General features: G+C 73.3%; 52 protein-coding genes and 1 pseudogene (2 of these 53 cut by a window edge). 28 read left to right on the top strand and 25 right to left on the bottom strand.

The features are described from left to right. Window positions 1-1,116, top strand: partial view of a TerD family protein gene (locus tag AB0424_RS17325; RefSeq protein WP_366306189.1) — the 3' portion only. The gene continues 90 nt to the left of window position 1, outside the view; the window shows 1,116 of its 1,206 coding nt (coding positions 91-1,206); its start codon lies off the left edge, out of view; it ends in the stop codon at window positions 1,114-1,116. Here the strand turns inward: AB0424_RS17325 and AB0424_RS17320 are convergent. The 5 genes from AB0424_RS17320 to AB0424_RS17300 all read right to left on the bottom strand — a co-directional run bounded on the left by AB0424_RS17320 (window position 1,113) and on the right by AB0424_RS17300 (window position 7,700). Next, window positions 1,113-2,063, bottom strand: coding sequence for an RNA polymerase sigma factor (locus tag AB0424_RS17320; RefSeq protein ID WP_366306249.1), 951 nt, complete (start codon window positions 2,061-2,063; stop codon window positions 1,113-1,115). The two genes, AB0424_RS17325 and AB0424_RS17320, sit on opposite strands and share 4 nt — an antisense overlap. A gap of 167 nt (window positions 2,064-2,230) precedes the next feature. After that, window positions 2,231-4,123 (bottom strand): DNA primase, encoded by a 1,893-nt coding sequence (gene dnaG / locus AB0424_RS17315; protein WP_366306188.1) that lies wholly within the window; start codon window positions 4,121-4,123, stop codon window positions 2,231-2,233. Between the two features lie 29 nt (window positions 4,124-4,152). Beyond that, window positions 4,153-5,412 carry an FAD-dependent oxidoreductase gene (locus tag AB0424_RS17310; protein WP_366306186.1) on the bottom strand — a complete coding sequence of 420 codons (1,260 nt, stop codon included), beginning with the start codon at window positions 5,410-5,412 and terminating at the stop codon, window positions 4,153-4,155. Between the two features lie 117 nt (window positions 5,413-5,529). After that, entirely contained in the window at window positions 5,530-6,849 is a 1,320-nt protein-coding gene (locus AB0424_RS17305) for a deoxyguanosinetriphosphate triphosphohydrolase (protein ID WP_366306185.1), read from the bottom strand. A 35-nt stretch (window positions 6,850-6,884) separates the two neighbouring features. Continuing rightward, window positions 6,885-7,700: a sirohydrochlorin chelatase gene (locus AB0424_RS17300; RefSeq protein ID WP_366306247.1), complete on the bottom strand. Its 816-nt coding sequence runs from the start codon at window positions 7,698-7,700 to the stop codon at window positions 6,885-6,887. Window positions 7,701-8,127: 427 nt separating this feature from the next. On the opposite strand from AB0424_RS17300, the gene AB0424_RS17295 reads away from it, so the two are divergent. Continuing rightward, window positions 8,128-8,961, top strand: a complete 834-nt coding sequence (locus AB0424_RS17295; RefSeq protein WP_366306183.1) for a class II glutamine amidotransferase — start codon at window positions 8,128-8,130, stop codon at window positions 8,959-8,961. Between the two features lie 25 nt (window positions 8,962-8,986). Here AB0424_RS17295 and AB0424_RS17290 read toward each other — a convergent pair whose 3' ends face one another. Continuing rightward, complete coding sequence (locus tag AB0424_RS17290; protein WP_366306181.1) at window positions 8,987-9,688, bottom strand: hypothetical protein; 702 nt, start codon at window positions 9,686-9,688, stop codon at window positions 8,987-8,989. Window positions 9,689-9,763: 75 nt separating this feature from the next. Here AB0424_RS17290 and AB0424_RS17285 point away from each other — a divergent pair, with 75 nt between their 5' ends. From AB0424_RS17285 to AB0424_RS17275, 3 genes are all read left to right on the top strand, one after another. Continuing rightward, window positions 9,764-10,486, top strand: coding sequence for an aquaporin (locus AB0424_RS17285; RefSeq protein ID WP_366306179.1), 723 nt, complete (start codon window positions 9,764-9,766; stop codon window positions 10,484-10,486). A 38-nt stretch (window positions 10,487-10,524) separates the two neighbouring features. Next, window positions 10,525-11,238, top strand: coding sequence for an ElyC/SanA/YdcF family protein (locus AB0424_RS17280; protein ID WP_366306178.1), 714 nt, complete (start codon window positions 10,525-10,527; stop codon window positions 11,236-11,238). Window positions 11,239-11,310: 72 nt separating this feature from the next. Beyond that, window positions 11,311-13,413: a molybdopterin oxidoreductase family protein gene (locus AB0424_RS17275; protein ID WP_366306175.1), complete on the top strand. Its 2,103-nt coding sequence runs from the start codon at window positions 11,311-11,313 to the stop codon at window positions 13,411-13,413. On the opposite strand, the gene cutA is transcribed toward AB0424_RS17275, so the two are convergent. The 4 genes from cutA to AB0424_RS17255 are packed head-to-tail and all read right to left on the bottom strand — an operon-like array spanning window position 13,403 to window position 18,353. Continuing rightward, a complete protein-coding gene (cutA, locus tag AB0424_RS17270; RefSeq protein ID WP_366306173.1) occupies window positions 13,403-14,125 on the bottom strand; it encodes a divalent cation tolerance protein CutA in 723 nt (240 codons plus the stop codon). The two genes, AB0424_RS17275 and cutA, sit on opposite strands and share 11 nt — an antisense overlap. After that, window positions 14,122-15,996 carry an ABC transporter ATP-binding protein gene (locus AB0424_RS17265; RefSeq protein WP_366306171.1) on the bottom strand — a complete coding sequence of 625 codons (1,875 nt, stop codon included), beginning with the start codon at window positions 15,994-15,996 and terminating at the stop codon, window positions 14,122-14,124. The genes cutA and AB0424_RS17265 overlap by 4 nt, the downstream gene beginning before the upstream one ends. Beyond that, window positions 15,993-17,726 (bottom strand): ABC transporter ATP-binding protein, encoded by a 1,734-nt coding sequence (locus AB0424_RS17260; protein WP_366306169.1) that lies wholly within the window; start codon window positions 17,724-17,726, stop codon window positions 15,993-15,995. The genes AB0424_RS17265 and AB0424_RS17260 overlap by 4 nt, the downstream gene beginning before the upstream one ends. Window positions 17,727-17,738: 12 nt before the next feature. Next, window positions 17,739-18,353 (bottom strand): NAD(P)H-dependent oxidoreductase, encoded by a 615-nt coding sequence (locus tag AB0424_RS17255; RefSeq protein ID WP_366306167.1) that lies wholly within the window; start codon window positions 18,351-18,353, stop codon window positions 17,739-17,741. An 80-nt stretch (window positions 18,354-18,433) separates the two neighbouring features. Between AB0424_RS17255 and AB0424_RS17250 the strand changes: the two genes are divergently transcribed. The 5 genes from AB0424_RS17250 (at window position 18,434) to AB0424_RS17230 (ending at window position 22,791) form a co-directional block, all read left to right on the top strand. Then, window positions 18,434-19,195: an aminotransferase class IV gene (locus AB0424_RS17250; protein ID WP_366306166.1), complete on the top strand. Its 762-nt coding sequence runs from the start codon at window positions 18,434-18,436 to the stop codon at window positions 19,193-19,195. 24 nt (window positions 19,196-19,219) lie between these two features. Continuing rightward, entirely contained in the window at window positions 19,220-20,929 is a 1,710-nt protein-coding gene (locus tag AB0424_RS17245; RefSeq protein WP_366306164.1) for a right-handed parallel beta-helix repeat-containing protein, read from the top strand. Then, the gene (locus tag AB0424_RS17240) at window positions 20,926-21,324 is read left to right on the top strand and encodes a hypothetical protein (protein ID WP_366306162.1); all 399 of its coding nucleotides are present in this window, start codon (window positions 20,926-20,928) and stop codon (window positions 21,322-21,324) included. The genes AB0424_RS17245 and AB0424_RS17240 overlap by 4 nt, the downstream gene beginning before the upstream one ends. Window positions 21,325-21,563: 239 nt before the next feature. Further along, entirely contained in the window at window positions 21,564-22,076 is a 513-nt protein-coding gene (locus tag AB0424_RS17235) for a hypothetical protein (protein WP_366306160.1), read from the top strand. A gap of 97 nt (window positions 22,077-22,173) precedes the next feature. Then, a complete protein-coding gene (locus tag AB0424_RS17230) occupies window positions 22,174-22,791 on the top strand; it encodes a class F sortase (protein ID WP_366306158.1) in 618 nt (205 codons plus the stop codon). Between the two features lie 9 nt (window positions 22,792-22,800). Here the strand turns inward: AB0424_RS17230 and AB0424_RS17225 are convergent, their stop codons facing one another. Next, complete coding sequence (locus tag AB0424_RS17225) at window positions 22,801-23,586, bottom strand: TSUP family transporter (RefSeq protein ID WP_366306156.1); 786 nt, start codon at window positions 23,584-23,586, stop codon at window positions 22,801-22,803. A gap of 221 nt (window positions 23,587-23,807) precedes the next feature. Next, window positions 23,808-25,226, bottom strand: a complete 1,419-nt coding sequence (locus AB0424_RS17220) for a ferric reductase-like transmembrane domain-containing protein (protein ID WP_366306155.1) — start codon at window positions 25,224-25,226, stop codon at window positions 23,808-23,810. A gap of 206 nt (window positions 25,227-25,432) precedes the next feature. On the opposite strand from AB0424_RS17220, the gene AB0424_RS17215 reads away from it, so the two are divergent. The 6 genes and pseudogenes from AB0424_RS17215 (at window position 25,433) to AB0424_RS17190 (ending at window position 32,577) form a co-directional block, all read left to right on the top strand. Next, window positions 25,433-26,650 (top strand): FAD-dependent oxidoreductase, encoded by a 1,218-nt coding sequence (locus tag AB0424_RS17215; protein WP_366306153.1) that lies wholly within the window; start codon window positions 25,433-25,435, stop codon window positions 26,648-26,650. A gap of 13 nt (window positions 26,651-26,663) precedes the next feature. Continuing rightward, on the top strand, window positions 26,664-29,198 hold the full coding sequence (gene nirB, locus AB0424_RS17210; RefSeq protein WP_366306245.1) for a nitrite reductase large subunit NirB: 2,535 nt from the start codon (window positions 26,664-26,666) through the stop codon (window positions 29,196-29,198). Then, window positions 29,195-29,548: a nitrite reductase small subunit NirD gene (nirD, locus tag AB0424_RS17205; RefSeq protein WP_366306152.1), complete on the top strand. Its 354-nt coding sequence runs from the start codon at window positions 29,195-29,197 to the stop codon at window positions 29,546-29,548. Before nirB ends, nirD begins: the two co-directional genes overlap by 4 nt. Before the next feature lie 37 nt (window positions 29,549-29,585). Next, window positions 29,586-30,173, top strand: a complete 588-nt coding sequence (locus AB0424_RS17200; protein ID WP_366306150.1) for a TetR family transcriptional regulator — start codon at window positions 29,586-29,588, stop codon at window positions 30,171-30,173. Between the two features lie 97 nt (window positions 30,174-30,270). Next, window positions 30,271-31,671: pseudogene (locus tag AB0424_RS17195) on the top strand (MFS transporter); the annotation flags it as partial. 144 nt (window positions 31,672-31,815) lie between these two features. Then, window positions 31,816-32,577, top strand: a complete 762-nt coding sequence (locus tag AB0424_RS17190) for an SDR family oxidoreductase (RefSeq protein ID WP_366306244.1) — start codon at window positions 31,816-31,818, stop codon at window positions 32,575-32,577. A gap of 13 nt (window positions 32,578-32,590) precedes the next feature. On the opposite strand, the gene AB0424_RS17185 is transcribed toward AB0424_RS17190, so the two are convergent. Further along, on the bottom strand, window positions 32,591-33,007 hold the full coding sequence (locus tag AB0424_RS17185; RefSeq protein WP_366306148.1) for a VOC family protein: 417 nt from the start codon (window positions 33,005-33,007) through the stop codon (window positions 32,591-32,593). A 90-nt stretch (window positions 33,008-33,097) separates the two neighbouring features. Further along, entirely contained in the window at window positions 33,098-33,583 is a 486-nt protein-coding gene (locus tag AB0424_RS17180) for a group III truncated hemoglobin (RefSeq protein ID WP_366306147.1), read from the bottom strand. Between the two features lie 181 nt (window positions 33,584-33,764). Here AB0424_RS17180 and AB0424_RS17175 point away from each other — a divergent pair, with 181 nt between their 5' ends. Next, complete coding sequence (locus AB0424_RS17175; protein WP_366306145.1) at window positions 33,765-34,922, top strand: alkaline phosphatase PhoX; 1,158 nt, start codon at window positions 33,765-33,767, stop codon at window positions 34,920-34,922. Here the strand turns inward: AB0424_RS17175 and AB0424_RS17170 are convergent. The 4 genes from AB0424_RS17170 to AB0424_RS17155 all read right to left on the bottom strand — a co-directional run bounded on the left by AB0424_RS17170 (window position 34,892) and on the right by AB0424_RS17155 (window position 41,665). After that, on the bottom strand, window positions 34,892-35,926 hold the full coding sequence (locus tag AB0424_RS17170; RefSeq protein WP_366306143.1) for a helix-turn-helix domain-containing protein: 1,035 nt from the start codon (window positions 35,924-35,926) through the stop codon (window positions 34,892-34,894). The genes AB0424_RS17175 and AB0424_RS17170 overlap by 31 nt on opposite strands. A gap of 610 nt (window positions 35,927-36,536) precedes the next feature. Then, window positions 36,537-39,248, bottom strand: coding sequence for a pyruvate, phosphate dikinase (gene ppdK, locus AB0424_RS17165; RefSeq protein WP_366306141.1), 2,712 nt, complete (start codon window positions 39,246-39,248; stop codon window positions 36,537-36,539). Between the two features lie 356 nt (window positions 39,249-39,604). After that, entirely contained in the window at window positions 39,605-40,741 is a 1,137-nt protein-coding gene (dusB, locus tag AB0424_RS17160; protein WP_366306139.1) for a tRNA dihydrouridine synthase DusB, read from the bottom strand. Window positions 40,742-40,771: 30 nt separating this feature from the next. Continuing rightward, a complete protein-coding gene (locus tag AB0424_RS17155) occupies window positions 40,772-41,665 on the bottom strand; it encodes a helix-turn-helix domain-containing protein (RefSeq protein ID WP_366306242.1) in 894 nt (297 codons plus the stop codon). 113 nt (window positions 41,666-41,778) lie between these two features. Here AB0424_RS17155 and AB0424_RS17150 point away from each other — a divergent pair, with 113 nt between their 5' ends. Next, entirely contained in the window at window positions 41,779-43,269 is a 1,491-nt protein-coding gene (locus AB0424_RS17150) for an MFS transporter (protein WP_366306138.1), read from the top strand. Window positions 43,270-43,375: 106 nt separating this feature from the next. Here the strand turns inward: AB0424_RS17150 and AB0424_RS17145 are convergent, their stop codons facing one another. Further along, a complete protein-coding gene (locus AB0424_RS17145; protein ID WP_366306136.1) occupies window positions 43,376-43,567 on the bottom strand; it encodes a DUF6243 family protein in 192 nt (63 codons plus the stop codon). A gap of 235 nt (window positions 43,568-43,802) precedes the next feature. Here AB0424_RS17145 and AB0424_RS17140 point away from each other — a divergent pair, with 235 nt between their 5' ends. The 3 genes from AB0424_RS17140 (at window position 43,803) to AB0424_RS17130 (ending at window position 46,278) form a co-directional block, all read left to right on the top strand. Further along, window positions 43,803-44,840 carry an aldo/keto reductase gene (locus AB0424_RS17140; protein ID WP_366306134.1) on the top strand — a complete coding sequence of 346 codons (1,038 nt, stop codon included), beginning with the start codon at window positions 43,803-43,805 and terminating at the stop codon, window positions 44,838-44,840. 16 nt (window positions 44,841-44,856) lie between these two features. After that, the gene (locus AB0424_RS17135; RefSeq protein WP_366306132.1) at window positions 44,857-45,447 is read left to right on the top strand and encodes a TetR family transcriptional regulator; all 591 of its coding nucleotides are present in this window, start codon (window positions 44,857-44,859) and stop codon (window positions 45,445-45,447) included. Between the two features lie 132 nt (window positions 45,448-45,579). Then, a complete protein-coding gene (locus AB0424_RS17130) occupies window positions 45,580-46,278 on the top strand; it encodes a VC0807 family protein (protein ID WP_366306130.1) in 699 nt (232 codons plus the stop codon). Window positions 46,279-46,340: 62 nt separating this feature from the next. Here AB0424_RS17130 and AB0424_RS17125 read toward each other — a convergent pair whose 3' ends face one another. Beyond that, window positions 46,341-47,723 (bottom strand): glycine--tRNA ligase, encoded by a 1,383-nt coding sequence (locus AB0424_RS17125; protein WP_366306128.1) that lies wholly within the window; start codon window positions 47,721-47,723, stop codon window positions 46,341-46,343. Between the two features lie 176 nt (window positions 47,724-47,899). On the opposite strand from AB0424_RS17125, the gene AB0424_RS17120 reads away from it, so the two are divergent. From AB0424_RS17120 to AB0424_RS17105, 4 genes are all read left to right on the top strand, one after another. After that, the gene (locus AB0424_RS17120; RefSeq protein ID WP_366306126.1) at window positions 47,900-48,868 is read left to right on the top strand and encodes a metal ABC transporter substrate-binding protein; all 969 of its coding nucleotides are present in this window, start codon (window positions 47,900-47,902) and stop codon (window positions 48,866-48,868) included. A gap of 26 nt (window positions 48,869-48,894) precedes the next feature. After that, window positions 48,895-49,662, top strand: coding sequence for a metal ABC transporter ATP-binding protein (locus AB0424_RS17115; protein WP_366306124.1), 768 nt, complete (start codon window positions 48,895-48,897; stop codon window positions 49,660-49,662). Between the two features lie 15 nt (window positions 49,663-49,677). Then, the gene (locus AB0424_RS17110; RefSeq protein WP_366306122.1) at window positions 49,678-50,571 is read left to right on the top strand and encodes a metal ABC transporter permease; all 894 of its coding nucleotides are present in this window, start codon (window positions 49,678-49,680) and stop codon (window positions 50,569-50,571) included. A gap of 71 nt (window positions 50,572-50,642) precedes the next feature. Further along, the gene (locus AB0424_RS17105; protein WP_366306121.1) at window positions 50,643-51,053 is read left to right on the top strand and encodes a transcriptional repressor; all 411 of its coding nucleotides are present in this window, start codon (window positions 50,643-50,645) and stop codon (window positions 51,051-51,053) included. A 59-nt stretch (window positions 51,054-51,112) separates the two neighbouring features. Here the strand turns inward: AB0424_RS17105 and AB0424_RS17100 are convergent, their stop codons facing one another. The 3 genes from AB0424_RS17100 to recO are packed head-to-tail and all read right to left on the bottom strand — an operon-like array spanning window position 51,113 to window position 53,220. Continuing rightward, window positions 51,113-51,625, bottom strand: coding sequence for a YcxB family protein (locus AB0424_RS17100; RefSeq protein WP_366306119.1), 513 nt, complete (start codon window positions 51,623-51,625; stop codon window positions 51,113-51,115). A gap of 7 nt (window positions 51,626-51,632) precedes the next feature. Next, window positions 51,633-52,457, bottom strand: a complete 825-nt coding sequence (locus AB0424_RS17095; RefSeq protein WP_366306118.1) for an isoprenyl transferase — start codon at window positions 52,455-52,457, stop codon at window positions 51,633-51,635. Between the two features lie 13 nt (window positions 52,458-52,470). Beyond that, a complete protein-coding gene (gene recO / locus AB0424_RS17090) occupies window positions 52,471-53,220 on the bottom strand; it encodes a DNA repair protein RecO (RefSeq protein ID WP_366306117.1) in 750 nt (249 codons plus the stop codon). Window positions 53,221-53,389: 169 nt separating this feature from the next. Between recO and AB0424_RS17085 the strand changes: the two genes are divergently transcribed. Both AB0424_RS17085 and AB0424_RS17080 read left to right on the top strand, forming a co-directional pair. Continuing rightward, window positions 53,390-53,863, top strand: a complete 474-nt coding sequence (locus AB0424_RS17085) for a carboxymuconolactone decarboxylase family protein (protein WP_366306115.1) — start codon at window positions 53,390-53,392, stop codon at window positions 53,861-53,863. A gap of 35 nt (window positions 53,864-53,898) precedes the next feature. Beyond that, window positions 53,899-54,822 (top strand): RNA polymerase sigma-70 factor, encoded by a 924-nt coding sequence (locus AB0424_RS17080; protein ID WP_366306113.1) that lies wholly within the window; start codon window positions 53,899-53,901, stop codon window positions 54,820-54,822. Window positions 54,823-54,875: 53 nt separating this feature from the next. On the opposite strand, the gene AB0424_RS17075 is transcribed toward AB0424_RS17080, so the two are convergent. Both AB0424_RS17075 and AB0424_RS17070 read right to left on the bottom strand, forming a co-directional pair. Beyond that, on the bottom strand, window positions 54,876-55,091 hold the full coding sequence (locus AB0424_RS17075) for a hypothetical protein (protein ID WP_366306111.1): 216 nt from the start codon (window positions 55,089-55,091) through the stop codon (window positions 54,876-54,878). Continuing rightward, on the bottom strand, window positions 55,088-55,348 hold the full coding sequence (locus tag AB0424_RS17070) for a hypothetical protein (RefSeq protein WP_366306110.1): 261 nt from the start codon (window positions 55,346-55,348) through the stop codon (window positions 55,088-55,090). The genes AB0424_RS17075 and AB0424_RS17070 overlap by 4 nt, the downstream gene beginning before the upstream one ends. Before the next feature lie 93 nt (window positions 55,349-55,441). On the opposite strand from AB0424_RS17070, the gene AB0424_RS17065 reads away from it, so the two are divergent. Continuing rightward, window positions 55,442-55,475 carry the beginning of a helix-turn-helix transcriptional regulator gene (locus AB0424_RS17065; RefSeq protein ID WP_366306108.1) on the top strand. The gene runs 800 nt beyond the window's last position, so the window shows 34 of its 834 coding nt (coding positions 1-34); the start codon lies at window positions 55,442-55,444; the stop codon falls past the right edge of the window.

Below are 55,475 nucleotides of genomic sequence, written 5' to 3'. Positions count from 1 at the left end.
GCGGACGGCCGGGTCCGGGGGGACGCGGACATGGTCTTCGACGGACAGCCGGTCCATCCGTCGGGGGCGGTGCGACACGAACCGCCCTCGCTGGTCCTGGCGTTGCACGAGGTCGAGGCCGAGGTCGAGCGGATCGTGATCACCGGTACCGCGAGCGGCGGCGCCCTGGTGGCGGTCGCCCCGGACGGGGCGGCCGTCGCCTCCTCCCGGGTGACGGGTTCGGGGGGCGCCACCGCCGTCGTCTTCGCGGAGTTCTTCCGGGAGTCGGGCGGCTGGAAGTTCGGCGGGGTCGGGAAGGGGTACGACTCCGGACTCTCCGGGCTCGTCACCTCGTACGGGGTCGAGGTCGCGGACGAGGAGCCGGCGGCGGCCGGGCCCGTACCGCTCACCGGGGTGGTGAAGATGCCCGGGCGGGTTCCGCCCACGGACGGCGTCCTCCCGGACGAGCCCGCTCCGGCCCCCGCTCCGGCCCCCGCCGGGCCGTTCCCGCCGGAGGACCGGCCGTACGTGCTGGTCGAAGGCTGGGAGTTCGGCCCGGTCTTCGAACCCTTCGTGGTCGAGGGGTGCGGCAACGACGTGATCACGCTCGACGGCCGGGTCGGTGCGGGGCCCGTCCTGGTCGAGGTCGCGCACGAGGGCCGCGGGTACGTCGGCCTCTTCACGCTCGACCGGCGCAACAAGGACGAGGTCGACTACCTCCTCAACGACCTCCTGCCCGAGTTCCGCGGCAGCACCTTCGCCCGGGTCCCCGAGGGCCGGCCGCTGCGCATGCGGCTCGCCGCCGACAACCGGTGGGTGATGCGGGTGAAGCCCCTCGCGGCGGCCCGCCGCCTGGAGGGGACGATGCACGGCTACGGCCCCGAGGCACTGGTCTACCTCGGCGGCGGGGCGGACCTCCGGGTGGACTTCGAGGGCAGTCCCGAGAGCGGCGGCGGCTACGTCGGCATCCAGGGCTACGGGGTCGACGGACGCACCGGCGGGCGGCTGCCCCACATGGACCTGCTCCTCAACGAGACCGGGCCGCTGAGCCACACCGTCCCCGTCCCGGGGGGAGCGCAGCTGCTGCACCTGCGCGCCGAGGGCCCGTGGACGTTCACGGTCCGGGAGCTCGGCTAGTCGAGATAGCCGCGCAGTTGGTCGGCGTAGGCGTGGTCGCGGAGTTTGGTGAGGGTCTTGGACTCGATCTGGCGGATGCGTTCGCGGGTCACCCCGAAGATGCGGCCTATCTCCTCCAGGGTGCGGGGCCGGCCGTCGTCGAGGCCGTAGCGGAGCTGGACGACCTTGCGTTCGCGCTCGCCGAGGGTGGAGAGGACGTCCTCCAGGTGGCGGCGGAGCAGCAGGAAGGCCGCGGACTCGACGGGTGAGGCGGCGTCGCCGTCCTCGATGAGGTCGCCGAGGGCGACGTCCTCCTCCTCGCCGACGGGGGCGTGCAGGGAGACCGGCTCCTGGGCGAGGCGGAGGACCTCGCCGACCCGCTCGGGGGCCACGTCGAGCTGGGCGGCGACCTCCTCGGCGGTGGGCTCGTAACCGCGTTCCTGGAGCATGCGGCGCTGGACGCGGATGACGCGGTTGATGAGTTCGACGACGTGCACGGGGACGCGGATGGTGCGGGCCTGGTCGGCGAGGGCGCGGGACATGGCCTGGCGGATCCACCAGGTGGCGTAGGTGGAGAACTTGTAGCCGCGGGCGTAGTCGAACTTCTCGACGGCCCTGATGAGGCCGAGGTTCCCCTCCTGGACGAGGTCGAGCATGGTGAGGCCGCGGCCGATGTACCGCTTGGCGACGGAGACGACGAGGCGGAGGTTGGCCTCGATCAGCTTCCGCTTGGCGATCCGGCCGAGGACGACGATCCGGTCGAGGTCGCCGGCGAGCCGGGAGTCCAGGTCGGGGGTGTTGGCGAGCTTCTCCTCGGCGAAGAGCCCGGCCTCGACGCGGCGGGCGAGCTCGACCTCCTCCTCCGCGCTGAGCAGCGGGATGCGGCCGATCTCGCGGAGGTACTGGCGGAAGAGGTCGGACGAGGGCCCGTTGCCGCCGAGGTCGGTCCGGCGCCGCTGGACCGGGATCTCGGGGATGTCGGCCTGCTCGTCCGGTTCGGTGGTCTGGATCTCGGTCTGCACGGCGGGCGACCTCCAGGTGGGGCGGAACGGCACCGTCATCCAGTGTGGGGTACGACACATCGCCGCCACGAGGGGCGTGCGGTGACTTTTTGAGTCCGGACCGTGACCGAGGGTCAGAGTGCGGCGGCGCCGTTGTTCCGCAGGGACTGCCCGTACTGGGTGAGGACCCAGAGCTCGTTCTGGACGGCGGCGAGCTGTTCCGGGTCGCCGTGGGCGCCGAGCCGGGCCAGGGTGCCCTGGACGTCGCGGATGCGGCGGTCGACGGCGCGGAGGCGGACGGTGACGAGCTGGTCGCCGGCGTATGCCTCGTCGACGTTCTTGGCGAAGATCGTCTCGACGGCCAGTTCGGTGACGAGGGCCCGGACGGTGTCGTTGGGGGCGGCCTCGCGGACGGTGTCGAGGTAGTCGGAGGGTGCGCCGGTGGCGCCGCCCGCGTCCTGGACGCACTGGCGGACGGCGGCGTACGGCGGGGCGGTGAACTCGTCGATGCCGTACGCGTCGAAGGCCGGGGAGACCAGTTCGGGGCGCTGGAGGGCGAGCTTGAGCAGTTCGCGCTCGGTGCGGTGGGCGGGGCTGCGCAGGTTGAGCGCGGGCCCGGAGGGGGCGGCCGAGGGGGCCGGGGTGTCGTAGCCGCGCTGCGGGGCCGGCTGCGTCGCGGGGCCCTTGCCGCCGCGGTCGCGGGCCCAGCGGGCGAGCTGGGCGACCCGCTTGACGACGAACTGGGTGTCGAGGATGCCCAGCATGCCGGCGAGCTGGACGGCGACCTCGTGCTGGGCGCCGATGTTCTTGATCCGGGCGACCACGGGGGCGGCCTCGTCGAGGGCGGCGGCGCGGCCGGCGGGGGTCTCCAGGTCGTAGCGCTTCACGATCTGGCGGAGCGCGAACTCGAAGAGCGGGGTGCGCGGCTGGACGAGTTCGGCGACGGCCGCGTCGCCCTTGGCGAGCCGCAGTTCGCAGGGGTCCATGCCGTCGGGGGCGATGGCGATGTAGGTCTCGGCGGCGAACTTCTGGTCGTCCTCGAAGGCGCGCAGGGCGGCCTTCTGGCCGGCGGCGTCGCCGTCGAAGGTGAAGATCACCCGGGCCGAGCCGTTGTCCATCAGGAGGCGGCGGAGGATCTTGATGTGGTCGCCGCCGAAGGCGGTGCCGCAGGTGGCGATGGCGGTGGTGACGCCGGCGAGGTGGCAGGCCATGACGTCGGTGTAGCCCTCGACGACGACGGCCCGGCTGACCTTGGCGATGTCCTTCTTGGCCAGGTCGATGCCGTAGAGCACCTGGGACTTCTTGTAGATCGGCGTCTCGGGGGTGTTGAGGTACTTGGGGCCGTTGTCGTCGTCGCGGAGCTTGCGCGCGCCGAAGCCGACGACCTCGCCGCCGACGTCGCGGATCGGCCACATGAGGCGGCCGCGGAAGCGGTCGATGGGGCCGCGTCGGCCGTCCTGGGCGAGCCCGGAGAGGATCAGCTCCTTGTCGGAGAAGCCCTTGCCGCGCAGGAAGCGGGTGAGGTGGTCCCAGCCGGCCGGGGAGTACCCGACGCCGAAGTGCTCGGCGGCGGCCTGGTCGAAGCCGCGCTCGGCGAGGAACTTGCGGCCGATCTCGGCCTCGGCGGAGCCGAGTTGGTCGACGTAGAACTGGGCGGCGGCCTTGTGCGCCTCGACCAGGCGGATGCGTTCCCCGCGCTGGTGGCCGGGGTTGTAGCCGCCCTCCTCGTACCGCAGGGTGATGCCGGCCTTCGCGGCGAGTCGCTCGACGGTCTCCGAGAAGGAGAGGTGGTCGATCTTCATCACGAAGGCGATGGTGTCGCCGCCCTCCTGGCAGCCGAAGCAGTGGAAGAGTCCCTTGCCGGGGCTGACCTGGAAGGAGGGCGACTTCTCGTCGTGGAAGGGGCAGAGACCCTTGAGGTTTCCGCCGCCCGCGTTGCGCAGCTGGAGGTACTCGGACACGACGGCGTCGATCGGGACCGCGTCCCGTACCGCCTTCACGTCGTCATCGTTGATCCTGCCTGCCACGGGTGAAGTCTACGTGGGGGCGGAGGTGATCAGATCAGGCTCTCCAGGGGTACGGAGGGGTCGGCGAGGGCGTCGGGGTCCACGGCCGTACGGGACCGGATGAGCTGCTGGATCGGGTCTGTGACGTCCCACACGTTCACGTTCATGCCGGCCAGGACCCGGCCCTCCTTCAGCCAGAAGGCGATGAACTCGCGCTTTCCGGTGTCGCCGCGGACCACGACCTGGTCGTACGTGCCGGGGGGCGCCCAGCCCGAGTACTCCATGCCCAGGTCGTACTGGTCGGAGAAGAAGTAGGGGACGCGGTCGTACGAGACGAGCTGCCCCAGCATGGCGCGGGCGGCGGCCGGGCCGCCGTTCAGGGCGTTGGCCCAGTGCTCGACGCGGAGCCGGGTGTGCAGGCGGGGGTGGAGGGCGGCGGCCACGTCCCCGGCCGCGTAGATGTCGGGGTCCGAGGTGCGCAGCGACTCGTCGACGGCGATGCCGCCGCCGTCGGCGCGGTCGACGAGGGCGAGGCCGGAGTTCTCGGCGAGGACGGTGCGGGGGGCGGCGCCGATCGCGGCGAGGACGGCGTGCGCCGGGTGCTCCTCGCCGTCGTCGGTGCGGACGGCGAGGACCATGCCGTCCTGGCCGACGATCTCGGTGAGCCGGGCCCCGAAGTGGAAGCGGACGCCGTGGTCGGTGTGCAGGTCGGCGAAGAGCTGTCCGAGCTCGGGTCCGAGGACCCGGTGGAGCGGGGTGGGGTCGGCCTCGACGACGGTGACCTCGGCGCCGTAGCCGCGGGCCGCGGCGGCGACCTCCAGGCCGATCCAGCCGCCGCCGGCGATCACCAGGTGGCCGTTGTCCCGGCCGAGTCCGGCGAGGACCTGGCGCAGTCGGTCGGCGTGGGCGAGCCGGCGCAGGTGGTGGACGCCGGCGAGTTCGGTGCCGGGGACGTCGAGGCGGCGCGGCTCGGCGCCGGTGGCGAGGAGCAGCTTGTCGTAGCGGATGACGGTGCCGTCGCCGAGGCGCACGGTGCGGGCCTCGCGGTCGACGGCGGTGACGGACTGGCCGAGGTGCAGTTCGACGTCGTTCGCCGCGTACCAGGCGGCTTCGTGGACGAAGACGCCGTCGCGCTCCTTGGCGCCGGTGAGGTAGCCCTTGGAGAGGGGTGGGCGCTCGTAGGGGTGGTCGCGTTCGTCGCCGATGAGGATCACCCGGCCGTTGAACCCCTCGGCGCGCAGGGTCTCCGCCGCTTTGGCCCCTGCCAGGCCCCCGCCGACGATGACAAAGGTCTGATCTGCGTCGACCACGTCGTTTCCTCCTCTTTGCGACCGCTTCCAACCTACGCCCCCGGGCGTTCGTCGGGCCGTTCCGGCTCGGGGCGTGCATGCGAGCGTCCCGCACGGAGGGGGGTGAGGGAAGAGGACCTACGCCGCGTGGCGGTGCAGGCGGGTGTGGAGGGCGCGGGCGGCGGCGTCGGTCAGGTTGGCGATCTGGTCGATGATGACGCGTTTGCGGGCCCGGTCGTCGCGTGCGGTGTCGAAGGCCGCGCGGAACTGCGGTTCGAGGCCGTCGGGGGCCCGGGCGACGAGGGCCTCGGCGAGTTCGGCGACGACGACGCGCTGGTCGGCGCGGAGGGCCTCCTGCTCGGCGCGCTGCATCACGTACCGGTCGGCGACGGCCTTGAGGACGGCGCACTCGTTGCGCGCCTCGCGGGGGACGACGAGTTCGGCGGCGTAGCGGGTGAGGCGGCCGGAGCCGTACCTGCCGCGGGTGGCTCCCTCGGCGGCGAGGCAGAAGCGGCCGATGAGCTGGCTGGTGGCGTCCTTGAGGCGGGCCTGGGCGACGGCCGAGCCGTCGTATCCGTGCGGCCACCACTCCTGGTCGACGAGCCGGTCGAGGGCCTCGGCGAGCTCCTCCGGGTCGGTGTCCTCCGGGACGTAGCGGCCGAGGGCGACCGCGAAGACGTCGGCGCGCTCGGGTTCGGCGAGGAGGAGGTTGGGGTCGATGTGGCCGGCGTGCAGGCCGTCCTCGAAGTCGTGGACCGAGTAGGCCACGTCGTCGGACCAGTCCATGACCTGGGCCTCGAAGCAGGTGCGGTGGGCGGGGGCGTCCTGCCGGATCCAGGAGAAGACGGGCAGGTCGTCCTCGTACACGCCGAACTTGGGCGAGCCGGGGTCCTGGGGGTGGCCGCCGCGCGTCCAGGGGTACTTGGTGGCGGCGTCGAGGGCGGCGCGGGTGAGGTTGAGGCCGACGCTGACGAGTTCGCCGTCGGCGTCCTTGACGAAGCGCTTGGGCTCGATGCGGGTGAGGAGGCGGAGCGACTGGGCGTTGCCCTCGAAGCCGCCGCAGTCCTCGGCCACCTCGTTGAGCGCCTGCTCGCCGTTGTGCCCGAACGGCGGGTGGCCCATGTCGTGGGAGAGGCAGGCGGCTTCGACGAGGTCGGGGTCGCAGCCGAGGGCGGCGCCCAGCTCCCGGCCGACCTGCGCGCACTCCAGGGAGTGGGTGAGCCGGGTGCGGGGGCTGGCGTCCCAGGCGTGGCTCCGGGTGCCGGGGGTGACGACCTGGGTCTTCCCGGCGAGCCTGCGGAGGGCGGCGGAGTGCAGGACGCGGGCCCGGTCGCGCTGGAAGGCGGTGCGGCCGGGGCGTTTGTCGGGCTCGGCGGCCCAGCGTCCGGTCGCGGCGGAGTCGTAGCCCGGGGTGTCGGTGGCGGTGTCCTGTCCTGGGGTGTCCGTGATGCCTTCCATGCGTCGACGGTAACCGGAGGGACCGACAGAAGCGCTCAGATGGCGGCGAGTTCCCGCGCGGGGGTGGTGGTGCGGGAGGTGCGGGCGCGGTCGTAGCGGTGCAGGACGAGGCGGGCGAGCGCCGGGTGGGCGCCGAGCGGGTCGGCGGCGATCCAGGGGGCGTGGGCGGCGGCGCGGGTGGCGAAGAGGCCGGGAGCGGTGAAGCAGGAGGCGATGGCGACCCGGTGGCGGCCGCGGGCGGTCAGGGCCCGCACGGCCTCGGCGACGGTGGGCGTGGCGGCGGAGGCGTAGCCGGGGACGACGGGGACGCCGCCGAGGCGCTCGCCGAGGAGTGCGGCGATCCGGCGGATCTCGGCCCCCGACCGGGGGTCGCGGGAGCCGGCGGAGGCCAGGACGACGCCGGTGGCGGCGGAGCTCCCGTCCTCGGGCGCCCAGCCCGCCTCGGCGAGCCGGCCCGCCAGCGCCTCGACCAGGAGCGGGTGCGCGCCGAGCGGCTCTGCCACCCGGGCCCGGAGGGCGGGCGTGGCGGCGACGGCGGCCGGCAGGTCGTGGGTCACGTGGTGGCCGGGGGCGAGGAGCAGCGGGACGAGGACCGCCTCCCGTCCATCGGCCGCGACCCGCGCGAGGGTGTCGTCGAGCAGCGGCGTGTTCAGCTCGATGTGGGCGAGCCGGACGTCGAGTCCGGGCCGCAGCTCGCGCACCCGGTCGAGGAGGCGGGTGAGCGTGGCGCGTGCGCGGGGGTCGCGGCTGCCGTGGCCGACGGCGACCAGGGTGGGGGTGGCCTCGGCCGGGGCGGTGGTGCCGGGGGCGGGCAGGGCGCGGCTCCGTGCGACGGGGTCGGGGACGTTCATCGGTGGGCCTGCCTCCTCGTCGTGCTTCTCGGGTGTCCCGGGTCGCCCGTGCTTCTCGGATGTCCTGGGCGGCTCGTGCTTCTCGGGTGTCCCGGGTTTCCCCGGTGTCTCCTGCTTCCGCTGCGGACGGGCGTACGGACGCACCTGGGCCAGTTGGGCCGCGAGCTGGCCGGCGATCCTGTCGAGCAGCCCGGCGGCGTCGGCGAACGTGCTGTCCGGCTCCGTCATGCGCCGATCCTTCCGGGGGCGCGTTGCCTCGCCGTTTCGGACGCGTGACGTGTCTTTGCCACCCCCTCACGGGGCCGGGCCGCCGCCTGTCAGCCGGGCCGCGCAGGTGTGGCACCCCGTGGGGAGGGCACTCAGAATGGGAGGGCCGGACGGGGCGCGTCGACGTCCGCGGAGCCGGCAGGGACCCAGGTGATCACGCATGTGCCGATGGCTCGCGTACCGGGGCACACCGGTGCTGCTCGACACCATCCTGTACCGGCCGGCCCACTCCCTGATCGACCAGAGCCTGCACTCCCGGCTCGGGGTGGAGACCACCAACGGCGACGGGTTCGGGGTCGGCTGGTACTCGGCGGAGAACGACACCCCCGCGCTGATGAGGGACGTCGGGCCGGCCTGGAACAACCGCAACCTGCGCGAGCTGGCGGACCACGTCCGGTCCCCGCTGTTCTTCGCCCACATCAGGGCGTCGACGGGGACGGCCGTGCAGCAGTCGAACTGTCACCCGTTCCGGCACGGCCGCTGGATGTTCATGCACAACGGCGTCATCGACGGGTTCCCCCTGATGCGCCGCGACCTCACGCTGCTCGTCGACCCCGGGCTGTACGGGGACATCGAGGGGACGACGGACTCCGAGGTGATGTTCCACCTGGCCCTCACCTTCGGGCTCGACCGGGATCCGCCGGCGGCCGTCGCCGCGATGGCGGGCGTCGTGGAGCGGGTCGGCCGTGCGCACGGGGTGGAGCACCCCCTCCAGATGACGCTCGCCCTCACCGACGGCGAGCGCGTCTGGGTCTTCCGCTACTCCACCGCGCGCGCGTCCCGTTCGCTGTTCTACAGCAGCCGGGTGGAGGCGCTGCGCCGGCTCCACCCGGACCTCGGGTTCCTTCGGCACGTGTCCGGGGAGACCCGGCTCATCGTCTCCGAGCCGCTCGGCGACCTGCCCGGGGCGTGGAACGAGGTGCCGGAGAACAGTTACGGGGTCGTCCAGCCGGGCACGGACGAGCTGCACCGGTTCGTGCCCGCGGCGGTGTGACCCGCCCCGGGCGCCCGGACCCGCCTCAGGCGTCCAGCCAGACCCGGAGGGGGCCGGTCGTGGTGAAGCCGGCCGCGAGGGCGGCGGTCAGGTCGTCGCCGGACTCGTAGCCGACGACGGGGCGGTCGGCGGGGGCGGCGGCGACGGCGCCCGCCCAGGCGTGGGCGGGGTCGGTGTCGCCGGTGGTGAAGAGGTTGGAGACGCCGGTGACGCGCTCGCCCACGCTGAGGACGGCGCCGCCGAGGATCCGGCCGTCGACCGCGTACCCGGCGACGACGAGGGTCTCCGGGTCGTCGAGCAGTTCGGGGCGGAAGAGGGCCGCCTCCTCGGCGTCGCCGTCGCTCCAGGCGAGGGCCCAGGCGGCGAGTTCCGCCGGGGTGCGGACGGGGCGGTGGCCGGCCGCGACCGGGAGGTCGGACGGTCCGGCGGGGCGGTGGATCCACTGGGCCTCGAAGAGGAGCCGGAAGCCCTCGGAGGCCAGGTCGAGGCGGGCGAAGCTGTCCTTGACGGAGGCTCCGGGGGTGGTGCGGTCGATGCCGGCGAGGACGTCCTCGGCCGTGGCGTCCTCGGTGAGGGTGACGGCGTCGGGGTAGTAGAGCGGGGTCCGGCCGCCGTTGGTCCAGGCGCGGGGGCCGAAGGTGCCGGGCAGGCCGTGGGCGCGGCACATGGCCTGGCACCACGCGGCGTTGTTGCGGACGGCTTCCCCGAGGACATCGCTGACGATCATGGACGGATCGTACGGGGAGGCACTCCTCCCCCTCCCCTCTTTTTTCATTCCGAATCACGGAATATCTTTTCCACTATGAGAATGTCCCCGCCCGCGCTCCCCCGGCGCGCCGCCGCCGAGTTCATCGGCACCGCCGCCCTCGTCGCCGTCGTCGTCGGCTCCGGCATCCGCGCCGACTCCCTCAGCCAGGACATCGGCGTCCGGCTCCTCGCCAACGCCGCCGCGTCCGCGCTCGGCCTCGGCCTGCTCATCGCCCTGATCGGCCCGCTCTCCGGAGCCCACTTCAACCCCGTCGTGACGCTCTCCGAGTGGTGGTCGCGGCGCCCCGAGCGCGGCGGTCGCGAGGCCCTCGCGTACATCGCCGCCCAGCTGGCCGGGGCCGTCGCCGGGGCCGTGCTCGCCGAGGCCATGTTCGGGCGGGCGCCCGGCGCGTGGGCCACCGAGCCGCGCTCGGCCCTGCACCTGCTCCTCGGGGAGGCGGTCGCCACGGCGGGGCTCGTCCTGGTCGTCCAGGGCCTGCGCCACATCGGCCGCCCGGGACTCGCGCCGCTCGCCGTCGCGGGCTACATCGGCGCGGCGATCTGGTTCACCTCCTCCGGCTCCTTCGCCAATCCGGCGGCCACCCTCGGCCGCGCGTTCTCCGACTCCTTCACCGGCATCGCCCCCGCCTCGGTGCCCGCCTACGCCGTCGCCCAGCTGTGCGGGATGCTGCTCGGCCTGGTCCTGGCCGGTGTGTTGTACGGAACACACCGGGCGCCGGGCGAACCGAACGCCGCCGAGCGGCGTCGGACGGGGTGACAGTCCCTCACCGACCGCACTCCCCCGGAGGTTCCCGCATGCCGGCACGGCTCACCCGGTTCGTCCCCCGCACCACCCGGGCCCGCCGCCGCACCGTCCAGGCCGTGATGCTGGGCGCCGTCCTTGCGCTCCTGCCCGCCACCTGGATGCACACCGCCGCCGCCGGGAAGCTCCGTACCACCGCCGACGTGCCCGCCCGGGACGTCGCCGTCGTCTTCGGCGCCGGCCTGTGGAGGGGGCGCCCCACCCCCTACCTCGCGCACCGGCTCGACGCCGCCGCCGAGCTCTACCGGACGGGCAAGGTGCGGGTGCTGCTCGTCACCGGCGACAACAGCAGGACCGCATACGACGAGCCGAGCGCCATGCGCGCCTACCTCACCGCGCGCGGGGTGCCGGACGGCCGGATCGTCAGCGACTACGCGGGCTTCGACACCTGGGACTCCTGCGTCCGGGCCCGGAAGGTCTTCGGCGTGGACCGGGCCGTCCTCGTCACCCAGGACTTCCACATCAAGCGGGCCGTCGCGCTCTGCGGCCGGGCGGGCGTCGACGCGTACGGCGTCGGGGTCCCCGAACCCCACGACGCCACCTGGTACTACGGCACGACCCGGGAGCTCGTCGCGGCCGGCAAGGCCGCCCTCGACGCGGGCCTGCGCCCCGACCCGCACTTCCTCGGCCCCACGGAGAAGGGCGTCACGGAGGCGCTGGCCTCCGCCCGGGCCCAGGCGCCGGCCTCACCTCCCGGCCGGCGGTGAGCGGAGCGGAGAGCACCGCGCCCGTAATACGCGGCGCCGCCCCGCGTAACACGGCGGACGCAGGCTGGCCGCATGTCCGACGCCACCACGGTCCCCACCCACTGCCCCTACTGCGCCCTGCAGTGCGGCATGTCGCTCCGCCCCACCGGCACCCCGGAGCTGCCCGCCGAGGTGGTCGAGCGGACCGGGTTCCCCGTCAACCGGGGCGCGCTGTGCGGCAAGGGCCGCACCGCCCCCTCCGTACTCTCCTCCCGGGTCCGGCTCACCGAGCCCCTGGTCCGATGCCCTGACACGGGGGCGCTGCGGCCCGCGACCTGGGAGGAGGCGCTCGCCGCCGTCGCCGACGGGCTGCGCCGGACCCGCGCCGACCACGGTCCCGATGCCGTGGGGGTCTTCGGCGGCGGCGGTCTCACCAACGAGAAGGCGTACACCCTGGGCAAGTTCGCCCGTCTCGTCCTCGGCACCTCGCAGATCGACTACAACGGCCGCTTCTGCATGTCCTCCGCGGCCGCCGCGCACCAGCGGGCCTTCGGCCTCGACCGGGGGCTCCCCTTCCCGCTGGAGGACATCCCGAGGACGGGCTGCGTGATCCTCGTCGGCTCCAACCTCGCCGAGACGATGCCGCCCGCCCTGCGCTACCTCACCGAGCTGAAGGAGAACGGCGGCCGGCTGATCGTCGTCGACCCGCGCCGCACCCGCACCGCCGAACAGGCCGACCTGCACCTCGCCCCGCGCCCCGGCACCGACCTGGCGCTCGCCCTCGGCATGCTCCACCTGGTGGTGGCCGAGGGCCGGGTGGACGAGGCGTTCGTCGAGGAGCGCACCGACGGCTGGGCCGCCGCCCGCGCCGGGGCGATGGCGCACTGGCCCGAACAGGTCGAGCGGATCACCGGGGTGTCCGTGCCGCAGCTGCGCGAGGCCGTCGCGATGTTCTGCGACGCCGGGAGCGCCATGGTCCTGACCGCGCGCGGCCCCGAGCAGCAGTCCAAGGGCACCGACACCGTCGGCGCCTGGATCAACCTCTGCCTCGCCACCGGCCGGGCGGGCCGGCCGCTCAGCGGCTACGGCTGCCTCACCGGCCAGGGCAACGGCCAGGGCGGCCGCGAGCACGGCCAGAAGGCCGACCAGCTCCCCGGCTACCGCAAGCTCGACGACCCCGCCGCCCGCGCGCACGTCGCCGGGGTCTGGGGCGTCCCGCCGGAGTCGCTGCCGGGCCCCGGGCGGAGCGCGTACGAACTCCTCGACGCGCTCGGCGGCGAGGTGAAGGCGCTGCTGCTGATGGGCTCCAACCCGGTGGTCTCCGCGCCGCGCGCCGGGCACGTCGAGGGGCGGCTGAGGTCGCTGGACTTCCTCGCCGTCGCCGACGTGGTGCTCTCCGAGACCGCCGCGCTCGCCGACGTGGTCCTGCCCGTGACCCAGTGGGCGGAGGAGACCGGCACCATGACGAACCTGGAGGGCAGGGTGCTGCTGCGCCGCCGCGCCCTCACCCCTCCCGCGGGCGTCAGGAGCGACCTGGAGGTGCTGCACGCGCTGGCCGGGCTGCTCGGCTGGGAGAAGGGCTTCCCGGCCGACGCCGAGGAGGTCTTCGAGGAGCTGCGCCGCGCCTCGGCGGGCGGCCCCGCCGACTACGCGGGCATCAGCTACCGCCGCATCGAGGAGGAGCAGGGGGTCTTCTGGCCCTGCCCGGACGAGGGCCACGCGGGCAGCCCGCGGCTCTTCCTGGACCGGTTCGCGACGCCCGACGGGCGGGCCCGGTTCGTGCCGGTGGTGCACCGGGCGGCGGCCGAGGAGACGGACGCCGAGTACCCGGTGGTCCTGACCACCGGCCGGGTGGTGTCCCAGTACCAGTCGGGGGCGCAGACCCGGCGGGTCGACGAGCTGAACGCGGCGGCCCCCGGCCCCTTCGTGGAGCTCCACCCGCGGCTCGCCGAGCGGCTCGGGGTGGCCGAGGGCGAGCGGCTCGCGGTGGTCTCGCGGCGCGGGCGGGCGGTCGCGCCCGCCCGGATCACGACGGCGATCCGGCCGGACACGGTCTTCATGCCGTTCCACTGGGCGGGCGAGGGCCGGGCGAACACCCTGGTGAACCCGGCGCTGGACCCGGTCTCCCGGATGCCGGAGTTCAAGGTGTGCGCGGTGCGCGTGGAGCCGGCCGGGGCCGGGGAGGCTACCGGCTGAACCAGTCGCCGCTCTCGATGACCGGGCCGAGGGGCGCGTCCGGCGCCGCCAGGAACACCCAGGCGGGCACCTGCGCCCCGTCCCGTACCCGGACGACGTCCTTCGCGACCCGCTCGTACCCGACGGGCAGTTCGAGGCGGTCGAGCAGGCCGAAGAGTTCGCCGTAGGCGCCCTGGGCGGGCGTGAGCAGGGTGCCGACCACCTGGCCGCGCTCCGCCGGGACGACGTAGGGATAGCCGGGTCCGTCGTGCAGGACCGCCCCGTGCAGCACGGCGTCCGCCTCGCTGCCGATCCGGCCGGCGAGGAACCGGTCGTGGTTGTACGCGCCGGGCCGCAGCGTCCCGTACACGAAGAACGGCAGCTCGTCGCCGGCGTGCGCGAGCTCCTCGGCCGGTGCCGCCGGCGAGGTCTCCCGCTCGACCCAGCGGGCGTACCCCTCGCCGGCCCGGGTCACCCGGGTGGCGAGGATCTCGGGCGTCTCGTAGTCGTGGGCGGCGAGGAGGTGCGCCTCCAGGAGGGGGTAGCGGGCCTCGGTGGTCTTGAACACCACCTGCCACTCCTCGGCGGTCTCGATCGCGTTCCGCCAGTGGTAGACGGAGGTGACGGGCCCCGTGACCTGCGCGCAGGCGGCGAGCCGGGCCTCGACGGCGCCGCGCGCCAGGGCCTCGGCCTTGGCGCGCGCGTCGATGGTGGTGGTGACGGTGACGATCACGTCTCCACCGTACGGGCGAACTGGGCCGCGTGCAGCCGGGCGTAGGCGCCCCGGGCGGCGAGGAGTTCCTCGTGGCCGCCCTGTTCGGCGATCGATCCGTCCTCCATGACCAGGATCGTGTCGGCGTCGCGGATCGTGGAGAGCCGGTGGGCGACGACGAAGCTGGTGCGGCCGGCCCGCAGCGAGGCCATGGCCTGCTGGACGAGGAGTTCGGTGCGGGTGTCGACGGAGCTGGTGGCCTCGTCGAGGACGAGGATCACCGGGTCGGAGAGGAAGGCGCGGGCGAGGGTGACCAGCTGCTTCTCCCCGGCGCTGAGGCCGCCGCCGTCCTCGTCGAGGACGGTGTCGTAGCCGTCGGGCAGGGTGCGCACGAAGCGGTCGGCGTGCGCGGCCCGCGCGGCCTCGACGATCCGCTCGCGGGAGACCTCGCCGGGTACCCCGTAGGCGATGTTGTCGGCGATGGTGCCGCCGAAGAGCCAGGTGTCCTGGAGGACCATGCCGGTGGCGGAGCGCAGCTCCTCCCGGGTCATGGCGGCGGTGTCGACGCCGTCGAGGGTGATGCGGCCGCCGGTCACCTCGTGGAAGCGCAGGAGCAGGTTGACCAGGGTCGTCTTGCCGGCGCCGGTGGGGCCGACGATGGCGACGGTCCGGCCGGGCTCGACGGTGAGCGACAGGTCCTCGATGAGCGGGCGGCCCTCCTCGTAGCGGAAGGCGACCTTCTCGAAGGAGACGCGGCCGCGGAGGGCGGCGGGCCGGTCGGGGCGGGCCGGGTCCGGGGACTCCTCCTCGGCGTCGAGGAGGTCGAAGACCCGCTCGGCGGAGGCCACTCCGGACTGGAGGAGGTTGGCCATGGCGGCGACCTGGGTGAGCGGGCCGTTGAAGTCGTACGAGTACTGGACGAATGCCTGCACGTCGCCGACGCTCAGCGTGCCGCTCGCCACCCGCAGGCCGCCGACGACGGCGATGGCGACGTAGTTCAGGTTGCCGACGAGGGTCAGGGCGGGCTGGATGAAGCCGGAGACGAACTGGGCGCGGAAGCTCGCCCGGTACAGCTCCTCGCCGAGTTCGTCGAAGCGGCGCACGGCCTCGTCGCGGCGGCCGAAGGCGACGACCTCGGTGTGCCCGGTGATCATCTCCTCGACGTGGCTGCCGAGCCGGCCGGTGACCGCCCACTGCTGCGTGAACTGCGGCTGCGCGCGGCGGCCGACGAGGCCGGCGACGGCGACCGAGAGGGGCACGGTGGCGAGGCCGACGAGGGCGAGCACCGGGGAGATCCAGAACATCATCACGAGGACGCCGGCCAAGGTCAGCAGGGCGCGGGTCATCTGGCTGAGGGCCTGCTGGAGGGTCTGCGTGATGTTGTCGATGTCGTTGGTGGTGCGGGAGAGGACCTCGCCGCGCGGCTGTCCGTCGAGGTAGGCGAGGGGCAGCCTCGCCAGCTTGTGCTGGGCCCGTTCGCGGAGCCGGTGCCCGGCCCGCTGGACGACGGTGGTCGCGATCCGCAGCTGGATCCAGGTGAGGCCGGAGGAGCCGGCGACGACGGCGACGGAGAGGGCGAGGATCCGGCCGACGGCCGCGAAGTCGACGCCGGCGGGGCCGGTGGCCCCGGTGACGACGAGGTCGGTGGCGCGGCCGAGGAGGAGCGGAGCGAGGACGGAGAGGGAGACCGCGGCGGCGCCCGCGGCGACGACGGCGAGCAGCCGGGCCCGGTCGGGGGCGAGGGTCCGCAGCAGCCGGAGACCCGAGGCGCGGAAGGAGAGGGAGCGCTCGTGGGAGGGGACGGGGAGGCCGGGGCCGCGCGGGGGCGGCGGGCCGGTGCGGGCGGGAGCGGTGGCGGACCCGGAGGCGCGGGTCGCGGTCGCCGTGCTCATGCGGCTTCCTCCTCGGTGAGCTGGGAGAGGACGATCTCCCGGTAGGTGGGGTTGTCGCGCAGGAGGGACGTGTGGGTGCCGGTGCCGGCGGTGCGGCCCCGGTCCAGGACGACGATCCGGTCGGCGTCCCGGATGGTGGAGACGCGCTGGGCGACGATGACGACGGTCGCGTCGGCGGTCTCCCGGCGCAGGGCGGCGCGGAGCCGGGCGTCGGTCCCGGGGTCGAGGGCGGAGAAGGAGTCGTCGAAGAGGTAGAGCCGGGGGCGGGCGACGAGGACGCGGGCGATGGCGAGCCGCTGCCGCTGGCCGCCGGAGAGGTTGGCGCCGCCCTGGGAGACGGGCGCGTCGAGGCCGTCGTCGAGGCCGCGGACGAAGTCGGCCGCCTGGGCGACGTCGAGGGCGTGCCAGAGTTCTTCGTCGGTGGCGTCGGGCTTGCCGTAGCGGAGGTTGGTGGCGACGGTCCCGGAGAAGAGGTAGGGCTTCTGGGGGACGAGGCCGACGGTCCTGGCCATGAGGTGGGGGTCGAGGGTGCGGACGTCGACGCCGTCGACGAGGACCTGGCCGCCGGTGGCGTCGAAGAGGCGGGGGACGAGTCCGAGGAGGGTGGACTTGCCGCTGCCGGTGGAGCCGATGATCGCGGTGGTCTCGCCGGGGCGGGCGACCAGGGCGACGTCCGTCAGGACCGGCTCCTCCGCGCCGGGGTACCGGAAGTCCGCGTTCCTGACCTCCAGCCGGCCGGCGCCGTGGAGGACGCGGACGGGGTGGGCCGGCGGGGCGACCGAGGGCCGGGTGGCGAGGACCTCGCGGACCCGCTCGGCCCCGGCTTCGGCCCGTGGCATGTGCATCAGGAGGAAGAGGACCATCATCACGGACAGGGACGTCTGGAGCAGGTAGCCGAGGAAGGCGAAGAGCCCGCCGGGCTGGAGGGCGCCGGAGTCGATGCGGTGGGCGCCGGCGTACACGAGGGCCACGGTCGTGAGCTGCCAGACGATCAGGACCGTGGGGAACATGAGGGCCTGGAGCCGGCCGGCCCGGAGGCCGACGGCCAGCAGATCGTCGTTGGCGGCGCCGAACCGGGCCCGCTCGTGCCGGTCGCGGACGAAGGCGCGCACCACCCGGACGCCGGTGATCTGCTCGCGCAGGACCCGGTTGGCCCGGTCGATCCGCTCCTGCATGCCCCGGAAGAGCGGCCGCATGCGCAGGACGACGGTGCCGACCGCGCCCGCCATCACCGGCACGAAGAGGACCAGGAGGAGGGCGAGCGGCACGTCCTGGCGCAGGGCCAGGGCGATCCCGCCGACGCAGAGCAGCGGTGCGGCGACCAGCATGGTCAGGGCGAGGACGGCGAACGTCTGGATCTGCTGGACGTCGTTGGTGGTGCGGGTGACGAGGGAGGCGGCGCCGAAGCGGCCGCGCTCCCGGGCGGAGAATTCCTGGACCCGCCGGAAGACCTCGGACCGCAGGTCGCGGGCGACGCCCATGGCGATCCTGGCCCCGGTGTACGTGGCGGCCGCGGCCGCCACCGCCTGGAGGAGGGTGACGGCGGTCATCGCGGCGCCGCCGGAGAGGACCCGGCCGGTGTCCCCGCGCAGGACGCCCTGGTCGATGACGCCGGCGTTGAGGGTGGGCAGGGTGAGCGAGGCGAGGGTCTGGACGAGCTGGAGGGCGATCAGCAGGGCGAGGAGGGGGCCGTAGGGCCTGAGGCGGGGGACGAGGAGCCGCAGCAGCATGACGGGATGTCCTCACGAGCCGTACGGGCGGACGGACTTGGCGTTCCTCAGGGCGTGCCCCCACCAGCCGAGCTGGTCGAGGAGGACCTTGGCCGCGCCGTCGGCGGCGGCCGGGTCCCGGTGGTTCCCGTCGTCGTCGAACTGGCCGTGGGCGTGGTGGAAGGAGACGGTGTCGCGGACGGTCACGGCGTGCATCTCGGCGAAGACCTGGCGGAGTTGCTCGACGGCGCGCAGTCCGCCGGAGATGCCGCCGTAGGAGACGAACCCGACGGGCTTGGCCTGCCACTCGGTGTAGTGGCGGTCGATGAGGTTCTTGAGGGCGGCGGGGAAGGAGTGGTTGTACTCCGGGGTGAGGACGACGAAGGCGTCGGCGTCGGCCAGGCGCGGGGAGATCGCGGCGAGCGCGACGCGGACCTCCGGGGAGGGGTTCGGGGAGAGGGAGGTCGGGAGGTCGGCCTCGGCGAGGTCGACGACGGTGACGGTGAAGTCCTCGCGCTCGGCGAGCCGGGAGCGGAACCAGTCGGCGACGACGGGCCCGAAGCGGCCTTCGCGGTCGCTCGCGATGATCAGGGCGAGGGTCAGGGGGGCCGGCGTGGCGGCGGGCGCGGTGGTGTGCGTGAGGTCCATGCGGATGATCGTGGTACCTCAAGTTTGGTTGAGGTCAAGCGTCTCCCCCAAGGCCCTTTCCCGGGACGTACGGTGAGGGCATGACGACTCCGCCCGCGCACATCGAGATCGACGGCGCCCCGGTGGCCGACCCGGAGCTGCTGGCCGCCGTCATGACCGGCTTCGGCCACTTCACGGCGATGCAGGTGCGGGACGGCCGCGTGAAGGGGCTCGACCTGCATCTGGCGCGTCTCGACCGCTCCACCCGCGAGCTCTTCGGCCGGGGGCTCGACGGCGAGGAGGTCCGGGCCCTGGCCGCCGGGGCCCTGGAGCGGGCCGGGCAGCGGGACGCCTCGCTGCGGGTGTACGTGTACCCGGGCGTCCGCGTCGCGGTGACCGTCGCCGTGCCGGCCCCGGACGGCCCCGGCGCCCCGCAGCGGCTGGCCTCCGCCGCGTACTGGCGCCCCGCCCCGCACATCAAGCACCTGGGCGGCTTCGGCCAGAGCTACCACCGCGAGGCGGCCGTGCGCGCCGGCTTCGACGAGGCCGTGCTGACCTCTCCCGACGGCGAGATCGCCGAGGGCGCCATCACCAACATCGCCTTCTGGGACGGGACTTCGCTGGTCTGGCCGTCCGCGCCCTGTCTGGAGGGCATCGCCATGTCCCTGCTCTCGGCCCGGCTGCCGTCGGTGCGGCGTCCGGTCCACCTGGCCGATCTCGCGGGCTACCGGGCCGCGCTCGTCACCAACTCCCGTTCGCTCGCGCCCGTCACGGCGATCGACGAGGTCGTCTTCCCGGTGGACGAGGAGCTGATGGGACGGGTGTACTCGGCGTACGACTCCGTGGAGTGGGTCGCGCTGTAGGACGAGGACGATCGGGGGATCGGCATGGTCGCGAGGTACGTCGTCTCACCGCACGGGGGCCGCAGGGCCCACCGCGACATCTCCTCGGCCCTCCACGCGGCGGCGCAGCGGGGCCGGCCCGCGCTGGTCGAGATCGCCCCCGGGCGGTACGAGGAGACGCTCGTCGTCCGGGGCGAGGTGCGGCTGGTCGCCGCCGAGGGCCCGGGGACCGTGGTCGTCGGCCGGCACCGGGGCGCCGCTCTGGAGGCGGCCGGACGGGTCCGGGTCCACGGGCTCACCCTGGTCGGCCGCGACGCGGACGCCGTCGCCTGCCCGGCGGGCACCCTGACCCTGGAGCACACCGAGATCCGGGCGACGGGAGGCGTCGCCCTGCACGCCGGTCCGCACGCCTCCGTCACCCTGCGGGACAGCGTGGTCGCGCACGGCCGGACGCTCTTCTCCGGGGCCGCGGGGCTGGTCGAGCGGTGCCGCTTCACCGACGCCGCGGACAACGCGATCGCCGTCGTCGCCGGAGCGCGCGTCCGGGTCGGCGACAGCAGGATCGAGGGCAGCCGGATCCACGGCCTGCGGGTCAGCGACGCGCAGGCGGAGGTCGTCGGCTGCGAGCTGACCGGCACCGGGCGGGCGGCCCTCATGGCGGACACCGGGGCCCATCTGACGGTGGCGGACTGCGTGATCACCACCGTGCACGCGGAGGGGGTCATGTTCATCGAGCAGTCCCGGGGCTCCGTCGACCGCACGCGCGTCACCGACGCGCGGCACGGGATCGCGGCGGCGAGCGGAGCGGACCCGGTGGTGCGCGGCTGCGTCCTCGCCGACTGCCGGGACACCGGCATCAACGTGCAGACCGACGCCAGGGGCCGGTTCGAGGACTGCGAGGTCCTGGACTCGGGGAACGTCGCCGTGTTCGCGACGGACGGCGGCGCGCCGGAGGTGCGCGGCTGCCGGGTCGCCCGGGGGAACGTCGGCATCGCGGTCACCGGGGGCGCCCGGGGCCGCTTCGCCCACAGCACGGTCGAGGACCTGACGGGCAGCGCGCTGCGGGTCTGGGACGGGTCCCGGGGCGTGTTCGAGCACCTGCGCGTGGAGCGCTGCCCGACCGGCCTGGACACCCGGGGCGACGGCGGCACCACCGCCGACCTCGCCGACACGACGTTCCGCGACTTCCGGCTGCCCGCGGTGACGGCCGCCGGACAGTCCAGGGTCACCCTCCGGCGTGTGACGGCCGAACGCGGCACGGTCGGGTTCGGCGTGGCCGAGGACGCCCAGCTCTTCGTGTACGACTGCGAGGTCCGGGCGGTGACCGGCGGCGGGGTCGGCGGGATCGGGAACGGCAGGCTCCTCGCCCGGAACCTCACGGTCACCGGCTCCGAGGGGGTCGGGATCTCCGCCAAGGACTCCGCGTACCTGGACGTCGAGGGGGGCGACTTCACCGACTGCGCGGTCGCCGGGGCGGTCTTCGACGAGGAGAGCAGCGGGCGCCTCGCGGAGTGCTCGGTGAGCGGGGAGCGGGGCGCGGCGGTCGTGCACAACGGCCGCGTCGACCTGGTCGCGCTGCGCTCCGGGCTCCGGGTGGTCCACCGGGCGGCGCCGCCCGCCGCTCCGGCCCCGACGATCGTCAACCGGTTCCTCGGCCCGGTGATCCACGGGGACGTCCACGACGCCCAGTTCGCCTGGGACAACGACCACGTCAGCCAGCACCTGCGGACCGAAGGAGACGACTCCCCCCGATGAACGAGCCCCAGGACACCCCCCGCCCCGACGGACCGGTCTTCCACGGCTCCGTCTCCCGCTCCCAGTTCGCCTGGAACAACGAGACCGTCAGCCAGAACCAGCGGAACGACGGCACGGTCGCACCCGGATACGAGGAGCTCGCCGAGCGGGTCGGCGACATCCTCCGCCGGCTCCCCGAGGCCGGGCTCGCCGAGCAGGACCGCCAGGAGGCCCGGGAGGCGGCCGAGGAGGTCCTGGCGGAGATCACCGGGCCGGAGCCCGTCGAGCCGGGCAGGCTGCGGCGCGCGCTCGCCCTGCTGCGGGGCGCGCTCGCCACGGGCGTGGCGTCCGGCGCGGCGGCGGGCACGCAGCAGTGGGCCCTGGAGGCGATCGGCGGCCTGACCGGGATCGGTTAGGAGCCGCGGGGTCACCCGTTCGGCACGGCGTGTCAGCCGACACCTCGAAACCGGCCCTGAGCTGCGGAAACGCGGGAACTCCAGTCGACACGCCGTATCGGACGGCGCAATCCTGACGGCCCATCAGCAGGCGGTGGGCGCGGCGCGGCCTTTATCTCGGTCACAGAAGGTCCGTTCCCGGGATGTCCCTCCCGGGAGGACCGCCCGGCTCGACCGCTCGCGCGCCCCGGAGGATCCCCATGCGCACCACTGCCCGCCTGTTCACCGGTACCGCGCTGACGGTCCTGGCGCTCGGGGCGTTCGCCGCCCCCGGAGCGTACGCGAACAACGACAGCTCCGAGTCCCTGGAGATCTACCCGTCGACCGCTTCGCCCGGCACCACCGTCACCGTCAACACCCTCGCGTGCGGCAAGCACGGGCACGGGGTCGGCGACGCGAACTCGCTCGGTGCGGGCGAGTTCCAGCTGAATCCGAGCACGCACAAGGAGGTCGTGGTCGGGCAGTTCAGGGTGCCGGAGCACGTCAAGGCCGGCTCGTACTGGATCGGCGTCGCCTGCGACAACGGCAGGACGGCCCGGGGCGATCTGATCGTCAAGCACCGGAGCCCGAGCGGGCACGTACAGACCGGTGTCGGGGGCAGTGTGGGCCCCGACACCGCCCAGATCACGGCGGGCGCGGCGGTGCTGGCCGCGGCTGCCGTGGGCGGTGCCCTGCTCCTGCGTCGCCGGGCGAGCGGCGCGCGGGGGCACTGAGAGCACCGCCCGCCCTGCCCCCGCCGAGCGCCCGAACACGGCTCGGCGGGGGCAGGGCCACACGCGGCACGCCGCACGGGACTGCGAAGGATTCCAGGTGAGCAACAGGACCAAGGGCTGGGGCATAGCCGTGGCCGCCGGCGTCGGACTCTGGCTCGTCCAGAACGGCTCGGAGAACGTCACCCCGCCCGTACCGTCGGCCGCGCAGGCGTTCGCCGCCGGGCCGAGCGTGCACACCGACGCGGCCGCCGATCCGCTGCCGCCGTCGTCGCCGGTACGGCTGCGCATCCCGGAGACCGACGTCGACACCCCGATGATGGGGCTCGGCATCGGCGAGGACGGCGCCCTCGACGTGCCGCCGGCCGGGAACCGGAACATGGCCGGCTGGTACGAGAACGGCACCACGCCCGGCGCGAAGGGCACCGCGATCGTCGCGGGCCACGTCGACAACGCCGACGGCCCCGCCGTGTTCTACACGCTGGGCGCGCTGAGGAAGGGCCACCGGATCGAGGTGGACCGGCAGGACGGCCGGACCGCCGTCTTCACCGTCGACGCGGTCGAGGTCTACGGCAACGCCGACTTCCCGAACGACAAGGTGTACGACGAGGCGGACCGCGCCGAGATCCGGGTGATCACCTGTGGCGGCGGCTTCTCGAAGAAGAACGGCTACCAGGGGAACGTGGTCGCCTTCGGCCATCTGATCGGGGTCCGGTAGCCCCGGGCGTCACGCCCACTGGTCGAAGGCGAGCTTCGCGACCAGCGAGAGGACCACGACGAGCAGGACCCCGCGGACGAACTCGGCGCCCTTGCTCAGCGCCATCCGCGCGCCGACCATCCCGCCCGCCAGGTTGAAGACGGCCATGACGGCGGCCAGCTGCCAGTAGACGCTGCCCTGGTAGGCGAACATCGCGAGCGCGCCCGCGTTGGTGCAGACGTTGACGATCTTCGCGGTCGCGGAGGCGGTCACCAGGTCCAGGTGAAGCACCGCCGTCAGCGCCAGGACGAGGAAGGTGCCGGTGCCCGGGCCGAACAGGCCGTCGTAGAAGCCGATGCCGCCGCCGACGACCACGATCGCGGTGACGACCCTGGCCCGGGTCAGCGGCGCCCGGTCCTCCCCCGCGGCCCGCGCGCCGAAGGACGGCCGCAGCATCACGAACGCGGCGACCGCCAGCAGCACCACCATGATCACCGGGCGCAGCACCTCGCTGCTGATGCCGGCCGCGAAGAAGGCGCCGCCCATGGAACCGGCGAGCGCCGCGAGCCCGATCCGCACCGCCGTCCACACCTGCACGGGCGCCTTGCGGACGTAGGTGACGGCGGCCCCGGTGGTACCCACGATGGCGACGGCCTTGTTGGTGCCGAGGATGTGCGACGCGGGCACGTGCGGGACCCCGAGGAGCAGGGCGGGCAGCAGGAGCAGTCCGCCGCCGCCGACCACGGCGTCGATCCAGCCCGCCACGAGCGCGGCGAGGCAGAGCAGGACAAGGGTGGTCAGCGATATCTCGGGCATGGCCGTGAGCCTAGGGAGAAGATCGATGGCCCGTCCATCAATCCCCTGATCGTTGAGCTAGGTCTGAGGTTGCCGCGCCGGGTTCCCGGTCGGGCGCCGGGGGCGCCGCGGGCGTGACGGCGGCGGTGAGGAAGGTCGCGGCGAGCGCTCCGGCGCCGAGGAGTCCGGCCGCGAGCCGGCGGCGGGTCCGCTGGAGGGTGGAGACGCGGGAAGCGCCGTGTCTAGGCATGGTCGAAGTCCTCGCTGTGGACGCGGGAGGCCGGCACGCCGGCCCGGATCAGGGATTCGGTCGCGGCCCGGGCCATGGCCGGCGGTCCGCACAGGTAGACGTCGTGGGCGGCGATGTCGGGCACGAGGTGGCGCAGGGCGCGGGGTGCGAGGGGGTCGAAGGCGCCGTCCGAGGGGCCGAGCAGGAAGTGCAGGGCGGCCTGCCGGGCGCGGGCGATGGCCTCCAGTTCGGCGCGCAGGACGAGGCCGGTCTCGTCGGAGGCGCGGTAGAGGAGGGTGATGTCGCCGGGCCCGCCGGGCAGGGTCTCGAAGAGGGCGCGCATCGGGGTGATGCCGACGCCGCCGGCGAGGAGCAGGACCTTGCGGCGGGTGCGGCGGTGGGCGGTGAGGGCGCCGAACGGGCCGGTGGCCAGGACGCGGGTGCCGGGGCGCAGCCGCCGGATGCGGCGGGTGTGGTCGCCGAGCGCCTTGACGGTGATCCGCAGGGTGTCGTCGCGGACGGGCGCGGAGAGGGAGAAGGGCAGGGCGGTCGCCCAGAGGCCGCGGCGCAGGAAGCGCCAGCGGAAGAACTGGCCGGGTTCGGCCTGGAGCCGGGCCACTCCCCTGCCCCGGACGAGGACGGAGAAGACACCGGGGCCCTCGCCGCGCACCTCGACGACCCGCAGGTCGTGGCGGAGCGCGGCCCGTACGGGGACGACGAGGCGGTACCAGAGGAGGAGGACGGCGACGGTGGCGTGGGCCATCGACCAGAGCCAGCGGGTGAGGAGGCTGGAGGCGAGGTCGGGGCCGGCGAGCTGGTGGACGAAGCCGAGGGCGGCGGCGAGGAGGGCGCCGAGGTGGACGGCCCGCCAGGTCTCGTGGCGGATCCGGCCGCGGACGGCGCGCGCGGAGGTGACGCCGACGGCGACGAAGAGGCCGGTGCCGGCGGTGGCGGCGGCGATGGCCCCGTAGGAGAGGAGGCCGCCGGTGGCGGTGACGAGGTCGGTGCCGGTGTGGACGGCGTAGCCGCAGAGGGCGAGGAGCGCGTGGGCGACGATGAGGCCGAGGACGTGCCGTCCGCCGCGGGCGTGCCACCGGGCGAGCCGGTCGGCGCCGACGCCGTGCTCGACGGCCGGTATCCGCGCCATGAGCAGCAGGAGGACGAGGACGCCGTATCCGGCGAGGAGGCCGGTGAGGTGGGCGCCGGTCGCGAAGAGGGCGTCGATCCGGGCGGACGGGCGGGCCTGGACTCCCCAGAGGAGGGCGAGGGCGCCCGCCCCGGCGGCGATCGCGTTCCGCAGCCGGTCGGGGGCGAGCCGCAGGGCCGGGACGGGGCGGGGCGCCGGCTCGGGTGCCGGGGCGGTCGCCGGCGGGGAGGACGACTCGGCGCGCAGGGGCACGTAGAGAGGGTGGTGGCTGGCCTCGGTGGTCACATGCGGCACCCTAGGTCCGTCCGTATACGGGAATCCGCAGCTCAGTCCGGTCCCCCGCATCCTTAAGGCGGGCTTGAGGCGAGGCTGACCGCCGGTTAATGCTTCGGGTCCCTCACAGCCCGCCGGGCCGGGGACGGAGATCAGCGTTCCGTACGGGAAACAGTCGGGATGCCGTCGGGAAACACCGGCCGCGCACTCTTCCGGGTATGAGTACACGGATCGTGGTGGTCGGGGGCGGAACGGCGGGCGCCCGGCTCGCCCAGCGCCTGCCCGTCACCCTCCTCGGCGAGGAGCCGCACGCACCGTACAACAGGGTGCTGCTCGCCGACGTCCTCGCCGGGCGGTACGCCCCCGAGGTGATCGCCCTGCCCGAGGTCCGCGAGCCGGCCCGGCTCGGGGTGCGGGCGGTGCGGATCGACCGCGCGGCCCGGACCGTCGCCTGCGCGGACGGCTCGCTCGTGGGCTACGACCGGCTGGTCCTGGCCACCGGCTCCAACCCGGTGCTGCCGCCGCTGCGCGGACTGCGCGGGGCGGCGCTGCCGGAGGGCGTCCACCCCTTCCGTACGCTCGACGACTGCCTGGGGCTGCGCTCCGTGGTCCGGCCCGGTGTACGGGCGGTGGTCATCGGCGGCGGACTGCTCGGCGTGTCGGCGGCGCGGGCACTCGCGGCACTCGGCGCCGAGGTCGTCCTCACCCAGCAGGGCGAGCGGCTGATGGAGCGCCAGCTCGACGCCCACGCCTCGGCGCTCCTGCGGGAACACGTCGAGTCCCTCGGGGTCGAGGTCCACACGGAGTGCCGGGTGAGCGGGCTGCGGCAGCGGGACGGGGCGGTCACGGCGGTCGAACTCGCCGACGGCTTCGTGCTCGACGCCCAGGTCGTCGTCCTGGCCTGCGGGGTCCGCCCCCGGGTGGCCCTCGCCCGGGAGGCGGGGCTCGACGTCGCCGGCGGGATCGTGGTCGACGACGAGCTGCGGACCTCCGACCCGTACATCCACGCGGTCGGCGACTGCGCGGAGCACCGCGGCCGGAGCTACGGGCTGGCCGGGCCGGCGCTCGAACAGGCCGACGTGCTGGCCGATCTGCTCCTGGCGGAGTCGGCCGCGTCCACCGCTCCCCCGGCGTCGGACGCCGCCCGCTACACCGGGACCCGGGCGCTCACCCGGCTCACCCTCGGCGGTGCGCAGCCGCTGGACCTCGCCGCGTTCGGCGAGGTCACGGCCCGGCCGGGCGACGACGTCGTCCAGCTGACCGACGCCACGCGCAGCGCCTACCGCAAGGTCGTCGTCCGCGGCGACCGGCTCGTCGGGGGCGTCCTCCTCGGCGATCTGGCCGCGGTCGGCTCGCTCGCCCAGGCGTGGGAGGGCGACGAGGCCCTTCCCGACGCCCCCCTGCTCCACCTGCTCACCCACGACGGAGGCTCCTGACATGAGCGCTGACATGACCGCGCACACCCCGACGATCGTCCTGGTCGGCCACGGAATGGTCGGCCAGCGGTTCCTGGAGGCGCTCGCCGACCGTGGCGTCACCGAGCGGGCCCGGATCGTGGTCCTCTGCGAGGAGCCCCGCCCGGCCTACGACCGGGTCCAGTTGACCTCGTACTTCTCGGGCAGGACGCCCGAGGACCTGTCGATGGTCGAGGCCGGCTTCATGGAGAAGCACGGCATCGAGCTGTACGTCGGCGACCCGGCCGAGTCGGTGGACCGGGAGGCCCGCACGGTCACCGCACGCTCCGGGCGGGTCTTCGCCTACGACGCGCTCGTCCTGGCGACCGGCTCCTACCCCTTCGTCCCGCCGGTGCCCGGCAAGGACGCCCGCGGCTGCTTCGTCTACCGCACGATCGAGGACCTGCTGGCGATCGAGGAGTACGCGAGGACGGCGACGACCGGCGCGGTCGTCGGGGGCGGTCTGCTCGGCCTGGAGGCGGCGGGCGCGCTCAAGGGGCTCGGACTCGACACGCACGTGGTGGAGTTCGCGCCGCGGCTGATGCCGGTGCAGGTCGACGAGGGCGGCGGCGCGGCCCTGCTGCGCACGATCGAGCGGATGGGCCTGAGCGTCCACACCGGGACGGGCACGCAGGAGGTCGTGACCGCCGACGGCGCCGTGACGGGGATGAGGCTGTCGGACGGCTCCGAACTCGCCACCGACATGGTGGTGTTCTCGGCGGGTGTCCGCCCCCGCGACCAGCTGGCCCGCGACTGCGGCCTCACGGTCGGCGAGCGCGGCGGCATCGCGGTCGACGAGCACTGCCGCACCTCCGACCCCGCGGTCTTCGCGATCGGCGAGTGCGCGCTCGCCTCCGACGGGCGGGTCTACGGCCTGGTGGCGCCGGGGTACGAGATGGCGCAGACGGCGGCCGCGGTCCTGGCCGAGGAGGCCGGCGACGGGTTCAGCGGCGCCGACATGTCGACCAAGCTGAAGCTGCTCGGTGTGGACGTGGCCTCCTTCGGCGACGCGCACGGCACGGCCGAGGGCTGCCTCGACGTCGTCTACTCGGACTCCCGCTCGGGCGTCTACAAGAAGCTGGTGATCTCCGGCGACGGGGTGCTGCTCGGCGGTGTCCTGGTCGGCGACGCCGAGCAGTACGGGCTGCTCCGCCCGCTCACCGGCACCGTGCCGCCCGTCTCGCCGGAGCAGCTGGTGCTCCCGGCGGGCGCGGGGGCGCCGGTGGCGCTCGGGCCGTCGGCGCTGCCGGACGACGCGGTGATCTGCTCCTGCCACAACGTCACGAAGCACGCGATCGGCCAGTGCTCCTCGCTGCCCGAGGTGAAGAAGTGCACCAAGGCGGGCACGGGCTGCGGCAGTTGCGTCAAGGTGATCGAGAAGCTGCTGCCGGCCGCCGAGGACAAGGGACTGTGCGGCTGCTTCTCGTACACCCGGAGCGAGCTGTACGAGATCGCCCGCACCCTGCGGGTCACCTCCTTCGCGGAGCTGCTCGACTCGCACGGCCGGGACGCGGCGAAGGGCGGGGAGGGCTGCGAGGTCTGCAAGCCGACCGTCGGCTCGATCCTCGCCTCCCTCAACAACGGCTACATCCTCGACGGCGAGCAGGCGTCCCTCCAGGACACCAACGACCACTTCCTCGCCAACATGCAGCGCAACGGCTCCTATTCGGTGGTGCCGCGCATCCCGGGCGGCGAGATCACCCCGGAGAAGCTGATCGTGATCGGCGAGGTGGCGCGGGACTTCGGGCTCTACACGAAGATCACCGGCGGTCAGCGGATCGACCTCTTCGGCGCCCGGGTGGACCAGCTGCCCTCGATCTGGACCCGGCTGGTGGACGCGGGCTTCGAGTCGGGGCACGCGTACGGCAAGTCGCTGCGCACGGTGAAGTCCTGCGTCGGGCAGACCTGGTGCCGCTACGGCGTCCAGGACTCGGTGCGGATGGCGATCGGGCTGGAGCTGCGCTACCGGGGCCTGCGCGCCCCGCACAAGCTGAAGTCGGCGGTCTCGGGCTGCGCCCGCGAGTGCGCGGAGGCCCAGTCGAAGGACTTCGGGATCATCGCGACGGCGAACGGCTGGAACCTGTACGTCGGCGGGAACGGCGGCGCGACCCCGCGCCACGCGGACCTGCTCGCCCAGGACCTTTCGGACGCCGAACTGGTCCGGCTCATCGACCGGTTCCTGATGTTCTACATCCGGACGGCGGACCGCCTGGAGCGGACGTCGACCTGGCTGGAGCGGCTGGGCGGCGGTCTCGACCACCTCAAGGACGTGGTGGTGCACGACTCGCTCGGGCTCTGCGACGAGCTGGAGGCGCTGATGGCGGCCCACGTCGAGGGCTACCAGGACGAGTGGGCGCAGACCCTGGACGACCCCGACCGGCTGCGGCGCTTCGTCTCCTTCGTGAACGCCCCGGACGCGCCGGACCCGTCGGTCCGGTTCGTGCCGGAGCGCGACCAGATCAAGCCGGACCTCACGGTCCTGACCCTCGGACCGACGATCAGCACGCTGGAAGGGGCTTCCTCCCGATGACGACTCTCACCGAACGCGCCGCGGCCCTGCTCGAACTCTCCCCCTCCGCCGACGCGTGGATGGCGGTCTGCGAGGAGGCCCGGCTGACCCCGGGCCGGGGCATGGCGGCGCTGCTGCCGGACGGCCGGCAGGCCGCGGTCTTCCGCGCCCGGTCGGGGCGGGTGTACGCGATCGACAACCGCGACCCGTTCACCGGGGCGCAGGTGCTGGCCCGGGGGCTCGTGGGCTCGGCGGACGGACGGCCGTTCGTGGCCTCGCCGCTCCTGAAGCAGCGTTTCGACCTGGAGACGGGCCGCTGCCTGGACGACGACGAGGTCGCGGTGGCGGTCTATCCGGTCCGCACGAGATGACTTGACCGATCGTTCCAGATAGCCGTACGGTCACGGTGTGGCCAGGACCAAGGAATTCGATCCGGACGCCGCGCTCCAGGCAGCCCTCGAACTGTTCTGGGCGCGCGGCTACGAGGCGACGACGATGGCGGACCTGGTGGAGCACCTGGGGATCGGCCGCGCGAGCGTCTACGCGACCTTCGGGAGCAAGCACGAGCTCTACCTGAGGGCGATGGACCGCTATCTGGAGACGCGGGACCCTCGAATCGTCGAGGAGCTGTCCGCACCGGGCCCGGCCCTGCCGGCCGTCCGGGCGCTGGTCCGACGCTTCGCCGCCGAGGCAGCCACCGAGGGGGAACGGCTGAACGGCTGCTTCGTCACCAACTCGGCGGCGGAGCTGGGCCCGCACGACCCGGCGGTCGCCCGCCGGGTGGAGCTCAGCTGGGAGCAGATCGAGACCCTGCTGTACGCGGCGCTCACCCGGGCCCGCGCCGGGGGCGAGCTGCCGGCCGACCGGGAGCCGCGGGCCCTGGCCCGGATGCTGCTCGTCCTGATGCAGGGCATCCGGGTGGTCGGCAAGGCGTCGAGCGACCCGGGCCGGGTCGGGGACGCGGCGGAACAGGCACTGAGACTGCTGGACCACTGAGACTGCCGGACCGAGGAACGGGCGCCCACCGGGGCGCCCCTTTCTCGGCGCTCATTATGGAACGTACGGTCAAGTTCAGATCGAGGGGGAGACGGATATGACGGCGACGGTGGAGGAACGGCGGGGCCGGGGGGCAGCACCCCGCGGGCCCGCCCGCTCCGGCTTCGTGCTGCTCGGCTGCGTCCAGACGACACTCATCCTCACCCTCGCCTCCCTCGCCGTGCCCCTCCCCCGCATCGGCGCCGAGTTCCGGCTCGACCGCGCCGAACTGATCCTGCTCAGCGCCGCCTACGGGCTGACCTTCGCCGGACTGCTCCTGCTCGGCGGGCGGCTCGCCGACCGCCTGGGCGGACGCCGGACCCTCACCGCCGGCCTGCTGGTCTTCGGCGCCGCGTCCGCCGCCGCCCCGCTCGCCCCGGGTTACGAGGCGCTGCTCGCCGCCCGCTTCGGCCAGGGCGCCGGCGCGGCACTGGTCGCCCCGGCCGCGATGGCGGTGCTCAGGGCCCTCTTCCCCGAACCGGCCTCCTACGCACGGGCGATGGCCACCTGGGGCGGCCTCTCCGTGCTCGGCGCGACCGCCGGGAACCTGCTCTCCGGGGTGATCTCGGCCGCGACGTCCTGGCGCGGCACCTTCGCGGTGCCGGTCGCCGTCGCCCTCGCCGCCCTCCTCCTCGCGCCCCGGCTGCCGCCCGCCGGCCCGCCGGGCGCGGGCCGGTCCCTGGACCTGCCCGGCGCGCTGCTCGCCACCACCGGGATCACGCTCGCCAGCTTCGGACTCGTCGTCACCGACGCCCACCCCTGGGGGTCGGCCCCGGTCCTGGTGCCGCTCCTCGCCGGGCTCGCCCTGCTCGCCGGCTTCGCCGCCGTCGAACGACGGGCCGCCGACCCTCTGCTGCCGCCGGACTTCCTGCGCGACGGCCGCCGCGCCCTCGGCCTCACGGCGATCGGGCTCACGGCGGCCGGCACGGCCACGGTCTTCGTCCTGCTCTCCCTCGCCCTCCAGCAGCAGCGCGGCTGGTCGGCCCTGGGCACGTCGGCCGCCTTCGTCCCCTTCGCGGTCGCGCTGCTCGGCGCGGGCCGGCTCGCGGGCCCGCTGATCGGGCGCCACGGCCCCGGGCGGGTGACCGCCGCCGGGCTCGGCACGGCCGCCGCCGGGCTCGGGCTGCTGGCCGCGACCGGGTTCGCGGCCTCCGTGCCGTACGCGTACGGCCTCCTGCCCGGCCTGCTCCTGCTGCCGGCCGGCGGCGCGCTCTCCTTCGCCGGCGCCGCGGTCCTCGCCACCGACGGCGTCCCGGCACACCGCGCGGGGCTGGCGGGCGGCGTCCTGAACACGGCGATGGAGCTCGGACCGACCGTGCTCTTCGCCGCCCTGCTCACCCTCGGCGGCGACGCGGTGTCGCTGGCGGTCGCGGCCGTCCTCTTCGCCGCCCTCGCCGTCGCGACGGCCCGCGCCGGCCGACGGCCCGGGCCGACCACCCCGACGGGACGGCACCGGACACTCCGACCGCTCCCGCTCCGACTGCCGCTGCCTCTGCCGGCATCCACCGCACCGACCGCACCGACCGCACCGACCGACCCTCACGACGACCGACCGCGTCGACCGACCGACGGCGTCGCCCACACCGCCACAGGGGAGCCACTCATGTCCGCTCGTTTCACCGGCCGCACCGTCCTCGTCACCGGCGCCGGCTCCGGCCTCGGCCGGGCCATCGCGCTCGCCTTCGCCGCCGAGGGCGCCCGGGTCGTCGTCGCCGGCCGTACCGCCGAACCGCTCGCCGCGACCGTGGCGCTGATCGAGGCCGCGGGCGGGACCGCGGCAGCCGTCACGGCCGACGTGGCGAGCGCCGAGTCGACCCGGGAGCTGGTCCGCAGCACGGTCGCGCTCTACGGCGGCCTCGACGTGGCCGTGAACAACGCCGGGGTCTTCCGGGGCGGTCACAGCGCCGCCGACTTCCCGCTGGAGGACTGGCGGACGCTGCTCGACGTCAACGTGACCGGGGTGCTGCACGCCCTCCAGGCCGAGGTGGCGCACATGCGGGCGCACGGCGGAGGGTCCATCGTGAACATCGCGTCCAACCTGGGCCCCCACGTCCGCGTCCCGGGCGTCTTCGGCTACCAGGTCTCCAAGGCGGCCGTCTCGGCCCTGACCCGGGCGGCGGCCCTGGACCACATCGCCGACGGGGTCCGGATCAACGCGGTCAGCCCCGGCGCCTCGGAGTCCGCGATGTCGCTGCTGCCCGGCGAGTCCGAGGCCGAGCGGGAGGTCCGCATGAAGGAGCAGTCCCCGCTCGGCCGCATCTCGTCGGCCGCCGAGGTGGCGGCGGCGGTGCTGTACCTCGCCTCGGACGACGCGGCCTCCGCCGTCGGCACCGACCTGGTGATCGACGGCGGTGTGTCGGCCTGAGCCTGCCCGGCCGTCAGCCCTGGGCGACCGCCGCCGGGTCCATCCAGAAGACCTCCCAGTGGTGGCCGTCCAGGTCGGTGAAGGACCGGCCGTACATGTGGCCGAGGTCCATCGGGTCCTTCGCCGGGCCGCCGCCGGCGGCGAGGGCGGCGTCGGCCAGCCGGTCGACCTCGGCGCGGCTCTCGGCGCTCAGCGTGACCAGCACCTCGGTGGTCCGGGTGGCGTCGGCGATCTCCTTGCCGGGCGCCATGAACGAGCCGAACTTCGGCTCCTCCAGCAGCATCGCGAAGATCGTGTCGCTGAAGACCACACAGGCGGTGGTGTCGTCGCTGAACTGCGGGTTGGACGAGTAGCCGAGCTTCTCGAAGAACGCCTTGCTGGCATCGACGTCCTTGACGGGCAGGTTCACGAAGATCATCTGCGGGGCCATGGTGCGCTCTCTTCCCTCGTGCGGTGCTGTCGAGAGGTAGGACGGGCCGGCCTCTCGGAACTCATCGCTCTCGGGAGAAATTCTTTTCGCTCAGGCGACCGAGCGCAGTTCGAGGGCGGCCAGCGGTACGAAGCCGCCTCCCCCGCCGCCGGTCGTGGCCGCGGGCCCGGCCAGCCGCCGCAGCATCGCCAGCGCGATCCGCTCCCCCTGCGCCTTGGCCCGCTCGGCCAGCGGCCCCCGGTGCAGCCCGTCGACGCTCGCGTGCCAGAGCTGCACCCAGCGGCCGAAGTGCGCGGCCGTCAGCGGCCGGGCGGTGTGGAGAGCGGCGTGCGGGGCGAACGCGTCCCGCCCGTAGGCGGCGGTGCGGAAGAGGGCGCGCTCCCAGAAGTCCGCGATGCGGGGCAGGTGGACCTCCAGGTCGGTCCCGGCGATCTCGGTGAAGAAGGGCCAGATGAGCGGGTCGGCGAACGCGGCGCCGTAGAAGCGGCGCAGCAGCACGTCGAGGTCGTCGCGGCCGCCGATGTCCCCGCGCGCGCGGAGGTCGCCGTGGTCGCCGGGGGGTCGGGGGGCGTTCATGCCGTCCAGTGTGCACCGCCCACCGCGGCTCCCCCCAGTGCCGAAGGTCCCGGCTCCCGCCGCCTCCGCTTCACCGCTTGTTGATGCCCTGTCAACGCCGGGCTCCTAGGTTCCGGAAGCGCGCGACCCCGTCGCCGACCGGCATGGCGGGGCGGTTCACCACCCTTCTCAGGAGTGAGACGTGGAGCGACGCAGTTTCCTGCGTGGAGCGGTCATCGGCACGTCGGTCGCCGCCTTCGGCGGCAGCCTGTGGCACGGAGCGGCCTTCGCCGCCCCGGCACAGCCCGGAGCCGGCCCCTACGGGGCGCTCGGCGCGGCGGACGCGAACGGCATCCAGCTTCCGGCCGGGTTCACCAGCCGGGTGATCGCCCGGTCGGGCCAGACGGTGACCGGCACCTCGTACGCCTGGCACAGCGCGCCCGACGGCGGGGCCTGCTTCGTCGACGGCACCGGCTGGATCTACGTGTCGAACTCGGAGATCAACCCGAGCGGCGGCGCGAGCGCGGTGCGGTTCGACGCGGCGGGCACGATCACCGGCGCGTACCGCATCCTCTCCGGCACCCGGCAGAACTGCGCCGGCGGCAAGACGCCGTGGAACACCTGGCTGTCCTGCGAGGAGGTCTCCCTCGGCTACGTCTACGAGACGAACCCGTGGGGCGGCACCGCGACCCGCCGCGACGCGATGGGCCGGTTCAAGCACGAGGCGGCGGCGGCCGACCCGGTGCGCAAGGCGGTCTACCTGACCGAGGACGAGACGGACGGCTGCTTCTACCGCTTCCTCCCCACCACCTGGGGCAACCTCTCCTCCGGCACCCTCCAGGTCTTCAAGGCGTCCACCGCCACCTCCGGCACCTTCACCTGGCAGAACGTCCCCGACCCGGACGGCTCGCCGACCGTCACCCGCAACCAGGTCTCGGGCGCCAAGCGCTTCAACGGCGGCGAGGGCTGCTACTACGCGGACGACACGGTCTGGTTCACCACCAAGGGCGACAACCGGGTCTGGCAGGTGAACCTGGCGGCCGGGACGTACGAGCTGGCCTACGACGACTCGCTGGTCTCCGGCGGCGGCGCCCCGCTGACCGGGGTCGACAACATCACGGGCACCTCCTCGGGCGACCTGTTCGTCGCGGAGGACGGCGGCAGCATGGAGATCTGCGTGATCACCCCGGACGACGTCGTCGCCCCGTTCCTGCGGATCACGGGCCAGTCCTCCTCCGAGATCACCGGCCCGGCCTTCTCCCCGGACGGCTCACGACTGTACTTCTCCAGCCAGCGCGGCACGAGCGGCAGCTCCTCGGGCGGCATCACCTACGAGGTGACCGGCCCGTTCCGGGCGTAGTCGCCCGTGTAGCAGCGCAGGTCCACGGTCCGTTGGGCGCCGCCGAGCAGGGCGGCGCCCAACGGCGTCAGGGTGTGCAGGACCGCGTTGCCGTTGCGGAGGGTCGCGATGAGCCCGGCCTCCCGCAGGACGCCGGCGTGCTGGCTCGCCGAGGCGAGGGAGACCCCGGCCCGGCGGGCGAGCTCGCTCGTCGTCCCGCCGTCGCCGATGGCGTGCAGGACGGCGGAGCGGGTCTGGCCGACCAGTTTGGCCAGCGAGGAGCCGCCCGGGGAGCGGACGGTCGGCGCCTCGCCGTGGGTGACGGGGTAGACCAGGACCGGCGGCAGCTCGGGGTCGCGCAGCACGACCGGGGTCCCCCGGCAGAAGTACGAGGGCTGGAGCAGCAGTCCCCGCCCGTCGAGGTGGACGTCCCGGTCGACCGGGTAGTCGGCCTCCAGGACGGGCGCGCGCCAGCGCAGCATCGGCGGCAGCGAGGCCAGGAGTTCGTCGGCCCCGCCGTCGAGCAGGGCGCGTCCGCGCCGGGCCCGGTCGGCCTCGACCTGGGCCCGGATGTGCGGCCAGTACGGCTCGACGGCGGCCCGGTGGTATCCGCGCAGGGCCCCCACGAGGCGGTCGAAGGGCTCCGCTCCGCCGTCGGCGAGGGCCCGCAGCGAGTGGGGCACGGTACGACCGCCGGAGCGGTCGGCGGCGAGCAGGGAGAGCTCGTCGCGGAGCCGTTCCGTGCCGGTCGCGCGGATCGCCTGGAGCCCGTCGTCGAGGCCGTTGACCCCCTCCGCGGGCGTCAGGAAGTCGGGAAAATAGCCGCGGCTCGGCACCAGCGCGGCGAGCAGCCGGGTCTCACCGCCGAGCCTCATCCGCGTATCCGAGCGCCATTCCCCGTAGACCACGGGTCCGCGCCGGTCCCTTAAACGGTGAAAGCTGAGAATCGTTTCCCACAGAACATCCGGCCGGGCGGCGGTCCGCACCCCCGCCAAGTCGTTTCCGGTGAAATGAATCCGCAGCATGACGTCCCCACCTGTGCACTCGCAACCACCCCCGACAACGAGTATGCACAGCATCACTGCACGTTACCAGGGTGTTTCAGCCACAGTTGAAAGGCATCGCGGCAATCGGGGCGGAAACGAAAAGCTGTGCGGGTCGGGCAGGAAACCTTCAGGACCGAGGTGACGTGTCGAAGACCGTGGGGGGCTTTGCGCGTCTGGCGGCGGTCGGCGAGGTTGCGGCTCACCTGCCCGGCATCGGTAAAGGGCGCGGCCTCCGGGTGGGGATCCGGGGGTCGCGCCCGTCCCGTTCTTTGCGGCGCGGAACAGAAAAGTTCAATAGCCAATAATTCAATCGGCCGCAATTGAACAGGAACTCACATCCGATCGACGGCCGCGCGAAATCAGCGGGACGAAAGGCGACGGGACGGACACCTCTGCACAAAGGTGTCCGTCCCGTCTCTGTGATTCCGGGGCCGCCGCCCGCCGGTGAGGGTCGAAAGGTGACCGGCGGCGGCCCCGGTGGTCCCGTGGTCCCGCTGCTGAACCGGGGGTCAGGAGGGCCCGACCGCCGCTCCTGACCCCCGGTTCAGCAGGACTCGAGGGCCGCTGCTGAACCGTCGTTCAGCGCGGCTCAGCGGCTGTCGCTGCCCTTCGACTCGGCCGCCGCGCGGCCGGCCTCCAGGCGCGCCACCGGGATCCGGAAGGGCGAGCAGGAGACGTAGTCGAGGCCCACCTCGTGGAAGAAGTGCACCGACTCCGGGTCGCCGCCGTGCTCGCCGCAGACACCGAGCTTGATGTCGGGGCGGGTGGCCCGGCCGGCCTGCACGGCGCTGCGCACGAGGGCGCCGACGCCGTCCTTGTCGATGGTCTCGAAGGGGCTGACGCCGAAGATGCCCTTCTCCAGGTACGCGGTGAAGAAGCTGGCCTCCACGTCGTCGCGGGAGAAGCCCCAGACCGTCTGGGTCAGGTCGTTGGTGCCGAAGGAGAAGAACTCCGCGGCCTCGGCGATCTGGCCGGCGGTCACGGCGGCGCGCGGCAGCTCGATCATGGTGCCGAGCGCGAGCTTCAGCTCGACGCCGGTCTGCGCCTGGACCTCGGCGATGACCTGCTCGGCCTCCTCGCGGACGATCTCCAGCTCCTGCACGGTGCCGACGAGCGGGATCATGATCTCCGCACGCGGGTCGCCCTTGGCGTCGATGCGCTGGGCCGCGGCCTCGGCGATCGCCCGGACCTGCATGGTGAACAGGCCGGGGATGACCAGACCGAGGCGGACACCGCGCAGACCCAGCATCGGGTTCTGCTCGTGCAGCCGGTGCACGGCCTGGAGCAGGCGCAGGTCGTTCTCGTGCGGCTCCTTGCGGGACTCGGCGAGGGCGACGCGGACCGACAGCTCGGTGATGTCGGGCAGGAACTCGTGCAGCGGCGGGTCGAGCAGCCGGACCGTGACGGGGAGCCCGTCCATGGCCTCGAAGAGCTCGATGAAGTCCTGCTTCTGCAGCGGCAGGAGGGCCTTCAGCGACGCCTCGCGCTCCTCGTCCGTGTCGGCGAGGATGAGGCGCTCGACGTACTGGCGGCGCTCGCCGAGGAACATGTGCTCGGTGCGGCACAGGCCGATGCCCTGGGCGCCGAAGCGGCGGGCGCGCAGCGCGTCCTCGGCGTTGTCGGCGTTGGCGCGGACGCGGAGCCGGCGGACGCGGTCCGCGTAGGCCATGATCCGGTGCACGGCGGCGACCAGCTCGTCGGCGTCGTCGGCGCCGGCGTGCATGCGGCCCTCGAAGTACTCGACGACCGGGGACGGCACGACGGGGACCTCGCCGAGGTACACCTTGCCGGTGGAGCCGTCGATGGAGACGACGTCGCCCTCCTCGACGACCTGGCCGTCGGAGGTGGTCATCCGGCGGCGCTTGGTGTCGACCTCGAGCTCCTCGGCGCCGCAGACACAGGTCTTGCCCATGCCGCGGGCGACGACGGCGGCGTGCGAGGTCTTGCCGCCGCGGGAGGTGAGGATGCCCTCGGCGGCGATCATGCCGTCCAGGTCGTCCGGGTTGGTCTCGCGGCGGATCAGGATGACCTTCTCGCCCGAGCGGGACCACTTGACCGCGGTGTAGGAGTCGAAGACGGCCTTGCCGACGGCGGCGCCCGGGGAGGCGGCGATGCCGCGGCCGATCTGCTCGACCTTGGCGTTCTCGTCGAACTTGGGGAACATCAGCTGGGCGAGCTGGGCGCCGTTGACGCGCTGGAGCGCCTCGGCCTCGTCGATCAGGCCCTGGTCCACGAGCTGCGTGGCGATGCGGAAGGCGGCACCGGCGGTGCGCTTGCCGACGCGGGTCTGGAGCATCCAGAGCTGGCCGCGCTCGATGGTGAACTCGATGTCGCAGAGATCCTTGTAGTGGGTCTCCAGCGTCTCCATGATGTGCATGAGCTGGTCGTACGACTTCTTGTCGATCGACTCGAGGTCGGCCAGCGGCACGGTGTTGCGGATACCGGCGACGACGTCCTCGCCCTGCGCGTTCTGCAGGTAGTCGCCGTAGACGCCGGCGTGGCCGGAGGCGGGGTCGCGGGTGAAGGCGACGCCGGTGCCGGAGTCGGGGCCGAGGTTGCCGAAGACCATCGAGCAGACGTTGACGGCGGTGCCGAGGTCGCCCGGGATGCGCTCCTGGCGGCGGTACAGCTTGGCGCGGTCGGTGTTCCAGGAGTTGAAGACGGCCTCGATGGCGAGGTCCATCTGCTCGCGCGCGTCCTGGGGGAAGTCGCGGCCGGTCTGGGCCTTCACGATCTTCTTGAAGTGCTTGACGACCTTCTTGAGGTCGGCGGCGTCCAGGTCGGTGTCGCTGGCGACCTTCTTCGCGGCCTTGGCCTCGTCGAGGGCGTCCTCGAAGAGCTCGCCGTCGACGTCGAGGACGGTCTTGCCGAACATCTGGATGAGGCGGCGGTAGGAGTCCCACGCGAAGCGCTCGTTGTCGGCCTGGCGGGCGAGTCCGACGACGGACTCGTCGGAGAGGCCGATGTTGAGGACCGTGTCCATCATGCCCGGCATGGAGAACTTGGCTCCGGAGCGGACGGAGACGAGCAGCGGGTCGTCGGCCTGGCCGAGCTTCTTGCCCATCCGGCGCTCGAGGGCGTCGAGGTGCGCGCTGACCTCGTCGCGGAGCTCGACCGGCTCCGAGCCGCTCTCGAGGTAGACCTTGCACGCCTCGGTGGTGATCGTGAAGCCGGGAGGGACCGGAAGACCGAGGTTGGTCATCTCGGCGAGGTTCGCGCCCTTGCCACCGAGCAGGTCCTTCAGGTCCCTGTTGCCCTCGGTGAAGTCGTACACGAACTTCTGATCATTGTTTTCCGACACGGGTCCCGACTCCTCGATGACTCGGTTGGCTGCCCTGACGGCGAGGAACATACCCAGATCGAAGGCTTCTGGGGAGGTACGCCTACCGGACACTCGGTCTTAACCACCCGTCCGCCAGCACTTCGAAAGTTACCGACCGGAAGCTTCCGCTTTCACGGCCCGAAGGCTCCCTGGCTCGAAACAGCGAGATGACGCTCGTTTGAGCAGCCATTCGAGCAAGTGTGTTCAACTCTTGAACACAAAAGGGGTGGCACCCAGTGCCACCCCTTCAGGCGGTGCAGCCGGTCGTAACCTGCTCATGTGAGCGGCACCCCCCTCAGGGGTGGCGAGGATCACTCCCCAGGATAGGCCGGATCTCAGCCGCCGGACGTGTCCAGCTCGGCGTCCTCGCTCACTCCCGCGCAGTCGTACGGGTCCTTCAGCCAGCCGTCCGGCAGGACAACCCGGTTGTTTCCGGACGTACGGCCTCGGGGGCCGTCGGCACCCACCGGCCACGACTGGTCCAGGTCGAGCTCGCTCAACTGAGCGCGCAACTCGTCCAGGGACGAGGTGATCGCCAGCTTCTTGCGCATCTCGGAACCGACCGCGAAGCCCTTCAGGTACCAGGCCACGTGCTTGCGGAAGTCGATGACACCGCGTGCCTCGTCGCCCAGCCACTCGCCGAGCAGCCGCGCGTGCTTCACCATCGCGTCCGCGACCTCCCGCAGGCCCGGCTGCGCGTAGGCCCCGGTGCCCTCGAAGCCCGCCACCAGGTCGGCGAAGAGCCACGGTCGGCCCAGGCAGCCGCGCCCGACGACCACGCCGTCGCAGCCCGTCTCCCGCATCATCCGCAGGGCGTCGTCGGCCGACCAGATGTCGCCGTTGCCGAGGACCGGGATCTCCGGCACGTGCTCCTTGAGCCGCGCGATCGCGTCCCAGTCCGCCGTGCCGCCGTAGTGCTGGGCCGCCGTCCGCCCGTGCAGGGCGATCGCGGTGACGCCCTCCTCGACCGCGATCCGTCCCGCGTCGAGGAAGGTGATGTGGTCGTCGTCGATGCCCTTGCGCATCTTCATCGTGACCGGCAGGTCGCCCGCGTTGGTCACGGCCTCGTGCAGGATCGCCCGCAGCAGCGGCCGCTTGTACGGAAGGGCGGAGCCGCCGCCCTTGCGCGTCACCTTGGGCACCGGGCAGCCGAAGTTCAGGTCGATGTGGTCGGCGAGGTCCTCGTCGACGATCATCCGCACGGCCTTGCCGACCGTCACGGGGTCCACCCCGTAGAGCTGGATCGAGCGCGGCTTCTCGGTCTCGTCGAAGCGGATGAGCTGCATCGTCTTCTCGTTGCGCTCGACCAGCGCGCGCGTCGTGATCATCTCGCTCACGAACAGCCCCTTGCCGCCGCTGAACTCGCGGCAGAGGGTACGGAAGGGGGCGTTGGTGATACCGGCCATGGGGGCGAGCACCACCGGCGGCTGCACGATGTGCGGCCCGATGGCGAGAGGGGTGAACGCGGTCATGCGCCCCATTGTCGCGCACCGCCGGGAGCCTCAGGCGGCCGTGCCGCCCGCCATGGCCGAGCTCACAGCCGCGGGGGCCGCCTGCTCGCGGACCACCACGTCGAGGAGCCGCTCCACCCCGGCCCGGGTCTCGGCGTCGACGGGGACGTAGGTGACGAGGTGGGGACCCGCGTTCGGGCCCAGCCACAGGTTGGTGTGCTCGAACCTGAGCAGGCCGACGTGGGCGTTGTGGATGACCTTGGTGCGGCCGCCCGGGGCGACCACGTCGTGCCGGGCCCAGATCTCCCGGAACGCGGGCGAGGCCGCCTCCAGCCGCTGGACCAGCGCCTTCCAGGCGGGCTCGGCCAGGTGCTCGGCCATCGAGGCCCGGAACTTCCCGGCGAGGATGGGCAGGAGGTCGGGCAGATCGGTGGCCGCGGCCCGGAAGTCCTCGTCGGTGAAGGCCAGCCAGAGGGAGTTGCGGTCCTCCCGGGGCCGGGCGTCCAGGTCGCAGAAGAGGCGACCGAAGGTCCGGTTGTAGGCGAGGAAGTCGAAGCGGCTGTTCTGCACGGCGGCGGGGACGGGCTCCAGCTGTTCCAGGAGCGCCCGCAGCGTGGGCGTGACGGCCGGGCAGGAGGCGCCGGGGTGCGGGTCGCTCTGGCCCGCGAGGGCGAAGAGGTGGCTGCGCTCGGTCGGATCCAGCAGGAGGGCGTCCGCGAGGGCGTCCAGCACCTGCGGGGAGACCTGGATGTCCCTGGCCTGTTCGAGCCAGGTGTACCAGGTGACGCCGACGGCGGAGAGATGGGCGACCTCCTCGCGGCGCAGGCCGGGGGTGCGGCGGCGCCGGCCCCGGGGCAGGCCCACCTGCTCGGGGGCGATGCGCTCGCGCCGGCTGCGCAGGAAGGCGGCGAGCTCGTGCCGCCGGGTGTCGGGTGCCGCGGTCATCGCTGTCGTCACGCTCCCAGGGTGCCGGGCCCGTCAGCCCGTTGCCAGGTACTCGTTGTACCAGGATAAGAAGACTCTGGTACCAGGCTGAGCGACGGCGGATCGTCTGACCCGTGACGACGACACCGACTCCCGGCCGCACCCCCGCCCCCGGCGGCGCCTCCGCCCGCGGCGCCTCCGCCTCCGCCCGTACGAAGGCCCCGCCGGGCGGCGGCCCGGCCGCGCTCGGCACGGCGGGGCTCTTCACGGTCCTCCTCGGCGCCTCGCTGCCGCTGATCGACTTCTTCATCGTCAACGTCGCCCTGCCCGCGATCGACCGCGACCTCGGCGCCGGACCGGTCCTGCTGGAGCTGGTCGTCGCCGGCTACGCCCTGCCGTACGCCGTCCTGCTCGTCCTCGGCGGCCGGCTCGGCGACCTCTTCGGCCGGCGGCGGCTCTTCCTGGTGGGCATGGCCGCCTTCGGCCTGACCTCGCTGGCCTGCGGTCTCGCCCCGGACGCCTGGACGCTGGTGGGCGCGCGGGTGGCACAGGGCGCCGCGGCGGCGCTGATGCTGCCGCAGGTGCTCGCGACGATCCACGCCTCGACGGAGGGCCCGCGCCGGGCCAGGGCGCTGAGCCTCTACGGCGCGACCGCCGGCCTCTCGATGGCGGGCGGCCAGATCCTGGGCGGGGTGCTCGTGGCGGCGGACGTCGCGGGCACGGGCTGGCGGGCGGTGTTCCTGGTGAACGTCCCGATCGCCGCCGTGGGCCTGCTGCTCGCGGGGCGGAGCGTCCCGGAGACCCGCTCGGACCGTCCGGCACCGGTGGACGTGCCGGGGACCCTGCTGCTCGCCCTGGCGCTGGTCACGCTGCTCGCGCCGCTGACCGAGGGACGGGCGGCGGGGTGGCCGGTGTGGACGTGGGTCTCGCTGGGCGTGTTCCCGTTCGTGGCGGCGGCGTTCTGGCGCGCGGAGCGGCGGGCGGACCGCCGGGGTGAGGTGCCGCTGGTCCCGCCGGGCCTGCTGGCCCTGGTCTCGCTGCGGCGCGGCCTGGTCCTGCTGCTGCCGCTCTGCATGGGCTTCGGCGGCTTCATGTTCGTGATCGCGGTCGCGCTCCAGCAGGGGCTGGGGCTGGGCGCGGTGGCCTCGGGCCTCGCCCTGGTCCCGATGGCGCTGGCCTTCTTCGCGGCGTCCCTGGCGGGTCCCCGGCTGGTGGGGCGCTGGGGCATGCGGGTGGTGACGGCGGGCGCGCTCGCGCAGGGCCTCGGGATCGGTCTGCTGGCGCTGACGGTCCGGCACTCCTGGCCGGACCTGTCGGTGGGGCTCCTGCTGCCGGGGATGGCGGTGGCGGGGCTCGGGCAGGGCCTCCAGCTGCCGGTGATCTTCCGGGTGATCCTCTCCGAGGTCCCGGCCGAACGGGCGGGGGTCGGCAGCGGCGTCATGGTGACCACGCAGCAGTCCTCGCTGGTCCTCGGCGTCGTGACGCTGGGCTCCCTCTACCTCGGCCTCTCGGAGTCCGCCCCCGCCGGCTCGGCGACCCCTCTGGTGGCGACCCTCCTGGTCCAGCTGGTCATGATCGCGGTGACGGCGGTGCTGTCGGTCCGCCTGCCCCGGCCGGCGGCGTAGGGGGCGTCCGGCCGTGCGTGCCGGGTGCGCGGCCCGGGGGGGCGTCGCGCACGCGAAGGGGCCCGGGGCGGCGATCGCCCCGGGCCCCTCCGTGGTGCGGGTGGTGTCACGCGTCGGCGGAGCCGGTGTCCGCGCCGGTGCCCTGCGTGCGGGCGCGCATCCGGTCCAGCAGCTCCTGCTTGCGGTCGTCGGCCGCGCCGCGGCCGGCGGAGCCGCCCTGGGCGGTGCCCTGCCGGTCGGTGCGGGACAGCTTCCTGCGCTGTCCGCCGACGCCGAGGAGGTTGTTGCGCTTGGCCATGGGTTCTCCCGTCAGTGGGGTGTGCGGTGGTCGGTCGCCTGCCTGCTCGGCGCGCTCACTCGTAGATCTGGAAGAACGAAGAGGACATGCCGGTGACGCTACCCGGGGCCCGTGCCGCGGGCATCCGGTTTTCGTTCACCCTCGCCCGCCCCGGGGGGGCAGCCCGCTCCCCCGACACACCTTCCATCGAATGACAGATATTGAAATCTGTCATCGCACATGTCATGGTTGTTCCATGACCACGACACAGAACCCCGTCCCCACCCGCTCGCTCGGCACCACCGGCCCCGCCGTCTCCGCCCTGGGCCTCGGCTGCATGGGCATGTCCGCGCTGTACGGCGAGAGCGACCGCGCGGAGTCGATCGCGACGATCCACGCCGCCCTGGACGCGGGCGTGACGCTGCTCGACACGGGCGACTTCTACGGCATGGGCCACAACGAGCTGCTGATCGCGGAGGCATTGCGCGGCGCCCCGGCCACCGCCCGCGAGCAGGCGCTGACCAGCGTGAAGTTCGGCGCGCTGCGCACCGTCGAAGGCGGCTTCACCGGCTACGACGGCCGGCCGGCGGCCGTGAAGAACTTCGCGGCGTACTCGCTCCAGCGCCTGGGCACGGACCACATCGACATCTACCGGATCGCCCGCGTCGACCCCGACGTGCCGATCGAGGAGACCGTGGGCGCCATCGCCGAGCTGGTCGAGGCGGGCCACGTCCGGCACATCGGCCTCTCGGAGGTCGGCGCGGACACCCTGCGCCGGGCTGCGGCCGTCGCCCCGATCGCCGACCTCCAGATCGAGTACTCGCTGATCTCCCGCTCCATCGAGGAGAAGATCCTCCCCGCCGCCCGCGAGCTGGGCATCGGCGTCACGGCGTACGGCGTCCTGTCGCGCGGTCTGATCAGCGGCCACTTCGGCCGGGACCGGGAGCTGGCCCCGGGCGACTTCCGGGGCATGAGCCCGCGTTTCCAGGGCGAGAACCTCCAGCGGAACCTGGACCTGGTGGACCGGCTGCGGACGCTCGCCGCGGCGAAGGGCGTGTCCGTCGCCCAGACCGCGATCGCCTGGGTGCTCGCCCAGCGCGAGCGGCAGGGCGTGGACATCGTCCCGCTGGTCGGGGCCAGGAGCCGCGAGCGGCTCGCGGAGGCGCTCGGCGCCCTGGACGTCACGCTCGACGCCGCCGACCTGGCCGCGATCGAGGAGGCCGTCCCGGCGGGCGCGGCGGCCGGCGACCGCTACCCGGCGGCGCAGATGGCCCACCTGGACAGCGAGCACTGACGGGTACTGTCCTTCCATGGCCGCCACCGAGACCCTGACCGCAGAGCGCATCCTCGAAGCCACCGAGGAGGTGCTGCGACGCTACGGTCCCGCGAAGGCGACGGTGGTGGACGTGGCGAGGGTCCTGGGCGTCAGCCACGGCAGCGTCTACCGCCACTTCCGCACGAAGGCGGCGCTGCGCGAGGCGGTCACCGAGCGGTGGCTGGAGCGGACGATCGTCGCGCTGGAGCCGTACGTGGAGGCCGGGGACCCGGCGGACGAGCGCCTCACCGGCTGGCTCACGGCCCTCTTCTCCCTCAAGCGGAGGAAGGCCGGCGGCGACCCTGAGCTGATGGCCACCTTCCAGGTCCTCATCGGCGAGAACAGCGCGGTGGTCGACCGGCACGAGGAGCACCTCGTGGAGCAGATCGCCCGGATCCTGGAGGACGGCCGCCGCGAGGGCCGGTTCGCCGAGCCGGAGAAGGACGCGACGGCGACGGCCCGCGCGGTCTTCGACGCCACGGACCGCTTCCACAACCCCGCGCACGCCGCCGACTGGTCGGAGCCGGGCGCGGAGGACGCGTTCGCCTCGGTCGTCTCCCTGGTGCAGCGGGCGCTGCGGGCCTGAGCGGCGGAGGGCGCGACGCCCCCGGCTCCCCGCCCCCCTTGAAGATCATTTGGCCCGGAGTTTCCCCTTCCCTGTCCGGTGCGTGACTAGCGTTCCCCCGCACCTCGACCGTAGGAACTCCCAGGGGGAACCATGTCCGCACCCGCCAGGCCACCGGCCCGATCAGGCGCCGCCTCCGCGATCGGCTGGGTCCTCACCATCGGCCTCAACGTCGTCGCGCCGATCCTCACGTACAACACGCTGACCGAGGACCACGGCTGGTCCGAGTTCTCCGCCCTGCTCCTCAGCAGCGCCTGGCCGGTGCTCGACACCGCGGTCATGGTCGCCTGGCGCCGCAAGGTGGACGAGTTCGCGCTGGTCACCCTGGTCTTCCTGGTGATCACGGCCGTGGTCTCGCTCGTCGGCGCGCACACCGCCCGCGCGCTCCTGGTCAAGGACTCGTGCGTGACGGGCCTGTTCGGCCTGCTCTGCCTCGCCACCCTGCTGGCGCCGCGCCCGCTGATGTTCTACTTCGGCCGGAAGTTCGCGACCGACGGGACCCCGGCGAGCACGGCGTGGTGGAACGGTATGTGGGAGTTCGAGGGCTTCCGTTCCACGATGCGCACGATGACGCTGGTCTGGGGCGTGGCGTACGTGACCGAGGCGCTGGTCCGGATCGGGCTGGCCTACGTCCTGCCCACGAAGACCATGGTCACCCTGAGCCCGGTCATGATCTACGGCGTCCTGGGCGTCCTCGGCGTCTGGACGGCCTGGTTCGGCAAGCGCCGCGCCGCCGAGGGCGCCCGGCGCCAGGCGGAGGCCGACGCCGCGGCCGCGGCCGCGGCCGCCTGACGACACGGGAAAGCCCCCGGTTCCGCGTCGGAACCGGGGGCTTTCGCGTGAAGGCGCGGCGACTAGCAGCCGAGGAGGCGGCTGCCCAGGTAGCCCTGGATCTGGTCGAGGGAGACGCGCTCCTGCTTCATGGTGTCGCGCTCGCGCACGGTCACCGCGTTGTCGTCGAGGGTGTCGAAGTCGACGGTGACGCAGAACGGGGTGCCGATCTCGTCCTGGCGACGGTAGCGGCGGCCGATGGCGCCGGCGTCGTCGAACTCGATGTTCCAGTTCTGGCGCAGGTCGGCCGCGAGGCCCTTGGCCTTCGGGGAGAGCTGTGCGTTGCGCGAGAGCGGCAGGACGGCGACCTTGACCGGCGACAGGCGCGGGTCGAGGCGCAGCACGGTGCGCTTCTCCATGACGCCCTTGGCGTTGGGGGCCTCGTCCTCGATGTACGCGTCGAGCAGGAACGCCAGGAGCGTACGGCCGAGGCCGGCCGCGGGCTCGATGACGTACGGCGTCCAGCGCTCGCCGGCCTCCTGGTCGAAGAACGTCAGGTCGGTGCCGGACGCCTGGGAGTGCGCCTTCAGGTCGTAGTCGGTGCGGTTGGCGACGCCCTCGAGCTCGCCCCACTCGCTGCCGCCGAAGGAGAAGCGGTACTCGATGTCGGCGGTGCGCTTCGAGTAGTGGGAGAGCTTCTCCTTCGGGTGCTCGAACCAGCGCATGTTCTCCTCACGGAGACCCAGGCCGGTGTACCAGTTCCAGCGCTGCTGCATCCAGTACTCCTGCCACTCCTCGTCCTCACCCGGCTTGACGAAGAACTCCATCTCCATCTGCTCGAACTCGCGGGTGCGGAAGATGAAGTTGCCCGGAGTGATCTCGTTCCGGAAGGACTTGCCCATCTGCGCGATGCCGAACGGCGGCTTCTTGCGCGAGGTCAGCTGCACCTGGGCGAAGTTGGTGAAGATGCCCTGGGCGGTCTCGGGGCGCAGGTAGGCGACGGAGCCGGAGTCCTGGGTCGGGCCGAGGTGCGTGGAGAGCATGCCCGAGAACTGCTTGGGCTCGGTGAAGGTGCCCTTGTTGCCGCAGTTGGGGCAGTTGAGGTCGGTGAGGCCGTTCTCGGGGAGACGGCCGTGCTTCGCCTCGTACGCCTCCTCCAGGTGGTCCGCGCGGTAGCGCTTGTGGCAGGAGGTGCACTCGGTCAGCGGGTCCGTGAAGGTGGCGACGTGACCGGACGCCTCCCAGACCTCGGGAGCCAGGATGACCGACGAGTCGATGCCGACGACGTCCTCGCGCGAGGTGACCATGTAACGCCACCACTGGCGCTTGATGTTCTCCTTCAGCTCGACACCCAGCGGCCCGTAGTCCCAGGCGGCACGCTGACCGCCGTAGATCTCGCTGCACGGGTAGACGAAGCCACGGCGCTTGCTCAGGCTGACGATGGTGTCGATCTTGTCGGCGGCCACGGTGCTCTCTTCATTACGACGACGAAGTGCGAATGCCTCAGGTTACCGGCGCCCGCACCCCCCGTATCAAATCGGTTCGGTGGCCGGGGTGCGCGAGGACTCCGGGCGGGTCCCGTGAGGGGGGCCACCCGGAAGGCAATTGACAACCGTTTCCACTTTTGTTGAAAATGAGTGTCATGAACGTACGTCGCCTCATACCCAGCACCGCCCTCGCCGGAGCCGTCGCGCTCGGCCTCGTCACCCTCTCCGCCTGCGCCGGCACCTCCGACGCGGCCGGCAAGGGCAGCGGCGGCAAGCTGGACGTGGTGGCGTCGTTCTACCCGATGCAGTACCTGGCCGAGCAGATCGGCGGCGCCCACGTCGCCGTCGACACCCTGACGAAGCCCGGCGTCGAACCCCACGACCTGGAGCTCAAGCCGAAGCAGATCGGCGCGCTCGGCGAGGCCGACGTCATCCTCTACCTCAAGGGCGTCCAGCCCGCCGTCGACGAGGCGATCGCCCAGGCCGGCGTCGCGAACACCGTCGACGCCGCCACCCTCACCACGCTCGAGGAGCACGGCGCCGAGGTCGGCCACGACCACGCCGCCGAGGAGGAGCACGGCCACGACCACGGCTCCGAGGCGGGTGCCGACCCCCACATCTGGCTCGACCCCGTGAAGTACGCCGAGGTCGCCAAGGGCGTCGGCACCGCGCTGCAGAAGGCCGACCCGGCCCACGCCGCGGACTACGCGAAGAACACCGACGCCCTGGTGAAGAAGCTCGCCGACCTGGACACCGCGTTCGAGAACGGCCTGAAGACCACCGCCACCCGGACCTTCATCACCACCCACTCCGCCTTCGGCTACCTCGCCGAGCGCTACCACCTGGAGCAGGAGGGCATCACCGGCATCGACCCCGAGTCCGAGCCGAGCCCCGCCCGCATCAAGGAGCTCCAGGACATCGCCGCCAAGGACAAGGTCTCGACCGTCTTCTTCGAGACCCTCGCCAGCGACAAGACGGCGAAGACCCTCGCCGGCGACACCGGCCTGAAGACGGACGTGCTCGACCCGCTCGAGGGAATCACGGACAAGTCCAAGGGCGATGACTACATCGAGGTCATGCGGTCGAACCTCGCCGCGCTGCAGAAGGCCCTCGGCGCCAAGTGACCACAGCACAGCAGGAGGTACGCGCCATGGCAGCCCCGGATCCCGTCATCTCCGTCCGCGGAGCCACCGCGGCCCTCGGCGCCCGGCCCGTCCTGCGGGGCGTGGACCTCACCGTCGGGCGGGGCGAGGTCGTCGCCCTGCTCGGCGCCAACGGCTCGGGCAAGTCCACCGCCGTCCGCGCCGTCATCGGCCAGGTGCCGCTGACCGGCGGCACGATCGAGCTGTTCGGCACCGAGCGACGGCGGTTCCGCGACTGGGCCCGCGTCGGCTACGTGCCCCAGCGCACCACGGCCGCCAGCGGCGTCCCCGCCACCATCCGTGAGGTCGTCGCCTCCGGCCGGCTCTCCCGCCGGAAGTTCGGCTGGACCACCAGGACCGACAGGGCAGCCGTCGCCCGGGCCATCGACCTCGTCGGCCTCGCCGACCGCGCCGAGGACTCCGTCTCCGCGCTCTCCGGCGGCCAGCACCAGCGCGTCCTGATCGCCCGCGCGCTCGCCTCCCAGCCCGAACTGCTGATCATGGACGAGCCGATGGCGGGCGTCGACCTCGCCAGCCAGGAGATCCTCGCCGCCACCCTGCGCGAGCAGGTCGCGGGCGGCACCTCCGTCCTCCTCGTCCTGCACGAGCTGGGCCCGCTGGAGCCGCTGATCGACCGGGCGGTCGTCCTGCGCGACGGCTGTGTCGTCCACGACGGCCCGCCGCCCGAGGCCCTGGGCCAGCACGCGCTGCCCGGCCACGACCACGTCCATCCGCACGCGGCCGGCGAGCCGCTCCGTACGGGTCTGCTGACCTGAGGAAGCCGACCTGACATGGAAATCCTCCAGCTCCCCTTCATGCAGCGGGCACTCCTCGCGGCCGTCCTCGTCGGCATCACCGCCCCCGCCGTCGGCATCTACCTCGTGCAGCGCCGCCAGGCGCTGATGGGCGACGGCATCGGCCACGTCGCCATGACCGGCGTCGGCCTCGGCTTCCTCCTGAACTCCAGCCCGGTCTGGATGGCGACCCTCGTCGCCGTCGCCGGCTCCGTCGCCATGGAACTGATCAGGGCGTACGGCAAGACCCGCGGCGACCTCGCGCTCGCCCTGCTCTTCTACGGCGGCATGGCCGGCGGCGTCCTGCTGATCAACCTCTCGCCGACCGGCTCCAACGCCAACCTCAGCTCCTACCTCTTCGGCTCGCTCTCCACGGTCTCGGCCTCGGACGTCACGGCGATCAGCGTCCTCGCCGCCTTCGTGGTCCTCGTCACCGTCGGCCTGCGCAAGCAGCTCTTCGCCGTCAGCCAGGACGAGGAGTTCGCCCGCGTCACCGGCCTGCCGGTGCGCGCCCTGAACCTCCTGATCGCGGTCACCGCCGCCGTCACCGTCACGGTCGCCATGCGGGTCGTCGGCCTGCTCCTGGTCAGCGCCCTCATGGTGGTGCCCGTCGCGGCCGCCCAGCAGCTGTCGAAGTCCTTCCGCGCGACCTTCGTCCTCGCGGTGGCGACCGGCATCACGGTCACCGTCGCCGGCACGGTCACCTCGTACTACCAGGACGTGCCGCCCGGGGCGACGATCGTCCTGTACGCGATCGGCGTCTTCGTCCTGCTGACCCTGCTCGCCGCCCCGCTCGCGAAGCGGCGGGCCCGCGCCGCCGAGGCGGGCGCCGCGCACTGCGACGCACCGGTCCCGGCCACCCGGCGGCCGGCCGACGACGTGAAGGTCTGATCCCGGTCTGACCGCGGGGGCGTGGGGGGCTGGCAGAATGGCGGGGCAGACAAGCATTCAAGGAGGCCCCCGTGGTGACGGCAGGACCCCCCGTACGCGGCCGCTCGACCAAGCAGCGGGCCGCCGTCTCGGCGGCGCTGAACGAGGTGGACGAGTTCCGCAGCGCCCAGGAGCTGCACGACATGCTCAAGCACCGCGGCGACTCCGTCGGCCTCACCACCGTCTACCGCACGCTCCAGTCCCTGGCGGACGCGGGCGAGGTCGACGCGCTGCGCACCAGCGAGGGCGAGACGGTCTACCGCCGCTGCTCGACCGGCGACCACCACCACCACCTCGTCTGCCGCGTCTGCGGCAAGGCGGTGGAGGTGGAGGGCCCCATGGTGGAGCAGTGGGCCGAGACGATCGCCAGCGAGCACGGCTTCGTGAACGTGGCCCACACCGTCGAGATCTTCGGCACCTGCGCGGAGTGCGCGGTCAAGTGACCTGACATACGAGCGGGCCCGCACCGGGGAATTCCGGTGCGGGCCCGCTCGTCGTGTCCTCACACCCGGGCGGCGTGCCGGTCCAGGACCGCCCGCAGCCGGTCCGCCTCGGCCGGTGCCGCGAGCCCGCGCTTGGGCAGGTAGGCGAGACCGGTACCGGCCTCGCGGTCGGTGAACAGGACGAAGAGCCGGGGCGTCTCCGCGTACCGGGTCAGCAGCGCCCAGCGGATCGTCACGTCGGTGTCCCGCGAGGTCCACCGCCCGCCGGCCTCGTCCACGAACGCCCGGGCCTCGCCCTGCGCCCGGATCAGCCGGAAGACACTGCGGGCCGACGCCCACGGCACCAGCTCGACGGCGCCGACGGCCACCGGGCCGAGGACCAGCAGCTGCGCCCCCACCGCCACGTCGCCGGAGAGCAGCGCCAGGAGCCCGACCAGGAGGGCCAGGGCGCACGCCCCGCGTGCGGCCCAGCGCAGCGCCCGCCACCAGCGGGTGGCCCCCAGCCGGACCCGTACCGCCTCGTTCACCTCGTCGAACTCGGCCGAGTAGACGAGCTCCACCCCCTCCCCCACGGGCGCGTCAGCCCTTGTCGAGGACGGCGAGGTCGGCCGGGTCGACGCCGCCGAAGCGGCGGTCGCGCTGGGCGTACTCGATGCAGGCGCGCCACAGGTCGCGGCGGTCGAAGTCGGGCCACAGCACGTCCTGGAAGACCATCTCGGCGTACGCGCTCTGCCAGATCAGGTAGTTGGAGGTGCGCTGCTCGCCGCTGGGCCGCAGGAAGAGGTCGACGTCCGGCATGTCCGGGTAGTACAGGTACTTCTGGATGGTCTTCTCGGTGATCTTCGCCGGGTCGAGCCGTCCCGCCTTCACGTCCTCGGCCAGCGCCTGCGCCGCGTCCGTCAGCTCCGCGCGGCCGCCGTAGTTCATGCAGAAGTACAGCGTGAGCTTCGTGTTGTCCTTGGTCTGCTCCTGCGCGATCTGGAGCTCCTTGGCCACCGACTTCCACAGCTTCGGCATCCGGCCCACCCAGCGGACCCGGATGCCGAGCTCGTCGAGCTGGTCGCGCGTCTTGCGGATGAAGTCGCGGTTGAAGTTCATGAGGAAGCGCACCTCCTCGGGCGACCGCTTCCAGTTCTCGGTGGAGAAGGCGTACAGCGAGATGGCCCCCACCCCCATCTCGACCGCGCCCTGCAGCACGTCGAGCACCTGCTCGGCGCCGACCTTGTGGCCCTCGGTGCGCGGCAGCCCGCGCTCCTTGGCCCACCGGCCGTTGCCGTCCATGACGATCGCGACGTGCTCGGGGACGAGCTCCGACTGGAGCTTCGGCGGACGTGCGCCCGACGGGTGCGGTTCGGGGGTCCGGTACTCCCGGCGCTGGCGCCCGAGCAGTCGTGCGATGGCCATGGCGATGGATCTCCTAGTTCTTCTCTACGTACCGCAGGGAGCGCAGGCCGCGCTCCAGGTGCCAGTGCAGATAGGCGGACACGAGTCCGCTGCCCTCCCTGACGTGACGCGGCTCGCACGCGTCCGCCGTCGCCCAGTCGCCGGTGAGGAGCGCGCTGAGCAGGCCGATGGCCTCCGCAGAGGGTACGACGCTTCCGGGGACGCGGCAGTCGCCGCAGATGACGCCGCCGGCCGCGACCGAGAAGAACCGGTTCGGGCCGTGGATGCCGCATTTGGCGCAGTCCTCGAAGCTCGGCGCGTAGCCGTTGACGGCGAGGGAGCGAAGGAGGAAGGCGTCGAGGATCAGATGGGGGGCGTGCTCGCCGCGGGCGAGCGTCCGCAGGCCGCCGACGAGCAGCAGGTACTGCTGGACGGCGGGCTCGCCCTCGTGGTCGGTGAAGCGCTCCGCCGTCTCCAGCATGGCCGTGCCGGCCGTGTAGCGGGCGTAGTCGGTGACGATGCCGCTGCCGTACGCGGCGATGGTCTCGCTCTGGGTGCAGAGCGGCAGGCCGCGTCCGACCAGCTCGCTCCCCCGCGCGAAGAACTGCACGTCCACGTGGGAGAAGGGTTCGAGGCGCGCCCCGAACTTCGACTTCGTCCGGCGCACGCCGCGCGCCACGGCGCGTACGCGGCCGTGACCCCGTGTGAGGAGGGTGATGATGCGGTCCGCTTCACCCAGCTTCTGGGTGCGCAGCACGATGCCGTCGTCGCGGAACAGACTCATGCGCCCCATTCTCGCGTACGGCACGGACAGCCGGGCCCGGGTCGGCAGGGCGCCCCCGGGACCGTGCGGCCCGGGGAGACCCAGGTCACATCCGGCCGTGTCACAGGGGCCGGGGCCGTCTCGTCTCCAGGGTGTACCCCAGCGAGCGACACCCACGAAGGAGCACCCCATGGACGCGCGTCTGAACCTCTTCGCAGCCCCCGTCGCCGGCAAGGCGTTCAAGCACCTGATGGCCGCGGGCCGGCTCGTCAAGGAGTCGTCGGTGCCGGCCGCCGTCCAGGAGCTGGTGGCGCTGCGGGTCAGCCAGATCAACGGCTGCGCCGCCTGCATCGACATGCACACCAAGGAGGCGGTCCTCGCCGGCGAGACCCCGGTCCGGCTCAACCTCGTGGTGGCCTGGCGGGAGGCCACGGTCTTCACCGAGGCCGAGCGCGCCGCGCTGGAACTCGCCGAGGAGGGCACCCGGACCGCCGACGCCGCCGGCGGGGTCTCCGACGAGGTCTGGGAGCGGGCCGCCCGGCACTTCGACGAGGAGCAGCTGACCGCCCTCGTCCTGCACATCGGGTTCATGAACCTGGCCAACCGGCTGAACGTGATCACCCGGCAGCCCGCCGGCGACTACGTTCCCGGTCAGTTCCACTGATCCGAGCGACGCACATCCACGGGAAGGAAGCCGTCATGAGCAAGGTCGAGGAGTTCGAGGAGCTGCGCCCGCTGCTCTTCTCCATCGCCTACCGCATCCTCGGCAGCGTCGGCGAGGCCGAGGACGCCGTCCAGGAGACCTGGCTCCGCTTCGACGCCTCGCCGACCCGCCCCGCCTCCACCAAGGCGTTCCTGTCGACGACGATCACCCGCCTCTCGATCGACGTCCTGCGCTCCGCCCGGGTCCGCCGCGAGGAGTACGTCGGCCCCTGGTTCCCCGAACCGCTCCTCAGCGACCCCTACCAGGACCCGGCGCGGTCGGCCGAGCTCGCCGACTCCGTCTCCATGGCGGCGCTGCTCCTCCTCGAACGCCTCAGCCCCCTCGAACGCGCCGTCTTCCTGCTCCGCGAGGTCTTCGCCTTCGACTACGAGGACATCGCCGAGGCCGTCGGCCGCTCGGAGGCCGCCTGCCGCCAGCTCCTCGTCCGCGCCCGGCGCCACATGCACGACGGCCGCCCCCGCTTCGCCGCCGACCGCGAGGAGCGCCGGGAGCTCGCCGCCCGCTTCTTCGGCGCCCTGGAGAACGGCGACCTGGGCGGCCTCCAGGACCTCCTCTCCGCCGACGTCCGGCTCGTCGGCGACGGCGGCGGCAAGTCCCCGCAGCTCTCCCGCGCCGTCGTCGGCGCGGAGAACGTCGCCCGCCTCCTCACCTCGCTGCTCCCCTGGCTGGCCCGCATCGACGTCACCTGCGAGCCGTGCGACGTCAACGGCCAGCCCGGCGCCCTCTACCGCGACCGCGACGGCCGGATCCTCCAGGCCCTCGCCCTCGACGTCCTCGACGGCCGCGTCCAGACCATCCGCGCCGTCACCAACCCCGACAAGCTCGGCCACCTCGGCCCCGTCGCCGACGCCTGGGCCCTCAACCGCGAACTCAAGGAGGCCCGCCGGCAGGCCCGCTGACCGCCCTCACGGGCCGGCGCCGCCCCTCCCGCCGCGCCGGCCCGCGGCCGCCCTCAGGGCACCTCGCCCCTGCTCCGCGCGTTCACGTGCGCCGTCGCCGCGCTCAGCCGCTCCGACGACGTCGCCTCCCGCACCCCGTCCGGCTCCACGTCCCACTCGCGCCCGCCCCCCAGCGGGCGCACCTGCACATAGGGCCCCTCGTGCCCCATCACTCTCCCGACCCGTCCCGTGCGGATCTCGACGACGTACGACCCGATGGGCAGCGTCATGAGCGACTCTCCTCCCTCGGCAGTACGGCGGCGGCGAGGAGCCGGGCCGTTTCCACCGTGCAGCATCCCAATTCCACGAGCGGCCGCGGAGGCTCGGCCGCGAGCGTGACGACGTCGAGCCCCAGCGAAGGGAGCCTGATTCCCGCCCTCGCAAGCGCCTCCCGCAATTCCGTCACCGCCTCTTGTGCCGCTCCGACCGCCCCCGTGGTCGTCTTCGTGATGTCTTCCTTCACCAACGTATGCCTTTCTGAATCCATTTCCCGCTTCGCCTCTCCAGGCTGACGGCACATCCGTAGAATCGGCAGACGCCCGCCTCCGACAACTGCGGCGTAGGGTTGGGGAGTTAATCCATGGCCAGAAGCAAGCAGCAGGATGCCTGGGAGT

This window comes from Streptomyces sp. NPDC051180, assembly GCF_040689545.1.
In the GTDB taxonomy this organism is placed as follows: Bacteria; Actinomycetota; Actinomycetes; order Streptomycetales; family Streptomycetaceae; genus Streptomyces.
Note: the sequence above shows the minus strand (reverse complement) of the source record. Positions and strands in the feature narration are given on the sequence as shown.

Bases quoted from the DNA above. Each gene is read 5' to 3' on its own strand.
- AB0424_RS17305 (WP_366306185.1), bottom strand. From the start codon at position 6,849: ATGGAAGGCATCACGGACACCCCAGGACAGGACACCGCCACCGACACC.
- AB0424_RS17300 (WP_366306247.1), bottom strand. From the start codon at position 7,700: ATGAACGTCCCCGACCCCGTCGCACGGAGCCGCGCCCTGCCCGCCCCC.
- AB0424_RS17295 (WP_366306183.1), top strand. From the start codon at position 8,128: ATGTGCCGATGGCTCGCGTACCGGGGCACACCGGTGCTGCTCGACACC.
- AB0424_RS17290 (WP_366306181.1), bottom strand. From the start codon at position 9,688: ATGATCGTCAGCGATGTCCTCGGGGAAGCCGTCCGCAACAACGCCGCG.
- AB0424_RS17285 (WP_366306179.1), top strand. From the start codon at position 9,764: ATGAGAATGTCCCCGCCCGCGCTCCCCCGGCGCGCCGCCGCCGAGTTC.
- AB0424_RS17280 (WP_366306178.1), top strand. From the start codon at position 10,525: ATGCCGGCACGGCTCACCCGGTTCGTCCCCCGCACCACCCGGGCCCGC.
- AB0424_RS17275 (WP_366306175.1), top strand. From the start codon at position 11,311: ATGTCCGACGCCACCACGGTCCCCACCCACTGCCCCTACTGCGCCCTG.
- AB0424_RS17265 (WP_366306171.1), bottom strand. From the start codon at position 15,996: ATGAGCACGGCGACCGCGACCCGCGCCTCCGGGTCCGCCACCGCTCCC.
- AB0424_RS17260 (WP_366306169.1), bottom strand. From the start codon at position 17,726: ATGCTGCTGCGGCTCCTCGTCCCCCGCCTCAGGCCCTACGGCCCCCTC.
- AB0424_RS17255 (WP_366306167.1), bottom strand. From the start codon at position 18,353: ATGGACCTCACGCACACCACCGCGCCCGCCGCCACGCCGGCCCCCCTG.
- AB0424_RS17250 (WP_366306166.1), top strand. From the start codon at position 18,434: ATGACGACTCCGCCCGCGCACATCGAGATCGACGGCGCCCCGGTGGCC.
- AB0424_RS17245 (WP_366306164.1), top strand. From the start codon at position 19,220: ATGGTCGCGAGGTACGTCGTCTCACCGCACGGGGGCCGCAGGGCCCAC.
- AB0424_RS17240 (WP_366306162.1), top strand. From the start codon at position 20,926: ATGAACGAGCCCCAGGACACCCCCCGCCCCGACGGACCGGTCTTCCAC.
- AB0424_RS17235 (WP_366306160.1), top strand. From the start codon at position 21,564: ATGCGCACCACTGCCCGCCTGTTCACCGGTACCGCGCTGACGGTCCTG.
- AB0424_RS17225 (WP_366306156.1), bottom strand. From the start codon at position 23,586: ATGCCCGAGATATCGCTGACCACCCTTGTCCTGCTCTGCCTCGCCGCG.
- AB0424_RS17215 (WP_366306153.1), top strand. From the start codon at position 25,433: ATGAGTACACGGATCGTGGTGGTCGGGGGCGGAACGGCGGGCGCCCGG.
- nirB (WP_366306245.1), top strand. From the start codon at position 26,664: ATGACCGCGCACACCCCGACGATCGTCCTGGTCGGCCACGGAATGGTC.
- nirD (WP_366306152.1), top strand. From the start codon at position 29,195: ATGACGACTCTCACCGAACGCGCCGCGGCCCTGCTCGAACTCTCCCCC.
- AB0424_RS17190 (WP_366306244.1), top strand. From the start codon at position 31,816: ATGTCCGCTCGTTTCACCGGCCGCACCGTCCTCGTCACCGGCGCCGGC.
- AB0424_RS17185 (WP_366306148.1), bottom strand. From the start codon at position 33,007: ATGGCCCCGCAGATGATCTTCGTGAACCTGCCCGTCAAGGACGTCGAT.
- AB0424_RS17180 (WP_366306147.1), bottom strand. From the start codon at position 33,583: ATGAACGCCCCCCGACCCCCCGGCGACCACGGCGACCTCCGCGCGCGC.
- AB0424_RS17170 (WP_366306143.1), bottom strand. From the start codon at position 35,926: ATGCTGCGGATTCATTTCACCGGAAACGACTTGGCGGGGGTGCGGACC.
- dusB (WP_366306139.1), bottom strand. From the start codon at position 40,741: ATGACCGCGTTCACCCCTCTCGCCATCGGGCCGCACATCGTGCAGCCG.
- AB0424_RS17155 (WP_366306242.1), bottom strand. From the start codon at position 41,665: ATGACCGCGGCACCCGACACCCGGCGGCACGAGCTCGCCGCCTTCCTG.
- AB0424_RS17145 (WP_366306136.1), bottom strand. From the start codon at position 43,567: ATGGCCAAGCGCAACAACCTCCTCGGCGTCGGCGGACAGCGCAGGAAG.
- AB0424_RS17140 (WP_366306134.1), top strand. From the start codon at position 43,803: ATGACCACGACACAGAACCCCGTCCCCACCCGCTCGCTCGGCACCACC.
- AB0424_RS17135 (WP_366306132.1), top strand. From the start codon at position 44,857: ATGGCCGCCACCGAGACCCTGACCGCAGAGCGCATCCTCGAAGCCACC.
- AB0424_RS17130 (WP_366306130.1), top strand. From the start codon at position 45,580: ATGTCCGCACCCGCCAGGCCACCGGCCCGATCAGGCGCCGCCTCCGCG.
- AB0424_RS17120 (WP_366306126.1), top strand. From the start codon at position 47,900: ATGAACGTACGTCGCCTCATACCCAGCACCGCCCTCGCCGGAGCCGTC.
- AB0424_RS17115 (WP_366306124.1), top strand. From the start codon at position 48,895: ATGGCAGCCCCGGATCCCGTCATCTCCGTCCGCGGAGCCACCGCGGCC.
- AB0424_RS17110 (WP_366306122.1), top strand. From the start codon at position 49,678: ATGGAAATCCTCCAGCTCCCCTTCATGCAGCGGGCACTCCTCGCGGCC.
- AB0424_RS17095 (WP_366306118.1), bottom strand. From the start codon at position 52,457: ATGGCCATCGCACGACTGCTCGGGCGCCAGCGCCGGGAGTACCGGACC.
- recO (WP_366306117.1), bottom strand. From the start codon at position 53,220: ATGAGTCTGTTCCGCGACGACGGCATCGTGCTGCGCACCCAGAAGCTG.
- AB0424_RS17085 (WP_366306115.1), top strand. From the start codon at position 53,390: ATGGACGCGCGTCTGAACCTCTTCGCAGCCCCCGTCGCCGGCAAGGCG.
- AB0424_RS17080 (WP_366306113.1), top strand. From the start codon at position 53,899: ATGAGCAAGGTCGAGGAGTTCGAGGAGCTGCGCCCGCTGCTCTTCTCC.
- AB0424_RS17075 (WP_366306111.1), bottom strand. From the start codon at position 55,091: ATGACGCTGCCCATCGGGTCGTACGTCGTCGAGATCCGCACGGGACGG.
- AB0424_RS17070 (WP_366306110.1), bottom strand. From the start codon at position 55,348: ATGGATTCAGAAAGGCATACGTTGGTGAAGGAAGACATCACGAAGACG.